At 72.8% G+C, this 53,834-nt stretch carries 56 protein-coding genes and 3 pseudogenes (2 of these 59 only partly in view); 28 read left to right on the top strand and 31 right to left on the bottom strand.

The genetic code is table 11. From position 1 onward, the window contains the following. The 5 genes from ACFXMG_RS11170 to ACFXMG_RS11150 form a co-directional block, all read right to left on the bottom strand. Positions 1 to 62 carry the 5' portion of a hypothetical protein gene (locus tag ACFXMG_RS11170; protein ID WP_383814705.1) on the bottom strand. It extends 277 nt beyond the left edge of the window, so the window shows 62 of its 339 coding nt (coding positions 1-62); it begins with the start codon at positions 60 to 62; the stop codon falls past the left edge of the window. Positions 63 to 107: 45 nt separating this feature from the next. Continuing rightward, the gene (locus tag ACFXMG_RS11165; RefSeq protein WP_383814987.1) at positions 108 to 287 is read right to left on the bottom strand and encodes a hypothetical protein; all 180 of its coding nucleotides are present in this window, start codon (positions 285 to 287) and stop codon (positions 108 to 110) included. 22 nt (positions 288 to 309) lie between these two features. Continuing rightward, positions 310 to 534 carry an acetyl-CoA carboxylase biotin carboxyl carrier protein subunit gene (locus tag ACFXMG_RS11160; protein WP_383814706.1) on the bottom strand — a complete coding sequence of 75 codons (225 nt, stop codon included), beginning with the start codon at positions 532 to 534 and terminating at the stop codon, positions 310 to 312. A 429-nt stretch (positions 535 to 963) separates the two neighbouring features. Further along, positions 964 to 1,176 (bottom strand): hypothetical protein, encoded by a 213-nt coding sequence (locus ACFXMG_RS11155; protein WP_383814708.1) that lies wholly within the window; start codon positions 1,174 to 1,176, stop codon positions 964 to 966. Between the two features lie 10 nt (positions 1,177 to 1,186). Then, positions 1,187 to 2,053 carry a helix-turn-helix transcriptional regulator gene (locus ACFXMG_RS11150; protein WP_383814709.1) on the bottom strand — a complete coding sequence of 289 codons (867 nt, stop codon included), beginning with the start codon at positions 2,051 to 2,053 and terminating at the stop codon, positions 1,187 to 1,189. A 140-nt stretch (positions 2,054 to 2,193) separates the two neighbouring features. Between ACFXMG_RS11150 and ACFXMG_RS11145 the strand changes: the two genes are divergently transcribed. The 3 genes from ACFXMG_RS11145 to ACFXMG_RS11135 all read left to right on the top strand — a co-directional run bounded on the left by ACFXMG_RS11145 (position 2,194) and on the right by ACFXMG_RS11135 (position 4,392). Further along, positions 2,194 to 2,976: an NAD(P)H-dependent oxidoreductase gene (locus ACFXMG_RS11145; RefSeq protein WP_383814711.1), complete on the top strand. Its 783-nt coding sequence runs from the start codon at positions 2,194 to 2,196 to the stop codon at positions 2,974 to 2,976. Between the two features lie 62 nt (positions 2,977 to 3,038). Further along, positions 3,039 to 3,575, top strand: a complete 537-nt coding sequence (locus ACFXMG_RS11140; protein WP_383814713.1) for a VOC family protein — start codon at positions 3,039 to 3,041, stop codon at positions 3,573 to 3,575. Further along, positions 3,568 to 4,392, top strand: a complete 825-nt coding sequence (locus ACFXMG_RS11135) for a MerR family transcriptional regulator (RefSeq protein ID WP_383814714.1) — start codon at positions 3,568 to 3,570, stop codon at positions 4,390 to 4,392. Before ACFXMG_RS11140 ends, ACFXMG_RS11135 begins: the two co-directional genes overlap by 8 nt. A gap of 34 nt (positions 4,393 to 4,426) precedes the next feature. Here ACFXMG_RS11135 and ACFXMG_RS11130 read toward each other — a convergent pair whose 3' ends face one another. Then, positions 4,427 to 4,879: an Lrp/AsnC family transcriptional regulator gene (locus ACFXMG_RS11130; RefSeq protein ID WP_383814716.1), complete on the bottom strand. Its 453-nt coding sequence runs from the start codon at positions 4,877 to 4,879 to the stop codon at positions 4,427 to 4,429. 115 nt (positions 4,880 to 4,994) lie between these two features. On the opposite strand from ACFXMG_RS11130, the gene ACFXMG_RS11125 reads away from it, so the two are divergent. The 6 genes and pseudogenes from ACFXMG_RS11125 to ACFXMG_RS11100 all read left to right on the top strand — a co-directional run bounded on the left by ACFXMG_RS11125 (position 4,995) and on the right by ACFXMG_RS11100 (position 10,289). Then, complete coding sequence (locus tag ACFXMG_RS11125; protein ID WP_383814718.1) at positions 4,995 to 5,642, top strand: LysE family translocator; 648 nt, start codon at positions 4,995 to 4,997, stop codon at positions 5,640 to 5,642. A gap of 135 nt (positions 5,643 to 5,777) precedes the next feature. Beyond that, on the top strand, positions 5,778 to 6,155 hold the full coding sequence (locus ACFXMG_RS11120; protein ID WP_383814989.1) for a PaaI family thioesterase: 378 nt from the start codon (positions 5,778 to 5,780) through the stop codon (positions 6,153 to 6,155). Beyond that, a complete protein-coding gene (locus ACFXMG_RS11115) occupies positions 6,152 to 7,156 on the top strand; it encodes an MBL fold metallo-hydrolase (RefSeq protein ID WP_383814720.1) in 1,005 nt (334 codons plus the stop codon). The genes ACFXMG_RS11120 and ACFXMG_RS11115 overlap by 4 nt, the downstream gene beginning before the upstream one ends. A 6-nt stretch (positions 7,157 to 7,162) precedes the next feature. After that, positions 7,163 to 7,441 (top strand): annotated as a pseudogene (locus tag ACFXMG_RS11110) (DUF2199 domain-containing protein); the annotation flags it as partial. 309 nt (positions 7,442 to 7,750) lie between these two features. Further along, positions 7,751 to 9,394 carry a substrate-binding domain-containing protein gene (locus ACFXMG_RS11105; protein WP_383814721.1) on the top strand — a complete coding sequence of 548 codons (1,644 nt, stop codon included), beginning with the start codon at positions 7,751 to 7,753 and terminating at the stop codon, positions 9,392 to 9,394. 19 nt (positions 9,395 to 9,413) lie between these two features. After that, positions 9,414 to 10,289 carry a hypothetical protein gene (locus ACFXMG_RS11100; RefSeq protein WP_383814723.1) on the top strand — a complete coding sequence of 292 codons (876 nt, stop codon included), beginning with the start codon at positions 9,414 to 9,416 and terminating at the stop codon, positions 10,287 to 10,289. A gap of 26 nt (positions 10,290 to 10,315) precedes the next feature. On the opposite strand, the gene ACFXMG_RS11095 is transcribed toward ACFXMG_RS11100, so the two are convergent. Both ACFXMG_RS11095 and ACFXMG_RS11090 read right to left on the bottom strand, forming a co-directional pair. Next, complete coding sequence (locus ACFXMG_RS11095; RefSeq protein ID WP_383814724.1) at positions 10,316 to 10,714, bottom strand: ASCH domain-containing protein; 399 nt, start codon at positions 10,712 to 10,714, stop codon at positions 10,316 to 10,318. A 132-nt stretch (positions 10,715 to 10,846) separates the two neighbouring features. Continuing rightward, positions 10,847 to 11,716 carry a GyrI-like domain-containing protein gene (locus ACFXMG_RS11090; protein ID WP_383814726.1) on the bottom strand — a complete coding sequence of 290 codons (870 nt, stop codon included), beginning with the start codon at positions 11,714 to 11,716 and terminating at the stop codon, positions 10,847 to 10,849. Positions 11,717 to 11,839: 123 nt separating this feature from the next. On the opposite strand from ACFXMG_RS11090, the gene ACFXMG_RS11085 reads away from it, so the two are divergent. From ACFXMG_RS11085 to ACFXMG_RS11075, 3 genes are read left to right on the top strand one after another with little or no spacing between them, the layout of a single operon-like run. Continuing rightward, entirely contained in the window at positions 11,840 to 12,493 is a 654-nt protein-coding gene (locus ACFXMG_RS11085) for an RNA polymerase sigma factor (RefSeq protein WP_383814727.1), read from the top strand. After that, entirely contained in the window at positions 12,490 to 13,494 is a 1,005-nt protein-coding gene (locus tag ACFXMG_RS11080) for a CU044_5270 family protein (protein ID WP_383814729.1), read from the top strand. The genes ACFXMG_RS11085 and ACFXMG_RS11080 overlap by 4 nt, the downstream gene beginning before the upstream one ends. Further along, a complete protein-coding gene (locus tag ACFXMG_RS11075; RefSeq protein WP_383814731.1) occupies positions 13,472 to 13,840 on the top strand; it encodes a DUF6461 domain-containing protein in 369 nt (122 codons plus the stop codon). The genes ACFXMG_RS11080 and ACFXMG_RS11075 overlap by 23 nt, the downstream gene beginning before the upstream one ends. On the opposite strand, the gene ACFXMG_RS11070 is transcribed toward ACFXMG_RS11075, so the two are convergent. From ACFXMG_RS11070 to ACFXMG_RS11060, 3 genes are all read right to left on the bottom strand, one after another. Further along, positions 13,751 to 14,491 carry a hypothetical protein gene (locus tag ACFXMG_RS11070; RefSeq protein WP_383814733.1) on the bottom strand — a complete coding sequence of 247 codons (741 nt, stop codon included), beginning with the start codon at positions 14,489 to 14,491 and terminating at the stop codon, positions 13,751 to 13,753. The two genes, ACFXMG_RS11075 and ACFXMG_RS11070, sit on opposite strands and share 90 nt — an antisense overlap. A 100-nt stretch (positions 14,492 to 14,591) precedes the next feature. Next, entirely contained in the window at positions 14,592 to 15,185 is a 594-nt protein-coding gene (locus ACFXMG_RS11065) for a TetR/AcrR family transcriptional regulator (protein WP_383814735.1), read from the bottom strand. Beyond that, a complete protein-coding gene (locus ACFXMG_RS11060) occupies positions 15,182 to 15,772 on the bottom strand; it encodes a hypothetical protein (RefSeq protein ID WP_383814736.1) in 591 nt (196 codons plus the stop codon). Before ACFXMG_RS11060 ends, ACFXMG_RS11065 begins: the two co-directional genes overlap by 4 nt. A gap of 364 nt (positions 15,773 to 16,136) precedes the next feature. Here ACFXMG_RS11060 and ACFXMG_RS11055 point away from each other — a divergent pair, with 364 nt between their 5' ends. From ACFXMG_RS11055 to ACFXMG_RS11040, 4 genes are all read left to right on the top strand, one after another. Then, positions 16,137 to 17,414 carry an MFS transporter gene (locus tag ACFXMG_RS11055; RefSeq protein ID WP_383814738.1) on the top strand — a complete coding sequence of 426 codons (1,278 nt, stop codon included), beginning with the start codon at positions 16,137 to 16,139 and terminating at the stop codon, positions 17,412 to 17,414. Between the two features lie 297 nt (positions 17,415 to 17,711). Next, positions 17,712 to 19,088, top strand: coding sequence for a hydantoinase/oxoprolinase family protein (locus ACFXMG_RS11050; protein ID WP_383814740.1), 1,377 nt, complete (start codon positions 17,712 to 17,714; stop codon positions 19,086 to 19,088). Continuing rightward, complete coding sequence (locus ACFXMG_RS11045; protein WP_383814742.1) at positions 19,085 to 20,236, top strand: DUF917 domain-containing protein; 1,152 nt, start codon at positions 19,085 to 19,087, stop codon at positions 20,234 to 20,236. Before ACFXMG_RS11050 ends, ACFXMG_RS11045 begins: the two co-directional genes overlap by 4 nt. Further along, the gene (locus ACFXMG_RS11040; RefSeq protein ID WP_383814744.1) at positions 20,233 to 22,179 is read left to right on the top strand and encodes a helix-turn-helix domain-containing protein; all 1,947 of its coding nucleotides are present in this window, start codon (positions 20,233 to 20,235) and stop codon (positions 22,177 to 22,179) included. The genes ACFXMG_RS11045 and ACFXMG_RS11040 overlap by 4 nt, the downstream gene beginning before the upstream one ends. Here the strand turns inward: ACFXMG_RS11040 and ACFXMG_RS11035 are convergent. The 6 genes from ACFXMG_RS11035 to ACFXMG_RS11010 form a co-directional block, all read right to left on the bottom strand. Continuing rightward, a complete protein-coding gene (locus tag ACFXMG_RS11035) occupies positions 22,155 to 23,858 on the bottom strand; it encodes a hydantoinase B/oxoprolinase family protein (protein ID WP_383814746.1) in 1,704 nt (567 codons plus the stop codon). The two genes, ACFXMG_RS11040 and ACFXMG_RS11035, sit on opposite strands and share 25 nt — an antisense overlap. Then, positions 23,855 to 25,900 (bottom strand): hydantoinase/oxoprolinase family protein, encoded by a 2,046-nt coding sequence (locus ACFXMG_RS11030; RefSeq protein ID WP_383814748.1) that lies wholly within the window; start codon positions 25,898 to 25,900, stop codon positions 23,855 to 23,857. Before ACFXMG_RS11030 ends, ACFXMG_RS11035 begins: the two co-directional genes overlap by 4 nt. Before the next feature lie 126 nt (positions 25,901 to 26,026). Beyond that, on the bottom strand, positions 26,027 to 26,500 hold the full coding sequence (locus ACFXMG_RS11025) for a DUF4440 domain-containing protein (RefSeq protein WP_383814750.1): 474 nt from the start codon (positions 26,498 to 26,500) through the stop codon (positions 26,027 to 26,029). 180 nt (positions 26,501 to 26,680) lie between these two features. Beyond that, on the bottom strand, positions 26,681 to 27,130 hold the full coding sequence (locus ACFXMG_RS11020; protein ID WP_383814991.1) for a DUF6004 family protein: 450 nt from the start codon (positions 27,128 to 27,130) through the stop codon (positions 26,681 to 26,683). A gap of 245 nt (positions 27,131 to 27,375) precedes the next feature. Continuing rightward, a complete protein-coding gene (locus ACFXMG_RS11015) occupies positions 27,376 to 27,651 on the bottom strand; it encodes a hypothetical protein (RefSeq protein ID WP_383814752.1) in 276 nt (91 codons plus the stop codon). A 341-nt stretch (positions 27,652 to 27,992) separates the two neighbouring features. Further along, positions 27,993 to 28,832, bottom strand: a complete 840-nt coding sequence (locus ACFXMG_RS11010) for a TauD/TfdA family dioxygenase (RefSeq protein WP_383814754.1) — start codon at positions 28,830 to 28,832, stop codon at positions 27,993 to 27,995. Positions 28,833 to 28,902: 70 nt separating this feature from the next. Between ACFXMG_RS11010 and ACFXMG_RS11005 the strand changes: the two genes are divergently transcribed. Then, positions 28,903 to 29,166 (top strand): hypothetical protein, encoded by a 264-nt coding sequence (locus ACFXMG_RS11005; protein WP_383814756.1) that lies wholly within the window; start codon positions 28,903 to 28,905, stop codon positions 29,164 to 29,166. Between the two features lie 37 nt (positions 29,167 to 29,203). On the opposite strand, the gene ACFXMG_RS11000 is transcribed toward ACFXMG_RS11005, so the two are convergent. The 3 genes from ACFXMG_RS11000 to ACFXMG_RS10990 all read right to left on the bottom strand — a co-directional run bounded on the left by ACFXMG_RS11000 (position 29,204) and on the right by ACFXMG_RS10990 (position 33,330). Continuing rightward, entirely contained in the window at positions 29,204 to 30,340 is a 1,137-nt protein-coding gene (locus tag ACFXMG_RS11000; RefSeq protein ID WP_383814758.1) for a winged helix DNA-binding domain-containing protein, read from the bottom strand. Positions 30,341 to 30,615: 275 nt separating this feature from the next. Beyond that, positions 30,616 to 31,812 carry a M20 family metallopeptidase gene (locus tag ACFXMG_RS10995; RefSeq protein ID WP_383814760.1) on the bottom strand — a complete coding sequence of 399 codons (1,197 nt, stop codon included), beginning with the start codon at positions 31,810 to 31,812 and terminating at the stop codon, positions 30,616 to 30,618. A gap of 69 nt (positions 31,813 to 31,881) precedes the next feature. Continuing rightward, positions 31,882 to 33,330 (bottom strand): MFS transporter, encoded by a 1,449-nt coding sequence (locus ACFXMG_RS10990; RefSeq protein WP_383814762.1) that lies wholly within the window; start codon positions 33,328 to 33,330, stop codon positions 31,882 to 31,884. 155 nt (positions 33,331 to 33,485) lie between these two features. Between ACFXMG_RS10990 and ACFXMG_RS10985 the strand changes: the two genes are divergently transcribed. Beyond that, a complete protein-coding gene (locus ACFXMG_RS10985) occupies positions 33,486 to 34,481 on the top strand; it encodes an Lrp/AsnC family transcriptional regulator (RefSeq protein WP_383814764.1) in 996 nt (331 codons plus the stop codon). A gap of 24 nt (positions 34,482 to 34,505) precedes the next feature. Here ACFXMG_RS10985 and ACFXMG_RS10980 read toward each other — a convergent pair whose 3' ends face one another. Beyond that, a complete protein-coding gene (locus ACFXMG_RS10980) occupies positions 34,506 to 35,243 on the bottom strand; it encodes a VOC family protein (protein WP_383814766.1) in 738 nt (245 codons plus the stop codon). A 68-nt stretch (positions 35,244 to 35,311) separates the two neighbouring features. After that, positions 35,312 to 36,001, bottom strand: coding sequence for a FadR/GntR family transcriptional regulator (locus ACFXMG_RS10975; RefSeq protein ID WP_383814768.1), 690 nt, complete (start codon positions 35,999 to 36,001; stop codon positions 35,312 to 35,314). Between the two features lie 172 nt (positions 36,002 to 36,173). Here ACFXMG_RS10975 and leuA point away from each other — a divergent pair, with 172 nt between their 5' ends. Together leuA and ACFXMG_RS10965 are read left to right on the top strand one after the other, a co-directional pair. After that, positions 36,174 to 37,970: a 2-isopropylmalate synthase gene (gene leuA, locus ACFXMG_RS10970; protein WP_383814770.1), complete on the top strand. Its 1,797-nt coding sequence runs from the start codon at positions 36,174 to 36,176 to the stop codon at positions 37,968 to 37,970. Next, positions 37,967 to 38,767: an ABC transporter ATP-binding protein gene (locus ACFXMG_RS10965; protein ID WP_383814772.1), complete on the top strand. Its 801-nt coding sequence runs from the start codon at positions 37,967 to 37,969 to the stop codon at positions 38,765 to 38,767. The genes leuA and ACFXMG_RS10965 overlap by 4 nt, the downstream gene beginning before the upstream one ends. Positions 38,768 to 38,777: 10 nt before the next feature. On the opposite strand, the gene ACFXMG_RS10960 is transcribed toward ACFXMG_RS10965, so the two are convergent. Then, on the bottom strand, positions 38,778 to 39,512 hold the full coding sequence (locus ACFXMG_RS10960; RefSeq protein ID WP_383814774.1) for a dienelactone hydrolase family protein: 735 nt from the start codon (positions 39,510 to 39,512) through the stop codon (positions 38,778 to 38,780). A gap of 380 nt (positions 39,513 to 39,892) precedes the next feature. Between ACFXMG_RS10960 and ACFXMG_RS10955 the strand changes: the two genes are divergently transcribed. Together ACFXMG_RS10955 and ACFXMG_RS10950 are read left to right on the top strand one after the other, a co-directional pair. Next, positions 39,893 to 41,437 carry an alkaline phosphatase family protein gene (locus tag ACFXMG_RS10955; RefSeq protein ID WP_383814776.1) on the top strand — a complete coding sequence of 515 codons (1,545 nt, stop codon included), beginning with the start codon at positions 39,893 to 39,895 and terminating at the stop codon, positions 41,435 to 41,437. A 540-nt stretch (positions 41,438 to 41,977) separates the two neighbouring features. Beyond that, positions 41,978 to 43,144, top strand: a complete 1,167-nt coding sequence (locus ACFXMG_RS10950) for a Rieske 2Fe-2S domain-containing protein (protein WP_383814778.1) — start codon at positions 41,978 to 41,980, stop codon at positions 43,142 to 43,144. Positions 43,145 to 43,258: 114 nt separating this feature from the next. Here ACFXMG_RS10950 and ACFXMG_RS10945 read toward each other — a convergent pair. After that, positions 43,259 to 43,510, bottom strand: a pseudogene (locus ACFXMG_RS10945) (N-acetylmannosamine-6-phosphate 2-epimerase); the annotation flags it as partial. A gap of 62 nt (positions 43,511 to 43,572) precedes the next feature. On the opposite strand from ACFXMG_RS10945, the pseudogene ACFXMG_RS10940 reads away from it, so the two are divergent. Continuing rightward, positions 43,573 to 43,656: pseudogene (locus ACFXMG_RS10940) on the top strand (hypothetical protein); the annotation flags it as partial. Positions 43,657 to 43,704: 48 nt separating this feature from the next. On the opposite strand, the gene ACFXMG_RS10935 reads toward ACFXMG_RS10940, so the two are convergent. Then, positions 43,705 to 44,283, bottom strand: coding sequence for a GIY-YIG nuclease family protein (locus ACFXMG_RS10935; RefSeq protein ID WP_383814779.1), 579 nt, complete (start codon positions 44,281 to 44,283; stop codon positions 43,705 to 43,707). A 210-nt stretch (positions 44,284 to 44,493) separates the two neighbouring features. Here ACFXMG_RS10935 and ACFXMG_RS10930 point away from each other — a divergent pair, with 210 nt between their 5' ends. After that, complete coding sequence (locus ACFXMG_RS10930; RefSeq protein WP_383814781.1) at positions 44,494 to 46,002, top strand: right-handed parallel beta-helix repeat-containing protein; 1,509 nt, start codon at positions 44,494 to 44,496, stop codon at positions 46,000 to 46,002. A gap of 21 nt (positions 46,003 to 46,023) precedes the next feature. On the opposite strand, the gene ACFXMG_RS10925 is transcribed toward ACFXMG_RS10930, so the two are convergent. After that, a complete protein-coding gene (locus tag ACFXMG_RS10925) occupies positions 46,024 to 46,443 on the bottom strand; it encodes a winged helix-turn-helix transcriptional regulator (protein ID WP_383814783.1) in 420 nt (139 codons plus the stop codon). 115 nt (positions 46,444 to 46,558) lie between these two features. Between ACFXMG_RS10925 and ACFXMG_RS10920 the strand changes: the two genes are divergently transcribed. Continuing rightward, positions 46,559 to 47,380, top strand: a complete 822-nt coding sequence (locus ACFXMG_RS10920; protein WP_383814784.1) for an NAD(P)H-binding protein — start codon at positions 46,559 to 46,561, stop codon at positions 47,378 to 47,380. 197 nt (positions 47,381 to 47,577) lie between these two features. Here ACFXMG_RS10920 and ACFXMG_RS10915 read toward each other — a convergent pair whose 3' ends face one another. The 3 genes from ACFXMG_RS10915 to ACFXMG_RS10905 all read right to left on the bottom strand — a co-directional run bounded on the left by ACFXMG_RS10915 (position 47,578) and on the right by ACFXMG_RS10905 (position 49,852). Further along, the gene (locus ACFXMG_RS10915; protein WP_383814786.1) at positions 47,578 to 48,405 is read right to left on the bottom strand and encodes an oxidoreductase; all 828 of its coding nucleotides are present in this window, start codon (positions 48,403 to 48,405) and stop codon (positions 47,578 to 47,580) included. 142 nt (positions 48,406 to 48,547) lie between these two features. Further along, positions 48,548 to 49,195 (bottom strand): hypothetical protein, encoded by a 648-nt coding sequence (locus ACFXMG_RS10910; RefSeq protein WP_383814787.1) that lies wholly within the window; start codon positions 49,193 to 49,195, stop codon positions 48,548 to 48,550. A gap of 45 nt (positions 49,196 to 49,240) precedes the next feature. Further along, complete coding sequence (locus ACFXMG_RS10905; RefSeq protein WP_383814789.1) at positions 49,241 to 49,852, bottom strand: pentapeptide repeat-containing protein; 612 nt, start codon at positions 49,850 to 49,852, stop codon at positions 49,241 to 49,243. Between the two features lie 80 nt (positions 49,853 to 49,932). Between ACFXMG_RS10905 and ACFXMG_RS10900 the strand changes: the two genes are divergently transcribed. From ACFXMG_RS10900 to ACFXMG_RS10890, 3 genes are all read left to right on the top strand, one after another. Beyond that, a complete protein-coding gene (locus ACFXMG_RS10900) occupies positions 49,933 to 50,556 on the top strand; it encodes a TetR/AcrR family transcriptional regulator (protein WP_383814790.1) in 624 nt (207 codons plus the stop codon). A gap of 47 nt (positions 50,557 to 50,603) precedes the next feature. After that, positions 50,604 to 50,726 carry a hypothetical protein gene (locus tag ACFXMG_RS10895; protein WP_383814791.1) on the top strand — a complete coding sequence of 41 codons (123 nt, stop codon included), beginning with the start codon at positions 50,604 to 50,606 and terminating at the stop codon, positions 50,724 to 50,726. A gap of 331 nt (positions 50,727 to 51,057) precedes the next feature. Then, positions 51,058 to 52,203, top strand: a complete 1,146-nt coding sequence (locus ACFXMG_RS10890) for a hypothetical protein (protein ID WP_383814793.1) — start codon at positions 51,058 to 51,060, stop codon at positions 52,201 to 52,203. A 150-nt stretch (positions 52,204 to 52,353) separates the two neighbouring features. Here ACFXMG_RS10890 and ACFXMG_RS10885 read toward each other — a convergent pair whose 3' ends face one another. Together ACFXMG_RS10885 and ACFXMG_RS10880 are read right to left on the bottom strand one after the other, a co-directional pair. Further along, the gene (locus ACFXMG_RS10885; protein WP_383814795.1) at positions 52,354 to 52,833 is read right to left on the bottom strand and encodes a DUF6924 domain-containing protein; all 480 of its coding nucleotides are present in this window, start codon (positions 52,831 to 52,833) and stop codon (positions 52,354 to 52,356) included. A 436-nt stretch (positions 52,834 to 53,269) separates the two neighbouring features. Beyond that, positions 53,270 to 53,834 carry the 3' portion of a hypothetical protein gene (locus ACFXMG_RS10880; RefSeq protein WP_383814797.1) on the bottom strand. Its footprint extends 1,013 nt past the window's final position, so the window shows 565 of its 1,578 coding nt (coding positions 1,014-1,578); the start codon falls outside the window, past its right edge; the stop codon is at positions 53,270 to 53,272.

Below are 53,834 nucleotides of genomic sequence, written 5' to 3'. Positions count from 1 at the left end.
ACGCCCGTCGCGAGCTCTCCTTCCGTTCGGGCGGCATCTTCTGACGAGGCGTCCGTTCCCACGGTTGACCAGCACCCCTCCGCCCCCGGCCCCGATCACGACTGCCCTCAGACACCCGGCGGGGGCGTCAGTCCCGCCGCCAGCGCCGCGCGCCACCCTCCGTACGCCGTGATGTCCGGCGCCCCCTTCAGCGCCTCCGGCTCGCACAGGAAGCCGACCTCGGACGTGCCGTCGGCCATCGGGCGTGGCAGCGCCGCCACGAGCGCCCCGAGACCTTCGGGGGTCAGTAGCCAGCGACCTCTCGCACCGCTACCTCTTCCGTCTCGACGGGCCCAGGATGACCATCCGGCTGCCCGCCTTGACCAGGGCCTCCACGACGACGCCCTCGGCGGGGGAGGACACCGGCGACTCCATCCTCATCGCCTCCAGCGCCACGAGCTGCTGACCCGCCGTCACCCGGTCTCCGGCGGCCCCGTTCACCTGCCACACCCAGGCGGTGAGGTCGGCCTCGACCAGCCGCCCTCCCTCGGGCACCTCGACGGCGTCCGCCGGCGGCGCCGCCTTCGACGCGGCCTCGGCGCGGGCGAACTACCCGGCCGCCTCCCACGCCGCGCGCTCGGCCGCGAACGCCGCGCCCTGGCGGGCCCGGAACGCGGCGATCGACCCGGCGTTCGGGTCGAGGAACGCCCGGTGGGCCGCGAGCGAGAAGGTGCCCTTCCATGCCCCGCCGTAACTCCTGGCGGTGGCCGAACGCCCCGAGCGAACCGTCGCCGGGGGAGTCGGTTGGCGCGTCGGCCGGGGCCTCGGCCGGCGTGTCCCGGCCGGGCGGGACCGGTGGTCACGGTCAGGGCGGTCCCCTGTCACGGAGGCGGAGCCGACTCATTCCTGTCGGGCGACAGAAGTGAAGGGCGGGCCATTTCCCCCCGCATGACACACCTGTGTCTTCGCTCCGCCTCGCCGGTGTCAGTTCTCGTTCAGGGGATAGTCGGGGCTCCAGCCCGTCCCGGCGTGGTCCGCGTCTTCGGGCAGCAGGGGCAGGAAGTCCGGCCATTCGAGCGTCGCCGAGACGGACTCGGCGGCCGGGCCGGAGACGGGATCCGCGGCCGCCGGACCGGCGCCGACCGCGATCCAGCCGAGGGCGAGGCCGCCGATCGCCCATGCGTATCTGCGCTTCATGAGGTTCCCCCTACGTGATGTGACGTGACTCGTGCGGGGAGCCTGCCATGGAGGTGTCGTGGCCGCCAGGCTCGGCGTCGTCCAGTCCGGCGAGCAGGCGGAGTCCGTCCTCGGCGGGGCTGCCGGGCGGCGCGGACAGGACGAGCAGCTCCATGCCCGACCCGTCCGGCAGCGCGAAGTTCTCCTGGTGCAGCTCCAGCAGGCCCACGAGCGGATGCCGGTACGCCTTGCGCCCATGGGTGCGGGCGCGTACGTCCGCGCGGGCCCACAGGCGGCGGAAACGCTCGCTGCCCATGGCGAGTTCACCGACGAGCGAGGCGAGGCGCGGGTCGTCCGGGTACTTCCCGGCGGCCAGCCGCAGATGCCCCACCACGTCCAGCGTGCACGACTCCCAGTCGGCGTACAGCCCGCGCTCGGCCTCCTCCAGGAAGATGTGCCGGGCGGTGTTCAGACCCTTCGGGGGCCGCCCGTACAGGAGCCCGGCGAGGCGGTTGCCGGCCAGCACGTCCAGCCGGTGGTCCATGATCAGCGCCGGCGCGCCGGTGACCAGGTCCAGGACGCGCAGCAGTTCCGGCCGCATCCGCCCGCCCGGCGCCTTCGCGCGGCGCCGCCTCTGCCGCGCGAGCCGGTACAGGTGCCCGCGCTCGGTCTCGTCGAGGCCGAGGACACGGGCGAGCGCGTCGAGGACCTGCTCGGAGGGCTGGGTCGCGCGCCCCTGCTCCAGGCGTACGTAGTAGTCGACGCTGACCCCGGACAGGTGCGCCACCTCCTCGCGGCGCAGCCCCTCGACGCGGCGGCGGCCGTCGGTGGGGATGCCGGCGGCCGCCGGATCGACCCGGGCGCGCCGGGTCCGCAGAAAGCCCGCGAGATCGTCCATGCCTCCCAGTATCGGCCCGGCGGGCGCACCGAGGGTGGTACTGCCGTTACCAGGAACCCCGTTCCGACGGAACGGGCGCCCCTGAACACCGGCCGCCCACGCGGCCAGACTCGGGGACATCCGATCCCGAAGGAGTCCCCATGAAGACGCTCATCGTCTACGCCCACCCGGAGCCGCGCTCGCTCAACGGCGCCCTGAAGGACCTCGCGGTCTCCACGCTGGAGGGCGCCGGGCACGAGGTGCGGGTGAGCGACCTGTACGCGATGGGCTGGAAGGCGACCGCGGACGCCGCGGACTACGGCCCCGACGCCTCCAGCCCGCTCAAGGTCGCCCAGGACTCCGGCCGGGCCTTCGAGGCCGGGCGGCTCACCCCGGACGTCCGCGCCGAGCAGGAGAAGCTGCTGTGGGCCGACACGATCGTCTTCCAGTTCCCACTGTGGTGGTACACGATGCCCGCGATCCTCAAGGGCTGGGTGGACCGGGTGTTCACCTACCGCTTCGCGTACGGCGTGGGCGAGCACAGCGCCACCAAGTACGGCGAGCGCTTCGGTGAGGGCACCCTCGCGGGCCGGCGGGCCCTCCTGTCCGTGACCGTCGGCGGCCCGGAGTCCCACTACACCGCCCGCGGGATCAACGGCCCCATCGACGACCTGCTGTTTCCGATCCACCACGGGATCCTGTACTACCCCGGCATCGAGCCGCTGCCCCCGTTCGTGCTGTACGGCAGCGACCGGATGTCCGCCGAGGAGTACGCCGACGCGGCGAAGGCATGGCAGGAGCGCCTGCTGACCTTGGAGTCGACCGCGCCGATCCCGTATCGCCGCCAGAACTTCGGCGACTACGAGATCCCCTCGCTGCACCTGCGGGAGGGCCTGGAGCCGGAGGGCCGTACCGGCTTCGGACTGCATGTGCGCGGTGCCTGAGACCGCGACTGTTCAGATGTCGGCTTGACCCTCACGCCGCGTGAGGCCACAAGGTGGGGTCCATGAGCGATTACTTCAACGCGTTCGAGATGAGCCCTGTCCCCGCCCCCGGACCGGAGGCGGTCGCGCCGGAACCGTTCCGCGGCATCTACGGAATGCCCGCGTTCGTGACGATCCCCACCAGGGATCTCGCGGAGTCGGTGGACTTCTGGACGCGGGGCCTCGGCTTCTTCGAACTCTTCACCATCCCCGGCACCCTCGTCCACCTGCGCCGCTGGGCCTTCCAGGACGTGCTCCTCGTCGCGGCGACGGACGTCCCGGAGCGGCCGCCGGCGATGAGCGTCAGCTTCTCGTGCGTGCTGAACCAACTCGACGGCCTCGCCGAGGCGTGCCGCTCGGCGCGCCCCGGTTCCGTCGACGGCCCGCGGAACACGCCCTGGAACACCCGAGACCTGGAGGTGATCACCCCCGAGAACGCCCGCGTCGTCATCACCGCGGCCAAGCCGTTCGTCCCGGACAGCGAGGAGGCACGCAACCTGGCGGCCATCGGCATCACTCCACCGCGCGAGGAGCACGGTGACAATGGGGAGCATGCCTGATGAGACGGATGGGATGACGGGGGCGGATGCAGGTGGGGGCCTGACGGTCGGACAGGTGTCGGCGCGTCTGGACGTGACCGTCCGCGCGCTGCACCACTGGGACGAGATCGGACTCGCCCGGCCCTCCCTGCGTACGCCCGCCGGATACCGCCTCTACACCGCCGGTGACCTGGAACGCCTGCACCGCATCGTCGTCTACCGCGAGCTCGGATTCGGCCTGGACCGGATCCGGGCCGTCCTGGACGACTCCGCCACGGACGTGCCCGGCGCGTTGCGGGCGCAGCGCGCCCAGGTCACCGAGCGGATCGAGCGGCTCCAGCGGCTCGGCGCCGGGCTGGACCGCATGATCGACGCCCACGAGCGCGGTCTGCTGCTCACCTCCGAGCAGCAGACCGAGCTCTTCGGCCCGCGCTGGAACCCGGACTGGCCCGCCGAGGCCCGCCGGCGTTACGGAGACACGGAGCAGTGGCAGCAGTACGCCGAACGCTCCGCCTCCCGCGGCCCGGAGGAGTGGGGGGACGTCGCCGCCACCATGGCCGACCTCGAAAGCGCCCTCGGGAAGGCGATGGACGCAGGGGTCGCGCCGGGCAGCCCGGAGGCGGACCGGCTCGTCGAGCGCCACCGCGAGGCGTTCTCCTCCTACTTCCCCCTGACCCGCCAGATGCAGGTCTGCCTCGGCCGCACGTACGAGTCCGATCCGGGATTCGCCGCCCACTACGACGGCATCCGCGCCGGACTCGCCACGTGGTTCCGCCACGCCATCGACGCCGAGGCCCGTGCGCATGGCATCGACCCGGATGCCGCGACCTGGGGGTAACGGGAACCCACTACCCCGGTGCCGGCGATCGTTTCTACTCGGGAAGCGGTCTGTCCTGGACCACGTTCTTCATGACCATGGTGGAGGTCAGGCGCTGGACACCGGGCAGGCGGGCGAGCTGCTCGTCGTAGAGCCGCTGGTACGTGGCCAGGTCGGCGGTCGCGACCCGGAGGAGGTAGTCGGGCTCGCCGAACAGCCGCTGCGCCTGGAGCACGTGCGGAACGGCGGCCACGGCCTCCTCGAAGGTGCTGACGGTGTCGGGGTCCTCCCAGCGCAGGGTGACGAAGACGAGGGCCTCGAAGTGCAGGCCGACGGCGGCGGGGTCGACGACGGCGCGATAGCCCCGGATCGCCCCCTCGCGCTCCAGGTCGCGCAGCCGGCGGTGGCAGGGCGAGACGCTGAGCTTCACGCGGGCGGCGAGCTCGGTGACCGTCAGGCGGCCGTCGAGCTGGAGCTCGGTAAGAATCTTCCGGTCAAGGGCGTCCATGGAGAAGATTCTCCCCCATGGATCGCGATCATGGGGTAAAGACGCAAACACCTTCGGCCGCATCCGACCTAGCCTTCCCTCCGAAGCAAGAAGCACGAGAGGGAACGATCGACCGATGGACACGACGACACTGGCGGCCTTCCTGGTCGTGGACCTGCTGCTGGTGTTCACCCCCGGCGCGGACTGGGCCTACGCGATCTCCGCCGGGCTGCGGGATCGTTCCGTCGTCCCGGCGGTCACCGGTCTGATCGCCGGGCACCTGGCGTACGCGCTGGTGGCCGTGGCGGGTCTGGCGGTGATAGTGGCGAGCTCCCCGGCCGCGCTGACCGCTCTGACGGTGGCGGGTGCGGGCTACCTGCTGTGGCTGGGCTGGGGAGTGCTGACGCAGCCGGTCGCGGTTCCCGCCGCCGCGGGTGCGGGTGCGGGGGTGGGGATGGGAATGGGCGCTGTGGGCACCTCCCGGCTGCGTGTCGTGCTCAAGGGGGCCGGGACCAGCGGCCTCAACCCGAAGGCGCTGCTGCTGTACTTCTCGCTGTTCCCGCAGTTCATCGACCCCGCCACCGGCTGGCCGGTCGCCGCGCAGACCGGCCTCCTGAGCACGGTGCACCTGACCGCGTGCGCCCTCGTCTACCTCGCCGTCGGCGTCCTGGCCCGCACGGTGCTGAGCACCAGGCCCGCGGCCGCCCGGGCCGTCACCCGCGTCAGCGGTGCCATGATGATCGCCATCGGCGCCGTCCTGCTGGTGGAACGCCTCGCCGGCTGAGAACCGCACCGCGCCGAACCGCCACCCGCACACGGACCGAAGGAGAGCGCAGACGTGGAAGAGCCGACGTACCAGGAACAGGCGAGTCCGGCGGTCCGCAAACGCGTCCAGGAGAGCTTCGACCGCCAGGGCCTCATGACCCACCTCGGCGCGCGCCTCGCCCACATCGGCCCCGGCCGCGTCCACATCGTGCTGCCGGCCCGGCCCGAGGTGACCCAGCAGCACGGCCATGTCCACGCCGGCGCCACCAGCGCCGTCGCGGACAGCGCGGGCGGCTACGCCGCGCTGACCGTCTTCGACGAGGACTCCGACGTCCTCACCGTCGAGTACAAGATCAACCTCCTCGCGCCCGCCGCGGGCGACCACCTCGAAGCGATCGGCGTCGTCCTCAAGGCCGGACGCACCCTGACCGTCTGCCAGTTGGAGGTGTACGGGGTGCGGGCCGACGGCTCGCGGAAGCTGGTCGCCAACGGCCAGCAGACCGTGATCCGCGTGACCGGAGCCGCGCAGTGACGCGGCAGCCGACGGCGCAGGCGCCTGTGCAGCCGCCGTCGCTGCCGTCGTGGCTCACGTGGTGGCAGCGGCCGTTCCCGGACGCCAACACGCTGCTCGTGCACGGCCGTCGGGCGGCCCTCGTCGACAGCGGGTTCGTCGGCCACGCGGAGGAGACCGCCGCGTGGGCCCGCGCGCACGCCGGCAGCGTCGACCTGGTCGTGAACACCCACTGGCACTCCGATCACGTCGGCGCCAACGCCCTGCTCCAGTCCGGCGGCGCCGCCGTCGCCGCCGGAGCACCGGAGGCGGACGCCCTCGCCCGCCGGGACCCGGGCTGCTGCGCCGCCGAGTACCTGGACCAGCCCGTGGCCCCGTACACGGTCGACATCCCGCTCGACGACCGCCAGTCCCTCCGTCTCGGGGACACCGACTGGGACGTGGTCAGCACCCCGGGCCACACGCCCGGACACCTGGCCCTCTGGCAGCCGGAGGAACGTATCCTCGTCGTCGGGGACGCGCTGTCCGACTACGACGTCGGCTGGGTCAACCTGGCCCTGGATGGCCCCGAAGCGGCCGCCACCGCGCTCGCCTCCCTCCAGCGGATGGCCGACCTCGCCCCGCGTGTGATCCTTCCCTCGCACGGCCCGGCCCCCGCCGACCCCGCCGCCGCCTTCGCCTCCGCGCTGCGCCGCGCCCAGCGCCTCGTCGACGACCCGGCCGGCGCGGTCTGGTACGGCGCCCGCCGCATCCTGGCCTTCGCCCTGATGATCCGAGGCGGCATCCCGGCCACGGCGATCACCCCCTACCTCCTGGCACGAGCCTGGCTGACCGACGCCGCCAAGCTCCTGGACCTGACCCCGGAGACCCTGGCCGACGAACTGATCACCACCATGCTCACGACCGGCGCCATAGTCCACCGCGACGGCCACCTCCACGCCGCCGCCCCCCACACCCCCGTAACCCCGGAAACCCTCCGCATCCCCTACCCCCGCACCTGGCCGACCCCCACCACCACCTGAGCTGCCGCCCGCGAGAACTTCTCGCGGGCGGCCGATCTGTGGGACACGCCTGGACGCGAGGCGGAGCCTCCGTACTTCGGCTGGCTGACCACCGATCTTCCGATCTACGCGCCCACGACCCTCAACTTGAAGACCCACGTTCACACCCGCCCGGTCGGCGAGCGCCCCTACGTCGAGCTCGAAGCCACCGACCACCCGCTCGCCGTTGAGCAGCGGACAGGTATCACCCCGGACCGCGTACGGGAGATCGCGGCTGCCGTACTCCACCCCGGCGACCAGCGCTGACCGACGCCGTATCACCCATCGCGGTCGCCCCGACGGCCTGAGTCGCCGGGCCCGGACGTCCTGGGGGTTGCGCATCCATGAGGATCGTTCAACAATCCTCATGTGGTACCGAGTTGACGTTCAGCGCGTGCGGTGGGGTCGGGCGAGCAGAGGCGGGGGCCGGGGATGGGTGGGAGTTCGGGTGGGGTGCGGCGGCGGGCGTTGGGGTGGGCGGTCGGGGTCGGGGTGGTGGCGATTCTGGGGGTGTTTCTTGGGGTTCGGGGTGTGACGGGGGGTGGGGGAGAGCGGGACTGCTCGGTGCGGCTCGTCTTGAGCTCGTCTACGGAGAAGGCGGAGCTGCTTGCCGGGCTCGCCGCGGAGTACCGGGACTCGGGGCGTGAGTTCGGTGACGGACAGTGCGCCGAGGTGATGGTTCGGGAGCAGAGCTCCGGGGTGGCCATGGAGGCGCTCGCGGCGGGGTGGGACGAGCGGCGGGACGGGATGCCCGAGCCTCAGGTGTGGACGCCTAGTTCGTCCCTGTGGCTGACGCTCCTCACCCGTCGGAGCACCGCCGCCGACCGTGCCGTCACCGTCGGCGAACCCGTGTCGCTCGCCACCAGTCCGCTCGCCATCGGGATGCCGCGCCCCATGGCGGAGGCGCTCGGCTGGCCCGGCAGGGAGGTCGGCTGGAAGGACGTGCTCTCGCTCACCGAGAAGGGGTGGGGCGCCTTCGGGCATCCGGAATGGGGCGCCTTCCACCTGGGGAAGGACAATCCCCGCACCTCCACCTCCGGACTCGCCTCCACCGTCGCCGCGTTCTACGCCGCGACCGGCCGCTCGGGCGACCTGACCGAGGCCGACGTACGGGATCCAAAAACCCGCGCGTTCGTCGCCGGGGTCGAGGCCGGAGTCCTGCACTACGCCTCCGACGCCACCGTCTACATGGCCAACCTCGCCGAGGCCGACGCCGCCGGCACCGCCCTCTCGTACACCAGCGCCATCCCCGTCCAGGAACAGCTGATCCACCTCTACAACCAGGGCAGCCCCACGGGCGACCCGCGCCGCATCGGCAAGGACCGGAAGCCGGCCGTGCCCCTCGTCGCCGTCCACCCGGCCGACGGCACGCTCATGATGGACCACCCCTTCGTCGTACTCCCCTCCGCCACCGACCAGCAGAAGGCGGCGGCCGCCGACTTCCGGGAATTCCTGCTGGAGAGCGGCCGGCAGCGACGCTTCCAGGAGCTGGGGTTCCGTGACCACGAGGGCGCGGCGGGCGCCGCGCTGGCGGAGTCGGTCGGGCTCCGGCCGACCGAGAAGCTGACCCTCATCGACCCGCCGGCCCCCGCCGTCCTGGGCCGGATCCTCGACAGCTGGGACGACCTGCGCAAGAAGGCCCGCGTCGTCATGATCATGGACGTGTCCGGGTCCATGAACCAGCCCGCCGGAGACGGCCGCAGCCGACTGGAGGCCGCGAAGTCCGCCGCCGTCAAGGCGCTCGACCTCTACCACCCCGACGACGAGGTCGGCCTCTGGGCCTTCTCCACCGAGACGGACGGCAGGTCGGAGCCGTACCACCAGATCCTCCCGCCGCGCCGCATCGCCGACGGCGGACCCGCACTCACCGCGGCCATCGAAGGACTGCACGCGGAAGGCGGTACGGCGCTCTACTCGACCGTCCGCGCCGCGCAGCGCGCGGTCCTCGCCGAACTCGACACCGACCGCATCAACGCCGTCGTCCTCCTCACCGACGGCAGGAACGAGTACCCCGCCGACAACGACCTCGACTCGCTGCTGCGCGACATCGACGCGAAGAACCTCGAACGTTCCGTCCGCGTCTTCACCGTCGCCTTCAGCGAGCAGGCCGACTTCGCCGCCCTGGAGAAGATCGCCAAGGCGTCCAGGGCGGACGCGTACGACGCCCGCGATCCGGCCGTCATCGACAAGGTGATGCTCTCCGTCATCAGCAACTTCTGACCCGAGCGGAGTGAGCCCCATGACCGGACGCGGCCGGAACCCCCGGACCCTCGCCGCTGCCACCGGCGCCGTCCTCGGCACGGCCGGAGCCGGAGCGGCCGCCGTGGCCGGAGCGGCGTCCTGGTCCGTCCCGCTGATCGGCCTTGCGATCGCCGTCCTCACCTGGGGCACGTACACGGCGGTGGACCATCTCGACGGCGCCTCAGGCCCGGCCCCGGCCCCAGCTCCGTTCCCGTCCCCAGCCCCTACCCCGTTCCCGTCCCCGACCGAACCGTCGTCCGGCCCGGGGGCGGCGCCGTCGGTCTCTCCGTCATCACCCGGCAGTGGCCTTCAGTTACCGGCCGACACACGCCCCTGGCTGGCCCGCGCGTCCGAGGCGGCGGCCAAACTCGACCGCCACCGCCACCGGGGCGACGCCACCGACCCGACCCTCACCCAAGCCCTCGGCAACGCCTCCGAACGCATCCGCTCCGCGGAGGAACGGCTGCGCGCCCGCGCGGCGGCCGTGGCCCTCATCGACGCCACCACCGCCGGCACCGACCGGGAGGCCCTGCGCCTCGACGAGCAGCGGCTGAAGAAGGAGGCCGCCGCCCATGCCGACGGCCCGGTCCGGGAGGCCAAACGCGCCTCCGCCCGTGCCGTCGCCGAGCGACGGGACTCCCTGACCCGCCTCGCCGAGCTGCGGGACCTCATGACGGCGACCATCGAGACCACGGCCCTGCGCCTCGAAGCGGCCGCCGAGCGCGGTTCGATGTTCGTCTCCCTCAGGGCCGCCGACGAGGCGGGCACCCGCCCGCTCGACCTCACCGCCCTCGGCGACGAACTGGAGGCCGTGCAGGCAGGGCTCGACAAACTCGACGAGATCGCCTGCCTGCTGGACGGCGAGGCCCCATAGAAGAGGCTCAGGGCCGTAGCGGACGGTCAGTGGCTCTCCGTCAACTGGAAGGCCAGACAGACGACGACGGTGTGATCGTCGACCGCCGCACCCTCCCCGGCCCAGAAGCGGCGGTGCCCCTCGCGCCAGGCATCGAGCGACGCGTCGCCCTCGCCCTCGGCCCGCGCGTGTTCCCAGGTGACCTCGCCGAAGGGCTTCACCTCCACGCCGGTGAACACCAGGGTGGCGATGCGCCGGCCCTCGTTGTCCACCAGAGCCTGGCGCTCACCGACGTACTCCATGCCCTCGGCCTCGTCGGCGTACTCGGCGAGCAGACCGGTCGTGGCGGTCTTGGCGCCCGCCACGACCAGGGCGTTGAGCTCGTCCCGCATCTTCCCGGGCGAGCCCAGCTCCAGTGCCCGCATGCCGTCGACTCGTGGCCACATGGCCCCGTCACCCCGTTCGGTAGGGCCCGTCGGACGACAGGCGCGATGCGCTGATCCTATGGGTGCCCGCGAGGCGTACGGAGGGGCTGAACCAGGCGTCGACGAGCGCGAACCGTACGGGGCCGTGACCGATCAGGCCGGTTCGACGGGCAGCCAGAGTTCGCACGTCGCCGTGGTGAAGTCCTCGGCGCGTTCGAGGACCGCGACGATCGAGGGGCCTGGCCGCAGGCGCCACGGGTTGGACGGGAACCACTCGGTCGCGGTCGCGGCCCAGGCCGTCTGGAGGGCCTGCGGGTGGGGGCCCGAGGTGCGGAAGACCGCCCACCTGCCGGCCGGAACCTCGATGGCGTCGAGGTCGTCGGGGGCCGGCGTGTCCTGGGAGACGGCGACGCCGTGCAGATACGTCAGTTCGCTCCCCTCCGTGCTGTCGGGGTCGAGGTCGTCGGAGACCTGGAGCAGGCCCTTCGGTTCGGTGTCGCCGAGCGACTTCAGCCGGACGTGCTCCTCGGGCGGGAGGGCGGCGATGTGCCGCTGGATGTGCGGATTGGCGCCCTCGTGGATGAGCGGTACGCGGGCGGCGTGCCCGATCAGCCGGAACGCGGGGCGTTCGACGAGACGGGTGTCCATGGGGGTGCTCCCTTCTACGGTCAGGTGGAACCTGAGCTGCGGTTGTGTGCGCAAGGGGCCTCCGTCGCGGCGGACGTCGCCCGGCCCGGCGCCGTGGACGGCGCGGAACGCGCGTCCGAACGCCTCGGTCGAGCTGTATCCGTGCCGGACGGCGATGCTCAGCAGGTCGTCCTCGCCCCGGACCACGTCCGCGGCGGCGACGGTCATGCGGCGCCGTCGCACGTACTCCGACAGCGGCATCCCGGCCAGGGACGAGAACATGCGGCGCAGGTGGTGTTCGGTCGTACCGATCTCCCCTGCCAGTCCCTGGGCGTCGAGCTCCTCGGCGAGGTGCTCCTCGACGAGGTCGACCAGTTGGTTGAGTGCCGAGATCACATGGCCTCCTTTCGATGTCCACCCTGCCTGGCGCACCCCCGGCAGGACCCGATCGCTGCGATCCGTTCCGATCGGATCATGAACGGACAGGGAACCGAGGGAGCTGTTCGGACACTTGTCGGTGTGGAGTCCCTGTTGAACGAACGCGTCCGGTCCGGAGACCGGTCGGCGTTCGCCGAGATCTTCGACGAGCACGCACGTGTCGTCTACGCCCACGCCGTCCGGACGACGGGCGACTGGGCCCTCGCCGAGGACGTCATGTCGCTCACCTTCCTGGAGGCGTGGCGGTTGCGCGACAAGCTCGGCGAGGAGGTCAGATCCGTCCGCGCATGGCTGCTGGGCATCGCGACGAACGTCATGCGCAACACCGCGCGGGCGGCCCGCAGACACCGGCAGGCGATGTCCCGTCTGCCGCCCCCGGAACCCCTGCCCGACTTCACCGACGAGGTGGTCGGACAGATGGCGGACATCCAGCGGCTGGCCGCCGTCGCCCGAGCGCTGCGACGCCTGAAACGGAGCGAGCGCGAGGTCTTCACCCTGGTCGTCTGGTCCGACCTCGGGTACGCGGCTGTCGCCGAAGCCCTGGCGATCCCGGTGGGCACCGTACGCTCCCGCCTCTCACGCGCCAGGGCGAAGCTGCGCGGGCTCGTCGAGGAGGAGCTGGCAGCCGAGACGACGTATCCCGTGGAACGGCGGCCTCATGGCGGACACATACCGGAGAGCGGGGTGGCCGCAGGCGCCACGACCCGCGCTTCCCAGAGGAGGGGGACACGATGAACACGGAGCGGCGGGAGCGGTCCGAGTGTGAGCAGGGGCGGCATTCCTTTCCGGCACCTTCTTTCCCGGAACCGGCGCCCGCAAGGATGGAGGCAAGGCGCGGACACCTCCTGAGCGAGATCGACCGGCAGGCCGGGTCTCGTGCCGGTCGTGGGGCGGCCCCACGGTCGAGGCGAAGGGTGGTTCTCGTGCTGGCCACCGCCGTGGCGGCCGGCGCCACCGCCGTCGTCCTCGGCCTCGGATCCGGGACACCCGGCGCTCCGCGCCCCGTGCCGCCGGCCTCCGTGGCGTCGGTCCAGCTGCTGGAGAGGGCCGCCCTGGCCGCGCACGCGATGCCGCAGGGCCAGGCGCGCGCCGGACAGTACGTGTACGTCAAGACCGTCGGCCACACGTCGATGCTGTCCGAGGCCGAGGACGGCCGGATGAACCTCCTGCGAGTGGACGAGGGCATGGAACAGTGGACGCCCGTGGACGGCGGCCAGAGCACCCTGCGGCGGAAGGACGGCCAGGACCACCTGCTGCCGGGCACTCCGGGCGTCGGCAACCTGAACGCGCCGACGTACAGCTACCTGACCACCCTTCCGACCGAGCCGGAGGCCCTGCTGAAGCTGATCCGCGACGACGCCGAGCAGAACCACGGCGCGGGCTCCGACTCCACGACGGGCCCCGATCAGCAGGCATTCGTCACCATCGGCGATCTGCTGCGCAACGGGGTGACGCCCCCCGAGACCGCTGCCGCCCTCTACCGCGCCGCCGCCCTCATCCCCGGAGTCGACATCGTCCCCGACGCCGTGGACGCCGCCGGCCGCCGCGGGGTCGCTGTCGCCCGAGCACACGACGGTGAACGAACGGAATGGATCTTCGACAGGAGCACAGCCCGCCTCCTGGGCGAGCGGACAGTCCTTCTGGAGGACAACGCGTGGGGCGAGGCGGGCTCCGTCGTGACCTCCGTGGCCCTCGTCGACAGCGCCTTCGTCGATGCGGCCGGCCAGACTCCGTGAGAGCTCAGCGCCCTCGGCGCGGCGGCCTCAGGAGCGGATCCTGGGCGCGGTGTGCGCCGGGACGGAGGCGGTCGCCCTGCACTACAACGAGAAGCCGATGTACTGGTTCAAGTACGCGGTCGACGGCGAGGTCGTCGTCGACCTCCACACACTCCGGGCCGTCGAGCCGACCGGGCAGGACCCGACACGGCTGGACCGGCACATGCGGGCCGTGGGGCTCGTCCCCGGCGAGTGGGCCCCTCTTCATGGCGTCCTGTCACTCGTGGAGGAAGCCTTCGGTATCCGGCTGACGCATCCGCGGGAGGTGGACTACCCGCGGATGAGCGGGAGGCTGGATCCCTTGTGACGGTGGTGACGGTCGCCCGTCGGCGGCCGTGGTGCCGGTGCCGGTGCCGGTGCCGGTGCCGGTGGCCGTGGCGGTCAGGATCGCCTCGCGGAGGCCGGCGTAGTCGGTGCGTACGGGGTTCAGGGTGAGGAGCGTGGACAGTGCGATAGTCCGCTGGGTGGGTGCGTACGCGTCCAAGACCCGGGTGGGCAGTACGTGGAAGGTCCACTGCGACAGGTCCAGCGGGTCCAGGGTCGGCTTGTCGTCGTGGTGGAGAAGGCAGAAGACGTAGACGTCGGCGCGCCGTATCCGCTCAGGCGCGGACTCTGCCGTGAGCGGATCCCAGCCCTCGGCCGGCGCGATGGAGAACGTGATGGTCGAGCGCCGCGTCTGCGCCCACTCCTGCATGTACGCGGCGGACTTCACCTCGACGGTCGAGCCGTCCGGCAGTCTGAGGTCGACGGAGTCCCAGTCCACGCGGGTTCCCTGGGCCGCTCCGAGCGCCAGCGCGACGATGTACTCGGCCAGGGCGCCCCGCAGGGTGTTGCCGGCCAGGGACGAGTAGGCCCAGGCCCAGAATCCGAGCAGAGTGCCGTGCTCGTCGCCATGGAGGTGCAGGGGCTCGTCACCGGTGCGGCGCAGGGGAGGGATCGGTCCCAGGGAGTCGGCCATGGAACGTCATCCTGCACGACTCCCCGGGGTGCCGATGCGGCGGGAGCGGTCGCTTCCCGCGCACACCGCTTCCCGCGCACACCACTCCCCGCGCACACCGCTACCCGGCCAGCGTGTGCAGGACCCGCTCCAGCACCTGCCTCAGGGCCGCGCGGTCCGTGGTGTCCGGACCGGGGCGTGTCACGCCGTCGTACGTGAGTCCCTCGGTGAAGGCGACCACGATGCGTCCGCCCTCCTCCGGGTCCGGGCTGCCGAGCGCCGTCGCCAGGAGTTGCGCCTGCCCGATGAAGCGCTCGCGGGCGCGGAGGAGTTCGGCGCCGAGCTCGCCTTCGGGGTGGCGCGCGGTCAGGAGGATGATCTCCAGGCGGGCGCGGGTGCGGTCGCGGCGGGGGCCGAGCCAGTGGGCGAGCACTCCGGCGATGTGGTCGGCGATCTGGCGTACCGGCGGCTCGTCGGCCATCTCCTCGGAGACGGTGGCGGCCTCGATGTCCGCCAGTTCCTGTTCGGCGATGAACGCGATCACGTCGGCGAGCAGTGCCTGCCGGGTACGGAAGTAGTAGCTGGTCGACCCGGCCGGCACCGCCGCGCGCGCGTCGACCGCCCGGTGGGTGAGCCCGCGCAGGCCCTCCTCGGCGATGACCTCCACGGCCGCGTCGAGCAGTGCCTGTACGCGGGGGCTCCGGGCGGTGCTCATGCGAGGGCCCGCTTCCTGAGCCTGCGGAGCATCATCCGGCGGACGAAGCCGCTGAACGGCTCGATGAACCTCCAGTACCGCCCCATGGCGCGGCGAGCCGCCTCGTCCAGGCACATCACCCGGGTCTCGGTGACGACCCGCGTGCCGCCGGTGGCGGTGTCCGGGGCGAACCGCATGCTGAACGTGGCCTTCGCGTAGCCGGGCTCGTCGAAGGCCAGGAACTCGCTCGGGCCCGTGATGTCAGGCCGCCCGTCGGCCGCGCCCATGGTCCACCACTGCCCCACGATCCCCCGCACGGTCTCCCTGGGAGGGTCCTCGGCCAGCAACAGGAAGCTGTCGCGCAGCTCCTTCTCAGGAACCGGCGTCCCGCCATCACCACGCCCACCACCGCGCCTCACCCGCCGAAGCCGCCCGAGCCGCCTCCGTACCGCGAAGAGCCCCCGAACGACCGGCCCCCACCCCTCACCGCCCACCTGCTCCATCTCCTGCCACGCCGCCCACACGGCGTCGACCGGAGCCGGGATGACCGTCCCGTGCCGGGAGGCGAAGTCCGGACGGGGAACGAACGTACCTGCGAGTCCATCCATGCCCCGCACTCTACATTTGTAGAGTGCGGGGCATGGGCCGTTCGACCGGACGTGATTCTCGACTCGCCCGTCCGGGAGGAGGAGTCCGTACCGCCGCCCGCCTTTCCGGCCATTCGGCCGGGCCACACCCCGGTGATTGTGCGGGGAGCACGGCCCCCCGGGCGCACTCCGTGCGCCGCGCACAGTCGGGGCGGGGCCGGGCCGCCTAGGGTGCCGCCACTCCTCACGTCGAGGGATGCGTAGCCTGTGTCGAGGCCCGGAAGGACAGTCGATGAGCGCCATGAGAGAAGTAGTGCCGAGAGGCGACGAGAGCCAGGTCGGAGAGGTCGGGCCGGTTCGGTCCGTGGGGTACTGGTTCGAGGACATGCCCTTCCGGAAGGCCCACCTGCTGGCCGCGACGGCGCTCTTCATGGCCTTCGTCATCGAGTCGTGGGAGCAGCTCGCCCTCGTCTACGTCTCCGGTGACCTCGGGACCGCGTTCGGCATCGACGAGGGGGCCATCGGCTGGGCCCTGTCCGCCGTCGCGCTCGGCATGATCCCGGGCAGCCTCGTCTGGGGCCCGGTCTCGGACCGGATCGGACGGCGCGCGGTCTGTCTCTGGTCGCTGGCCGCGTACGGCGTCATCGCCCTGGCCAGCGCCTTCTCGCCGAACTTCACCCTGCTGATGGTCACCCGGTTCCTGTCCGGCCTCGCCCTGGCCGGCATCTACACCGTGACCTTCCCCTACTTCCTGGAGCTGCTGCCCTCGCGGCTGCGCGGCCGGGCCGCGGTCTACCTCTCGATCGGCTGGCCGATCGGCGTCCTCCTCGCCGTCGGCGTTACCCAGCTCGTGGGCGGCCTCGGCTGGCACGTCGTCGCCGTCGCCAGCGGTCTGGCCGGCGTCTGGGTCTTCGCGATCCGCGCGTGGGTGCCCGAGTCCCCGTACTGGCTCGCGGAGCGCGGCCGCCACGCGGAGGCCGCGGCGGTCCTCCGGAAGCTGGGCGCGGACGTGCCGGAGGGCACGGTCTTCGCCACCTCCTCGGAAGGCGCGGAGGGCAAGGAGCGGGCGGGCCAGCCGCTCGACCTCCTCCGCGGCCGCCTGCTGCGCGTCACCGTCCTCATGCTCGTCGTGAACTTCGCCTTCAACTGGGGCTACTGGGGTCTCCAGACCTGGCTGCCGACCCTGCTCCAGGACAAGGGCCTCAGCATGTCCGCCAGCCTCGGGTTCGTCGCCCTGAGCGCGGTCTTCATGATCCCCGGCTACGTCTCCGCGTCCCTGCTGACCGGCCGCTACGGCCGCAAGAAGGTCTTCCTGCCGTACGTCGGACTCGCCGCCGTCTCCGGCGTCGCGTTCGCCTACGCCGACACGCTGACCAGCATGTACGTGGCGAACTTCGCCCTCTCGTTCTTCTGCCTGGGCGCGTGGGGTGTCTGGAACACCTGGAACGGCGAGTTCTACCCGACCGCCCTCCGCGCCACCGGCTACTCGTGGGCGACGGCCGCGCAGCTAGGCGCCACCTCCCTGGCCCCCTCCGTCGTCGGTTACCTCCTGGCCCGGGCCACCGGCCACTCCTCGACGATCCTCTTCATCATGGCCTTCCTCGCCGTGGCCCTCATCTGCGCGTCTCCCCTCCCCGAGACCGAGGGCAAGGACCTCGAATAGCGGCGGACCGGCCGAGGGGCGGTGGCCGGGGGAAGGTGGACGCGCCGGACCGCCGGGGGAGCATCTGGCCGGGGCCGGACACACGCGATCGCGGCCAGGGCGCTGGAGGATCGTGGTCGGGGCGCTGGAGGACCGTGGGTGGGGCGTCGTGACTGCGCCTGGGGCGCCGTGACCGGGGCCGGGCAGCCGCGACCCAGGCCGACCCGCAGGCGTCGCGGCCCAGTCGCCGGCATCGCGGCCCGGCCGTCGGCGTCGCGGCCGGGTCGCCGTGATCGCTGCCGGTGGAAGGATGGGGGCGTGAGGATCGGAATCGATGTGGGGCGGGCCACCAGCACCGCCGTGCTTGCCGACGCCTCGGGTCACGTTCTTGCCGAGGCCGTCGTCGACAGCGTTCCCCGGACCGGTCACTGTGTCCGGCGGGCGCTCGCCGCGCTCGGCCCGCTCCCGGCGCCGGTCGGGGCGGTCGCCGTCGTCACCGACCTCGACCGCCGGCTGCCCCGCCCCCGGCCCGTCGCCGTCCTGCGGATCGCCCCCGGGAGCCACGCCGCGCTCGCCCCGCTCGCCGACTGGCCCGTGGAGGCGCGTACGGCCCTCGGGGGCTTGACCGGCCTCGTCGCCGGAGGCAGCGCCGTCACCGGCGGGTCGCTCGGCCCGCTCGACCGGGACGCCGTCGCGGCCTTCGCCGCCCGGGCACGGGACGCGGGCGTCCGGGTCTTCGCCGTGTGCGCGGCCGGTGCCCCCGCCCGCCCCGGTCCCGAACTCGACGCGGCGGCGGTCGTCGCGGCCACCGTCCCCGGGGCGTCGCTCAGCCTCTCGTACGAGACCGGCTCCGCCGGACTGCGGGAGCGCGAGAGCGCCACCGTCGTCAACGCCGCCCTCGGCGGCTGGGCCGAGGAGCTCGTCGCCGACTGCCGCGGCGCGCTCCGCTCCGCGCGGATCGCCGCGCCCCTCTACTTCGCCCGGGACGACGGAGGACTCGTCTCGGCCGAGTACTTCGCCCGGCACCCCGTGATCGCCACCGCCCCCGCCTCCTGCTGTGCCGCCCGCGGCGCCCTCGCCCGTACCGGACTCGACCGGGCGGTGGTCGTCGACGCGGGCGCCCGCTCCGTCCGGTGTCTCGTCGTCCGCGACGGAGAGCCGGAACGGTCCACCCGCCCGCTCCCGGGCCCCTTCGGCGTACGGCTCGCACTCGGCGCACCGGAGGTCGTGGAGACCGACGGGACGGCGGACGAAGCCACAGCCTGGCTCCCCGCCTCGGTCCCCGCGACGGTCGCCCGCCTGCTGGAACGCGTCCCCGGCGCCGACGTGCTGTATACGGGCGGCCGCGCCGAGACCTTCGGCGCCCCGCCGGCGACGGGGGACGAGGCGCGGGAAGAGGCCGCCACCCCCTTCGGACGTACGCCCCGCCTCACCGACGCCGCCCGGTACGCCGCCACCGCCGACTGCCGCGTCGAACTGGAGCAGGTGATCTCCGCGGCGGGCCGCGCCGAGCTCGACCAGTCGCTCGACGCCGTCCGCGACCACGCCCTCTCGCGCTGCGTCGCGGCAGGGGCGGCCCCCGGGGCCGTACGGATCGAGAGCCTGGCCCACGCGCCCGTCGCGTATCTGCCCGCCGGGGTGCACCGCGTGACCGTACGGGCGGCGGGCGCTCCCGCTTCGGGGGCCACGCCGTGACCGCGCCGCCCACCCGCCCGCCGGTCCGCGCGCTGACCGCCGACGACCTGGAGGACCTCGCCGTCGGCGCGCGCGTCCTCGCCGCCGGGACCGAGGAGTCCGCCTACCGGGTCGCCCTCGACTGGGCCGCCGCCGAACTCGCCGCCCACGGCCCCGTCCCGCTGCTCCCCGTGGACCGGCTGCCCGGCACCGGGCTCTGCGTGGCGGTCACCCTGGCCGGGGCCTCGGCCGCCCTCGCCGAGCAGCTGCCCACCGGGGAGGAGCCGGTCCGGGCCGTGCGCGCGGTCGAGCGGGTGGCCGGCCGGGCCGCCGAGGCCGTCGTGCCGCTCAACGCCGCCGCCGAGAACGCCCTCATCGCCCTCGCCACCGCCGCCCGGTGCGGCCTCCCGCTCGTCGACGGCGACGGGTGCGGACGGGTGCTGCCGCTCCTGGAACAGACCCTCTTCACCCTCGCCGGGGTCGCGCCCGCCCCGCTCGCCCTCGCCACGCCGAGCGGCGACGTCGTGGCCGTGGAGTCCGCGCGGGGCCGCGTGGAGGACCTCGTCCGGCCCCTCGTCCTCGCCTCGGGAGGGTGGGCGGTGGCCGCCGCGTACCCGATGGACGGCGCCCGGCTCGCCTCGTGCCTGGTCCCCGGGACCGTCAGCAGGGCCGTCGCCGCCGGCGCGGCCACCGGTCGTACGCGCTTCGCGCCCTGGCGGCCCCGCAGCCTGTGCCGGGGGCGGATCGTGGCGGTCGAGCAGTCGGCGGGCGCGTACGAGAACTACGAGAACCCGGCCGCCGGACCCGTGCCCCTCCTGCCCGGGGGAGTGCCCGGCAGCGTGTCCGGCAGCTTGTCCGGCGGCCTGCCCGACAGCGTGCCGCTGCCGTCCCGCCCGACCAGCGTCCTCGTCGAGGAGGACGAGGGGCTGCGGCGGCGATTCCGGCTGGAGGCGCACAACGAGATCCTGCTGGTCCTCGCGGACGGCGCGCCCGCCGCCTCCCTGCCCGACCAGATCCTCATGCTCTCCGCCACCGACCGCAGGGTCCTCGACGTGGAGCGCGCCATGCCCGGAACGGCCGTCGAAGTGGTCGTCATCGAGGCCCCGGCGGCCTGGTACACCCCGGAGGGACGGGCCCTGGCCCGCACCGGAAGCGGAGGAACCCGATGAGCGGACCCGACCCGGGCTTCCGCCCCCTGACCCTCACCGAACTGCTCCAGGACGGCCCCCTCGTCGACATCGAGGTCCACGGGCCGGTCGGCGTCGCCGCCCCCGTCACGGCCGTACGCATCGTGGACCGGCTCGCCGCGCTGGACGAGGTACGGCCGCGCAGCGCGGTCGTGCTCACCGCGGGGGCCGCCGCCGCGGCCTGGACGGTGGAGATGGCGCTGCGGAAGGCGTGGGAGCAGGCGGCGGCCTGCGTGGTCGTCTCGCGAGAGGCCGGTCTGCCCGGCTCGGTCGCCGAGCTCGCCGGACGGCTCGGGATTCCGTTGCTCGTCGTTCCGGGCGACCCGCTCGACGCGGCCGTGCGGATCGCCTCCGCCGTCGCCCGGCCCGAGGCCGGCCGCACCGCCCTGATCGCGGGCGCGGCCCGCCGTATCGCCGGGGCAGGGATCCGTCCCGTACGGCTCCTCTCCGCGCTCCACGCGGTCCTGCCCTCCACCTCCGTGGCCCTCACCAGCCCGTCGGGAGAGCTGGTCGCGGGCCGCGCGGGAGCTCTCGACGCCACGGACCGGACAGGGCGGGTCACGGTGGAGGTGTCCGGGCCCGGCGGGGAACCGCTCGCCGTGCTGACGGCGGGTTTCCGCGCCCGCCCGGCCGGCTGGGAGGCCACCGTGCGGGAAGTCCTCGGGCTCGCCGTCGCCCCCCTGACCGCCTGGGCGGCGACCGAACGCCTCGCCGACGAACGCTCCGGCCGCCACGCCTCCGGCCTCCTGACCGAACTCCTCGCGCGCTACGAGCACGAGGGGCTGGCCGGGAGCGGCGGCGAGCCGCAGAGCCCGGGGGAGTACGGCCGACAGAGCCCGGCCGAGCCCGGTGGGTGGCAGAGCGCGGGCGATCCCGGCGGGCGACAGCGCACGGACGGATCCGGCAGGCGGCAGCGCACGGACGGATCCGGCAGGCGGCAGCGCACGGACGAATCCGGTGGGCGGCAGAGCGCGGACGAGCCCGGCGGGCGACAGCGCACGGACGGATCGGGCGGGCGGCAGAGCGCGGACGAGTCCGGCGAGCGGCAGCGCACGGACAAGTCCGGTGGGTGGCAGAGCCCGGTCGAGTCCGGCGAGGGACAGCCCACGGACGAATCCGGCGCACGACAGAGCGCGGACGAGCCCGGCGAGCGACTGGACCCGGCGGAGACCGACGTACACGATCCGCTGCTCGCCGGGGCCGTCGCCCTCGGCTGGCCGCTGCGTGGGCCGTTCGTCGTGCACGCCGTGCGGCCGGTCGGGGTGCCCGGGCCGGAGACCGGGCAGTTGCTCACCGCCCGGTGGGCGCGGGCGGGCACGGGGGCCGGGCCGCTGGTCGCGTACGAGGGGGTGTGGGTGGCCTGGGAGTCCGTCACGGACCCGGGGGAGACCGGCCCGGACCCCCTGGCCCGCGCCGAGCGTCGGCTGCGCGCCGCCTGCGCCGCGTCCGGCCCGCTGCCGCCGTCGGCCGGGGCGGTCGCGGGACCGGTCGCGTCCCTCGGCGGCCTCGGGCAGGCTCTCGCCGACGCGGTGGCCGCGGTCGGGGTGGCCCGGCCGGGCACCGTCGTGCGCGCCGACCGGGTGGGCCCGGCCCAACTCCTCACCGCGCTGCCCCGCGAGACGCTGCGGGCTCCCGCGCGGGCCCTGCTCGGGCCGCTGCTCGCCGTGGACCGGGACGGGGCGCTGCTGCGGACGCTGGCGGTCCTGCTCGACGTCGGCGGGGCGCCGTCGGTCGCGGCGGCGCGGCTCGGGGTGCACCGCAACACCGTGAGCGCCCGTCTCGAACGGCTCCGCACCCTGGGCTGCGATCCGGACGACCCCGGGCTCCGCCTGCCGCTGCACCTGGCGTGTCGGGTGCTGCTGGACGAGGCGGAGCCCGGGGTGTCAGGGGGTCGGGCGGATCAGGCGGATTCCCGCGAGGGGTAGTCGGCCTCGGCGTGGCCGGGGCTCAGCATGCCCTGCCGGACGTCCTCGGCGACCGCCGCCGGGTCCCGCTCGGCGGCGGGGCCGAAGCCGCCGCCTCCACCGCTCTCGCAGCGCAGGACATCGCCCTCTCGGACGGGCAGCGCGTTCACCTTGAGCAGCGAACGGGCGTCGGCGCGGCCGGGGTTGAGGGTGACCCGGGGCGGGGCGCCGGCCTCGCCGCCGAAGAGTCCCCACGCGGGGGTGTCCGACCGCTCCCACCACAGGGAGAGGTCCTGGTCGGCGGTGAAGCGGTACTGGCGGACCACGCCGTTGCCGCCCCGGGTGCGGCCCGCGCCCGCGGAGTCGGCCCGTACGGCGTACTCCTCGACCCGCACGGGGAAGAGGGTCTCCAGGACCTCCACGGGCATGTCGCGGAGCGAGCCGTTGACGTTGTTGATCAGGCAGGACTCGCCGTCGCCGGTCTCCCACGCGCCCCAGCCGCCGACGGTCGCCTCCTGGGAGACGAACAGCTTGCCCGTCCGCGGGTCGAAGCCGGTGAACTGCACGATCATCGAGTCGCCGTAGGAGGCGGCCGCGGCCCGTTCCGGCACGGCCGGCGCGAGCGCGCGGACGACGAGGTCGATGACGAGACCGAGGTGCGAGTAGTAGTACTGACAGGCGGCGGGCTCGATCGCGGCCAGCATGGAACCGGGCCGGGTGACGACGTCGAGCGGCTTGAACGACCCGCCGTTGAGCGGTACTTCACCGCTGACGAGGAGCTTGTAGCCGACCCGGCAGGCGGCGACGGTCTGCGCGGCACCGCAGTTGACCGGCCCGGTGGCCTGGTCGGCGCACTCGGTGAGGTCCATCGTCATGCGGTCGCCGTCGATGGTGACGCGTACGGTGACGGAGAGCGGCGTGTCGAGGTCGATGCCGTCGTTGTCGAGCCGGCCGGTCGCCTCGTACACCCCGTCGGGGATGGCGGCGATCTGCTCGCGCTCCAGGCGCTCGGTCTGCTCGAAGATCGCGTCGCGCGCCGCGAGCAGCGTGTCCGTGCCCCAGCGCTCCACGATCTCCGCCAGCCGGCGGGCACCGGTCAGGGCACAGGCGACCTGGGCGCGCATGTCACCGAGCGTGGGCTGCGGGAAACGCACCTGACGGGAGATCAAGTCATGCACGAGGACGCACGGTTCGCCGCCCTCGTAGATCTTCAGGGGGCCCATCCGCAGGCCCTCCTGGTGGATCGAGGTGGAGTCCATCGAACCGCCCGGGTCCTTCGACCCCATGTCGATCCAGTGGGCCCGGGAGGCGGCGAAGCCGACGAGCTCGCCCCGGACGTGGATGGGGGCGTAGACGGTCACGTCGTTGAGGTGGGTGCCGCCGATGTACGAGTCGTTCAGGACCCACACGTCGCCCTCGCGCCACACGTCGGTGCCGTACATCCGCTCCGTGGCCCGGGTGCACTCCTCCAGGTTGCCGAGGAAGATCGGCAGGCCGGAGGACTGGCCGAGGACGTGGTGGTCGCGGTCGAGGAGGGCGACCGCGCAGTCCTTGGCCTCGTAGATCGTCGGGGTGTACGCCGAGCGGATCAGCGTGGTGTTCATGTCCTCCGCGGCCTGGAGCAGGGCGCAGCGGATGATCTCCGTGGTGACCGGGTCGACGGCGGGGCGCGCCGCCGGGGTGGGGGTGCTGGCGCTCATGCGGTGCCTCCGAGCTTGATGACGAGGAAGCCGTTCGTGTCGACGGTGACGTGGGCGTCCGGCGGGACGACGGTGGTGGAGGTGGCCTCGACGACGATCGCCGGCCCGCTGAACTCCTCGCCCGCGGGGAGGTGTTCGCGGCGCAGCACGGGCGTCTCGTGGCTGACGCCGTCGAAGACGACCGGCTTGACGCGGCCGGCCCACGGGTTCTCGCCGGGCTCGGGGGCATACCCGGCCGGGGCGAGGTCGGGGGAGCCGCCGAGCGCGGTGGTGCGCAGGGTGACGAACTCGACCGGGGCGCCCGGGGTGGCGTGGCCGTAGCGGCGCTCGTGCAGTCCGGCGAAGCGCGCGGACACCCGGTCGAGGAACCCCTCGGCGGCGGGCTCGGCGGCGTCGTCGAGCGGCACGGTGAGGGTGTAGTCCTGGCCCTCGTACCGCATGTCGACGGCGTGCTCGACCCGGCGCAGCTCCGCGGGGACGCCCTGCTCGCCCAGGACGGCGAGACCCTCCTCGCCGAGCGCGGCGAGCGCGGACGCCATGGCGTCGCCGACGAGGGTGTCGCCGGGGGTGAAGAACTGCCGGGTCAGGTCGCGGCGGACCTCGGTGCCGAGCATGCCCCACGCGGAGAACGCGCCGGGGAAGCGCGGCACGACGACCTCCGACACGCCGAGCTCGCGGGCGATCTCCACCGCGTGCATCGGGCCCGCGCCGCCGAAGGCGAGGAGGGTGAACTCGCGCGGCTCCAGGCCGTGTTCCACGGTGAGGGTACGGATCGCCTGCGCCATCTTCGCGTTGGCGACGTCGCAGATCCCGCCCGCCAACTCGGTCGCGGAGAGCCCGAGTTCGGTGGCGAGCCCGTCCACGGCCCGCTGCGCGGCGCCCGTGTCGAGGGTCATGTGACCGCCGGCGAACCACTCGGGGTCGACCCGGCCGAGGACCGCGTTGGCGTCCGTCACGGTGGGTCGGGTGCCGCCCCGCCCGTAACAGGCGGGTCCGGGCGCGGCGCCCGCGGACTCGGGACCGACCCGCAGGCCGCCGGCCTCCGCGTAGGCGATCGAACCGCCGCCCGCGCCGATCGTGTGCAGGTTGACGAGGGGCATCAGGACCGGGAAACCGTCCGCCGTCCCCTCGTTGGAGATGTCGGGGCGCCCGTCGAGGACGAGGGAGACGTCGAAGGACGTGCCGCCCATGTCGACGCAGATGGCGTTCGGCCGGCCGAGCAGGGCCGCCGCCGCGACACCGCCCATGGTGCCGCCGACCGGCCCGGACAGCAGGGTCTGGAGCGGGTGCCGGCGGGCGAAGGCGGCGTTGACGACGCCGCCGGAGGACTGCATGACCTGCACCGGCACACCGAGACCGCGCTCGGAGAAACGCTGCTCGATCCGGCCGAGGTAGCGGCGTACGACCGGCCCGGTGTACGCGTCGAGGACGGCGGAGGAGGTCCGCTCGTACTCGCGCCACTCGCCCGCCACCTGGTGCGAGAGGACGACCATGACGTCCTCGCCCAGTTCCTCCGCGAGGATCTCCCCGGCCCGCCGCTCGTGCACCGGGTCGACGTAGCTGAAGAGGAAGGAGACGGCGACCGCCGTGAACCCCTCGTCCTTGGCTCGCCGCGCCACGCTCCGCACCGCGTCCTCGTCGAGCGGCCGCAGCTCCGCGCCGCGCCAGTCGAGCCGCCCGCCCACCTCGGCCGTGGCGTACCGCTCCACCAGCGGCACCGGCTTGCGGTAGTGCAGGTCGAACATGCGGTCCCGGTTGCCCCGGGCGATGTGGTAGACGTCCCGCATGCCCTCGGACATGAGGAGCAGGACACGGGCGCCCTTGCGCTCAAGGAGGGCGTTCAGGCCCTGGGTCGTCCCGTGGACGAAGAAGGAGATCGCGGCGGGATCCTCCACCGCCCGCTCCAGCGAGGCGAACACGCCCTCCGCCAGGTCTCCCGGCGTCGTCGGCGCCTTCGCCGCACGGTAGGTGCCGCTCGTCTCGTCGTAGGCGACGACATCGGTGAACGTCCCACCGATGTCCATGGCCACCCGGTATGTCATGCCGCCTCCCGGCTGTCTCGGGGAATGCCCGGACGCTAACGAGCGACGGGGGAGCGGCACCCGTGCGCCACGCACAGCCGACCGCCGCCTCCTGTGCGCGGCGCACACCGGGCCGCCCGAGCGGGATCAGGCGGCGGGGACCCCGCCCGTCTGCCGGACGTCCTCGTGCAGGTGCACGATCCGCCAGGCACCGCCCTCGGCCCGCCACAGGACCACCGTGTTGCGGACCAGCTCCGGCAGCAGCGCCCGCCCGTCCGGGCCCGGGGCGAACTCCACCCGCAGCAGGTACCGCAGCACGGCGAGGTCGCCGAAGACGTCGACGACCGGCTCGGAGGCGTGCAGCCCACTCTCCTCCGGCCCCTCACCCGCCACCGGCCGCTCGTCCCGGATCCGGTCCAGATCCGCCTTCCCGAACAGCAGCGGCTCGGCCGCCGAGTCCCAGATCGTCGCCTCCGGATCGAGCCGCTCGTCGATCCGCGCCCGATCCCCCGCCTCGTACGCCTCGTACATCCCGGTGATCACCGCCCACACCGCCTCGGCATCCTCCGGGGAAGCCCCAGGACGGGCGGCGGAAGCGGAAACGGCACGTGCATCGGACACGAAGACCTCCAGGTCGGGAACGAACTCAGGCGGGCCACTCTAGGCACCCCGGTGACGGATGCCGGGAGGTGGGCCTGGGCGTGTGTCTGTTCCCGGGTGTGGCTCGATGCCGGACCGTCGTGCTTCCGGCCGACCCTGTCGTGCGACGGTGACGGTGTCCAAGGGACCGGGTTGGAGCCGTTACCGGTTGACGGGCGCGGTCTCGTCGATGTGGGTCTCCCGCAGGGTCAACTGCACACCGGTGAGGCGTGCTTGGGCCTCGCCCTTCCGGTCCGCCAGCGCCGCGCCGGGCCCTTCCGAGTGCAGCTCGGAGCCCTGCCCCGACAGATCGGACAGCTTGCCCGTGAGGTGCACCGCCCTGTCCGCGTAGAGCGTCGCGTCCGGCGTGCACAGCTCGAACTCCGCGTCGAGGTGCAGGCCGCTCGGGAACCGGACACGGCTCAGGCTGTCCTCCGTCCCGTCACCCAGCGAGCCGACGGAAGGCCGCGGCCAGCTGACCCGCAGCATGACGGTGCCGCCCAGCTCCGCACACTCGCCGACGACCGCCAGGCGCGCCAGCCGGGCGACCACGCCCGGACCCTCGGCGTGCTTCTCCGGACCGAACAGGAGGATCTCCGCGTCGGCTACCAGGCCACAGGCGGATTCGTGGCGGGGAGCGCGCCCCGAACCGGTGCGACATTGAACGGACCGCCACCGCGCGGGCGCCCCGTCCCGCCGTCCGCGCCGAAGACCATCGTCGCGGCGGCGAGCAGGTGCGGGCGGATGGGCTTGGGTTCGTCAACCCGACTACCTCCAGGGTCGATCCGTACGGGCGGAGCCCGCGCCAAGCGGCTCCGGCCGGTGCATGAACAGGAATGAAGACGATCAATCCCCTGTCATCGTGCGGTGAAGTGCGGTTCCGACACGTGCGTGGTGTCCACCATGCGGATCAACTTGTGCCGGGCGCGCGTCGCGTGAGCCAGTGGCATACGGATCTCGGCGAGGGCCTGCGCCGAGTCCGTGACCACGTACGCCAGCGCCAGTACGGGCGTACTGCTGAGGGTCGCGGCGATCCGGCCGAGCGCGCCGGGGGTGTCCCTGAGCGATACGACCACCGTGCACGTGTCGGTGTCGGTCGCGGTCTCGGTTCCGGGGGAGTTGTCGTGTTCCATGCGGGTGTTCCTGTCCAGGTCTGCCGGGCCGGGTGGGCCGTCGTGTCAGGGATACGGAGGAAACAAAAAGACCCCTCGTGGATCACGAGAGGTCTGCGTGCGGGCGGTGTGGCCGCCTGGGAGGGATCGCCCCCAGGTCAGCCCGGTGCCGGCACGCGGGCGCTGATAATGAGACGCCGCTGCATGCCGGGACTATCCCACGGAGGGCGCGCGGCGAGAAAGCCGTCTCACTGATCGGACGCCCTCCCCGGCCCACCTGCCACCGCCCCTCGCCGCGCTGGTCGGGCCCGGTACCCGCTGGGGCGAGGTTCAGGAACGGCTGAGCCGGGCCTTCGGCGCTGTCAGTCTGCCCAGATGCGTGCGTAGCAGCGTCGGGATTGTGGTGCGGTGCCGTTGGTGAAGGGTGTTCTGCCGTGGAGGACGGACCAGTTGTCGACCAGGAGGAGGTCTCCGGGGTGGAGGGGGAGGGTCGTCACCATCGCCGGGTCTTCCAGCAGCGTGTCCATCGCTTGTAGGGCACTGTGCTGCGCTGGGCTGAAGGGTGTGCCCGTCTCCTCCTGGCCGCGGGTGATCCAGTAGCGGTTGTAGTGCACTCGGAGGGGCTCGCCGTCAGCGCGGTGGAACACCGGGCGGACGCGGTCGAAGTCCTGGCCGCGCCCGAAGTGGAAGTCCTGGCAGAGCTCGTGCAGCGCTTCCGGGCGTTCGGCGGCCAGGCGGTCGTGGAGCGCCGGGCCGCTGGCCAGGAGGGACTCCCCGCCTTCGGACGCCGACCGGATGCACAGGAGCGCCAGCAGCCTGGGCGGCCGGGGGCCCTCGCCGCGGTCCATGTGCGGCGGGAGTACGTGGTGGTCGCCGTCGTGGGGTGCGGGGGCGCCGGGGTCCGGCGTACGCGGGACGGCGGGTGCCGTGGCCGCCGTCAGGAGCTCGTTGCCGGACCGCTGGAGGCGGAGACCGGCCGTCGTACACACCTGCCCGACGATGCGCGCGCACAGTTCGACGCACTGCGGATCGGTGAGGCCCGCGAGGTCCAAGCCCCTGATCACGGCGAAGCCCGTCCCGCGCCAGAGACACGCGCCGGCCCTCTCCACCAGTGAGTCCCCCACCGGCAGCAGCCAGTCCTCCCTCCTCAACGTGTCCGCACTCCAGCCCAACGGCCCGTCACTGCTGCCGAGTTCAGTCATCGCGACTCTCCTTCCCCCCTCACAGACTGGCGGCTCCCGACCGCTTTCAAACCGGCGATATCCTCTGTCCATGACCATGGAAGAACCGCAAGACGTCGTCTGGTCTCTGGACGGCTACAGCAAGGAGGACGAGTTCCTGCGTACGCAGTACCCCATCACGCGGGACCAGATCGCCAGGCTGCGCGAGGTGATCATCCCGGACGCTGATGATCCATGGATGCAGTACTGCTATGACGTGCCCTTGTCCGTCTGGCCCGCGGTGGAGGCGATTCTGCGGTGCGGCCCGCCTGACCCCTCCCTGGACTATCAGACCGGCAGCTTCGCTGCGGAGTAGGTGACGAAGATCGGGTTCGCGCCCGCGGCGAGCACGCTCAGGCATGGGCGCCGATGGTGAGGGTGCCGAGGGTGAGGGTGGGGCGGGCTTCCAGGATCGAGCCGATGCGGTGGGCCTGTTCGGCCAGTTCTTTGTGCTGGCGGGCGGTCAGTTCGGTGAAGGGCTCGACGGAGATGGTCACCGTCTTGCCGGTCTTCTTCTGGTGCCAGACTCCCGCGACCGTGCCGTCGACGAGGAGGACGGGGTAGTTGCCTGCCTGGCCTCGGGAGAGGGCGCGGGCCTGGGCGCGGCCGGGGTAGAGGAGTTCCCTGGGCTGGGAGCCCACGGCGAAGGCGTCGAAGTGGGGGAGCAGGAGAACGCCTTGCGCGGGGTCCGCGAACGCGGTGTCGTCTCGGGCCACCCAGGCTCGGGTGCCTTCCAGCGACACTTCGGTGAGGTCGCTGGTGGCGAACAGGTCGCGTGCCCACGCCGGGTTGGTGGCCAGCCAGCGGGCGAAGTGGTCGGGGGTCGCCGGTCCGTACGCGTGCAGGTAGCGGCCCAGGAGCCAGTCGATCGCCTCGGCCGGTGGCGCGGGAGCAAAGCCGGGCAGCCGGCGGGCGGGGTTGGTGTACGTCACCTTGCGGCCCTTGTTCGGTCCGAAGCAGAGCACGCCGCGATGCGCGGCGATCTCGGTCACCTGGCGCCAGCGCGGCCACATCGTCTGGAACGCCGGGATCACCGGGTCGACGGCCCACGCGCCGACCCGGTCGGCCAGGGCCTCCGTCAGCTCGTCGACGGTCAGCTCGGCGTCGGCGAGGACGGCCGCGATCGCCTCGACGAGTTCCTCGGTCTGCGCCTCGGTGACACGTACGTCGGCGGTGTGACGCGCGGCGGTGGGGACCGCGTTCAGCGCGCCGCACCACAGGGCCAGGTCGGCGGCGGGCAGGAGATGGATCGTGCCGCGCGGGCCGAAGGTCTTGACCAGGGTCCGCTCCGCCCACAGCGCGTTCTGCACGTCCGCGCGCGTCGCGCCGGGCAGCCGCAGGCCGATCGACACCTCGGCGGCGGACAGGACCTGCGCGTGCGCTCCGCACATCGCGGCCGCGGCGGCTGCCGGGCCGCCGTGTGTCAGCGGCGGCGTCAGACCATGACGCCGCAGCCGCCGGCCGCTCGCCTCGCTCCACGTCAGCTTCATGGACGCGACCCTCGCGAGTCCCGGGGCGGTCGGGCGGTCTCCCGCCCGTGCCCCTTCCTGGCCCCCGTGATCGACGTCGGCATGCCCATACGTTCCGCCCTTCCGCGCATCCAGACTGGTGAGGCGCACTCACTGGATACGCTAGGCGCATTGAGGACAGGAGGCGTCCTAGATGACCGCACCCCGACCCGGTCACCCTTCCGGCCGCCAGCCGACGCCGGCCCTCAGGTCAGGCCGACCGTCAGCTCAGGCCGGCCGTCAGCCGATGCCGACCATCAGCTCAGGCCGGCCGGCTGCGCGGTCTGCCTCGTCGCGAGGCGTTCCAGGAGTGCGCCGCGGTGGCGGTCGTCGGTCGCGAGGCCGATGGCCGTCCAGGCCATGGCCAGGCCGCCGTCGAGTACGGCCCGGTCGGCGCCGGGGCTGGTGCCGTAGCGGGTGAACTCGGGGTTGTGCATGATCGCGTCGCCGCAGTCGTAGCCGATCATGGGGTGGATGGTCGGCACCAGGTGGGAGACGTTGCCCATGTCGGTGGAGCCGGCGCGCATGTTCGCGTCCTGTGTCTCCGTCGTGCGGCCGAGGCCGGTGAGCGCGTCGCGGTAGAGGTCGGTCATCGCCGCGTTCTGGCGCAGGTCGGCGTAGTCGTTGCCCACGGTCTCCAGGGCCAGTTCCGCGCCGGTGGCCAGGGCGCCCGCCTCGAAGCAGGCCCTGATGCGGGCCTGGAGCTCGCGCAGCGCCTCCGCCGTCTCGGCGCGGCAGTCGAAGTCGGCGGTGGTCCGGCCCGGGATGACGTTGGCGGCCTCGCCGCCCGACGTGACGATGCCGTGGACGATCCCGCCGGGCGGCATCTGCTGGCGGTAGGCGCTGATCGCGACCTGGGCGATCATCATCGCGTCGGCGGCGTTGACGCCCCGGTACGGCATCGCCGCGGCGTGCGCCGTACGGCCGGTGTAGGCGACCTTCCAGCTGCTGATGGCGAGCGAGCTCATGCCCACGCCGTCCTGCGGCGCGGCGTGCACCATCATCGCGGCGGCGAGGTCGTCGAAGAGGCCGGCGCGCAGCATCTCGACCTTGCCGCCGCCCGACTCCTCGGCCGGCGTCCCGAGTAGCTTCACCGTCACGCCGATCTCGTCCGCGACCGAGGCGAGCGCCAGCGCGGCGGCGGTCGCGGAGGCGCCGTTGACGTTGTGGCCGCAGGCGTGGCCGATGCCCGGCAGCGCGTCGTACTCCGCGCAGATCCCCACCACCAGCTCGCCCGAACCGGCGGTCGCCGTGAACGCGGTCGGCAGGTCGGCCACGCCGCGGGTCACCTCGAAGCCGCCGCGTTCGAGCTCGTCGGCGATCTTGCGGGCCGAGCGGTGCTCCTCGTAGGCGAGTTCGGGCTCGGCGTGCAGGCTGTGGCTGAGCGCGATCATCCGGTCCTGACGTGCGGACAGGGCGGCGCGGCTCGCCGTCCGCAGGGCGGGAACGTTCATGGAAGGGCCTCCAGGAAGGCGGGGCCGCCGGAGCGGCCCCGGGACGGATCGAAGGGCGGGGCGGGACGGTCAGTGCGCGGAGGTGGGCTGCTTCGGCGCGGGCCGGAGGAAGAGGGCGACGACCGCGCCCGCGAGGCAGACGACGACGCACAGCGTCCAGCTGGTGGTGTAGGCGTCCAGGCGGGGCAGCGGGCTGCCGGCCGGAGTGGCCTTCGCGGACACGGCGAGTACGGCCGCCGCTCCGAGCGATCCGCCCACGTTGATCAGCAGCTCGTTGATGCCCGAGCCCACCGAGGTCTGGTCGCGCGGGACCATCTCCACCGCGAGGGTGCGCGTGGAGTGCTGGAGGAAGCCCACGCCGATGCCGGCCACCACGGTCGTGCCCAGGAAGGGCCACAGCGACGCGTGCGTGGCGAGAGCCCCCGCGTAGCCCGCGGCCATCAGGAGCGAGCCCGACACCAGGGTGGCGCGGTCGCCGACCTTGGCCGCCACCGCCGGCGCGGCCAGTGATCCGACCGCGATCGCGGCCATGTTGGGGAGCATGGCGAACGCGGTGCCCAGCGGCGTGAGGCCCAGCCCGTAACCGGCCTCCCCGGGGACCGTGCTGAGGAACACGGGATTGGCCACCTGGAGACCGATCATGCAGAACGAGAACGTCACGGCCACCAGGGAGACGACGACGATGCCGCGTCTGGCGAAGAGACGCACGTCGATCATCGGCTCGGGGGTGCGCAGCTCGACCAGGGCGAACAGTGCGGTGGCCAGGGTGCCGCCGACGAGACAGCCGAGCGTCGTGGGCGAGGTCCACTCCCAGCCCGGGGTGCCGCCCTTGCCGAGCCCCAGCATGATCGCCACGAGGCCGACGGACAGGACGATCCCGCCGAGCCAGTCGACCGAGCCGCCGGGACGGTGGTCGCTCTCCGGCAGCAGCGGCCACGTCACGATCAGGGCGAGGGCCACGCCGACCGCCGGCACCCACAGGGCCGCCGTCGGCTGCGCCACGTACTGGGCGACGAGACCGCTGGCCACGAGACCGAGCGCGATGCCGCCGACGAGCGCGGCCACCATGAAGCTGATCCCGCGCCGGTTCTCGCCCTCCCCGCTGCGATTGCGGAGGATGCCGACCAGCAGCGGGAAGAAGCCGGCGAACGCGCCCTGGAGCACCTGGCCGACGAGCAGCATGCCGAACGACGTGCTGAGGCCCACGACGAGGGAGCCGGTGAGCACGATGGCGAGGGTCCAGCGCAGCAGGCGCCGGTGGCCGTAGAGGTCGCCCATGCGCGAGAGCACGGGGGTGAAGGCGACGCTCGCCAGCAGGTTGCAGATGCTGAGCCAGTTCAGGTCGGCCGCCGTCACGTGGAGCGTGTCGGTGAGCCGGTGGAGGACGGGCGAGAGGAAGCCCTGGGTGACCCCGCTGGACAGTTCGACCAGGGCCACCGAGGCGATCACCGCCGCCGGGGGAGTGGGGCGCAGGGCCGGACGTGGCGCGGACGGCGCGGCGGTGCGAGTTTCGGTCATACGAGGCACCCGTTCTGACGAGCAACTGGAGTGGTGGAAAGCGCACTGCAATGTGGGCTACCGGGTGAATCCTGGGCAACAGCTCGCCGGACACTCGGTGGATTCCGGCATGACAGAATCGGCGGGAGCGGAATCCGGCGATGAAGGGGTACGGCATGGCGGATGCGGCGGCGGGGCGGCGTGGCCCGATTCCGTACACCTTCGACGACGTCGACCACGCGATCCTGCGCGTGCTCGGCCGCGAGCCCCGCGCGCCGCTCGCCGAGGTGGGGGAGCGGGTCGGTGTGCACGAACGGACCGTCGCGCGGCGACTGGAGCGGATGACCGCCACCGGTCTCGTGCGGTTCACGGCGTCCCTGGTGCCCGAGTACCTCGGCGAGGGACTCGTCGCCGAGCTCGCCGTCACCTGCGCGCCGGGCCGGCTGAACGACACGGCGGCGGCCCTCGCCCGGCGGCCCGACGTCCGCTCGGTGGAGGTCGCGACCGGCGACCTCCAGGTCTTCGTCGAGCTCCAGGCGCGCGACCACGACCAGCTGCTCACCGCCGTCGACGAGGGGATCGGCCGCGTCGAGGGCGTACGCGACGTCCACTCGTCCGTGGTCCTGCGGCTCCTCCTCACGGCGAACGACTGGTCACCGCTCGATCCCGAGCCCACCTTCGTACGCCGTGAGGTCAGCGAGGGGCGTCCCCTGCCGGAGCCGCCCGCGCTCGACTCCCTCGACCGCACCCTCGTCGGGCTGCTCGAACAGGACGCGCGGATACCGTTCAGCCGGCTCGCGCAGGAGCTGCGCGTCGGTGAGACGACGGCCCGGCGGCGCCTCGCCCGGCTGATGACCTCGCACGCGCTGCACCTGCGGCTGCTGGCTGAACCGGCGGTCCTCGGCTATCCGGTCGAGGCCCGCTTCCGGCTCGCCGTCCACCCGGGCGCGCTGGACGAGGCGGTACGCGCCCTGGCGCGGGAGCCGTCCGTCCGCTACCTCGCCCTGACCACCGGGCGCACGAACGTCCTCGGGTACACGAGCCACGCGTCCATGGCCGACCTGCGGACGTTCGTGACCAGGGCTTTCAGCGACCTGCCGAGGCTGCGGTCGGCGGACACGTCGCTGCTGATGCGTACGTACAAGAGGGCGGGCGCACTGGCCCGCCTCTGAGGGAAGCCCTTCCTCCGGGTGTGGTCAGCGAGGGGTGAGCAGGCAGAACTCGTTGCCCTCCGGGTCGGCCAGGATCGTCCACGGGAGGTCGGACTGGTCGATGCCGGGGTCGGTGGCGCCCAGGGCGCGCAGCCGGGCCGCCTCCGCCTCCAGGTCGTCTCCGGGGTACGGGCGGAGGTCGAGGTGCACGCGGTTCCATCCGCTCTTCTTGTCCGGGGTGCGGTAGAACTCCAGGTAGGGGCCGACGCCCTGCGCGGAGCGCATCGTCGCGTACTCGTCGGTGACCTCGTGCAGGGTCCAGTCCATCGCCCCGTCCCAGAACCGGGCCATCTCCCTCGGGTCCGTACAGTCGACCACCACCGCGGCGATCGGCCCGGTGGACTCGTAGACCGGACGGGGCTCCAGGACGCAGAACTCGTTGCCCTCCGGGTCCGCCATGACCATCCAGGGGACGTCGCCCTGGCCCACGTCGGCGGGCGTCGCGCCGAGGTCCCTCAGGCGGGCGACCAGCTCCGTCTTGTGGGCGGCGGAGGTGGTGCCCAGATCGAGGTGCACCCTGTTCTTCACCGTCTTGGGTTCCGGGCGGGCGACGATGTCGATGCAGACGGCCGCGGGGTCGGGGTAGCTGAAGCCGACGGGTTCGAGGTTGGTCACGCCGGGCCCCTCGCTGTCGACCGCCCAGCCGAGTGCCTCCGCCCAGAACCGGCCGAGCGCGGCGTCGTCATGGGCTTTCATGTTGATCTGTACGAGTCGTGTCGCCATGCCTCCGATCGTAGAAGCCGCCGCCCGCCCCGGCCTGAGCGGCGTCCTGGTCAGAGGGCTCAGAGGGCTCAGAGGGCGAGGAGCTGGGCGAGGGTGCCGTCCAGCTCCTCGCGCACGGCGGTGCCCGCCGCCTCGGCGTCCCCGGCGGCGACGGCGTCCGCCAGGGCGGCGTGGCCGGCGTCGCCGTGGTTCGGGTCGTCGGTGCGCAGCCCGAGGAGGTCCACCAGGTCGACGAGACCCTGGCGGAGCGCGGGCACGAACTCGGCGAACAGGGCGGTGAGGACGGGGTTGTGCGCGGCGGCCACCACGGCCGCGTGCAGCGCGATGTCGGCGTCGACGAAGCCGGGGGTGTCGCCGCCCGCGGCCTCGCGGCGGCGCGCCAGGGCCGCCGCGATGACGGTGAGGTCGTCCTCGGTGCGGCGCCGCGCGGCGAGCCGCGCGGCCTCGACCTCGATGAGCACACGCACCTCGTAGAGGTCGGTGAGGGCCGCCTGGCGCAGCCGGGTCGGCCAGTCCTCGGCCGGTTCGGTGGCGATGACGAAGACGCCCGACCCCTGGCGGGCCTGGACGAGACCGGCTCCAGCCAGGGCGCGGAGGGCCTCGCGGACGGTGGAGCGGCCGACGCCGAGGGTCTTGGCCAGGGCGGTCTCGGCGGGCAGCTTGGTGCCGACCGGCCACTCGCCCCCCGCGATCTGGTCGCGCAGGTGCTGCGTGGCCTGTTCGACCAGGGGGCTGGGGCGAAGGGCACCAAGAGGCATGGTCTCTACCTGTCAGGTTGTCTGAGGAGCTGAGGTGTGGCTAGTGTACCCAACCATGACGCTGCGCGCCCTCCTTCTCGGTCGCCGCTGCGGGGCCTGATCCGACCGGCACCCCGCAGCGGGGCCGTGTCGCGCCGGTCGCCCGATGGCCGACCGAAGGAAGCCCGGAGTCATGGAACCCCTGCGAAGCACGCCCTTCCCCACCCTGCGTACGCCCTCGGGCGCCGTCCCCGAGGCCGCGCCGCCCTGGAATCCGCAGCGGCCGAGCGCGATGCCGTCCACGCGCTACCGGTCCGCGCACGAGCGCGTCGCCCTGCCCCTCCAGGACCGCACCTGGCCGTCCCGGCAGCTCACGCGGGCCCCGCTGTGGGTCCCCGTCGACCTGCGGGACGGCAATCAGGCCCTGGCCGAGCCGATGGACCTCGCCCGCAAACGCCGGATGTTCGACCTGCTGTGCGCCATGGGCTTCAAGGAGATCGAGGTCGGCTACCCCTCCGCCAGCCGGACGGACTTCGACTTCGTGCGCCACCTCGCCGAGAGCGGCGCCGTCCCCGACGACGTGACCGTCTCCGTCTTCACGGCCGCCCGGAAGGACCTCATCGACCGGACCCTCGCCTCCGTCGAGGGCCTGCCCCGCACCCTCGTCCACCTGTACACGGCCACCGCGCCCACCTGGCGGAACGTTGTCCTGGGCCGCTCCCGCGACGAGCTCCACACGCTGATCCGGGAAGCCGCCACGTACCTGATGCGGCACGCCGAAAAGCGCTCCGGGGCCGACATCCGCTTCGAATTCTCCCCCGAGGTCTTCAACCTGACCGAACCGGACTTCGTCCTGGAGGTCTGCAACGGCCTCACGGAGCTGTGGGACGCGAGCCCCGAGCGGCCGGTCGTCCACAACCTGCCGGCGACGGTCGAGATCGCGACCCCGAACGTGTACGCCGACCAGATCGAGTACATGCACCGCCACCTCGTCCGCCGCGAGTCGGTCATCCTCTCCGTGCACCCGCACAACGACCGCGGCACCGGGGTCGCCTGTGCCGAACTGGCCGTCCTGGCCGGAGCGCAGCGCGTCGAGGGCTGCCTGTTCGGCAACGGCGAGCGGACCGGCAACGTCGACCTGGTCACCCTGGCCCTGAACCTCCACGCGCAGGGCGTCGACCCGATGGTGGACTTCTCCGACATCGACGCCGTACGCGACGTGGTCGAGCACTGCACCCGCCTGCCCGTCCACCCCCGCCACCCCTACGGCGGCGAGCTGGTGCACACGGCCTTCTCCGGCACGCACCAGGACGCCATCTCCAAGGGAATGGCCCACCACGCCCGGCAGGCCCGCGAGCTCGGCGTCCCGCCCGAGCGGGCCCCGTGGGCCGTGCCCTACCTGCCCGTCGACCCGGGCGACCTCGGCCGCACCTACGAGGAGGTCATCCGGATCAACTCGCAGTCCGGCAAGGGCGGCATCGCCCACCTGCTCCAGGCCCACCACGGCCTGGACCTGCCCAAGGCGATGCGCCCGGACTTCTCCGGCGCCGTGCAGCAGGTCGCCGACGCCACCGGCCTCGAACTCTCCCCCGAGGACCTGGGGAAGCTGTTCCACCGCACCTACCTCGCCCCCGCCCAGGACGGCCGGGCCGTCCTGGACTCCTGGCGGACCGAGCAGACGGGCCCCGCCGAGCACGCGTTCCGCTGCACCCTGACCGCCGACGGCACGACGCGTACCCACCGGGGCACGGGTAACGGCCCGCTCTCGGCGCTCACCGACGCCCTCGCCGCCGCCGGGATCACCGTCGACATCCTCACCTACGCCGAACACGCCACCGCCACAGGCCCCGACAGCCCCGCCGTCGCCTACGCCGAGTGCCGCGTCGACGGCACCACCGTCTGGGGCGCGGGCCGGGACACCTCCGTCCTCACCGCCTCCGTCCACGCCGTCATGGCCGCCGTCAACCGGGCCGGGAAGGCGGACGCGTGAGCGGGGAATCCGTCCTGCGGGTCACCGGCGTGGACCTCGTCCGCGACGGCGACCCCCTCCTGCGCGACGTGTCCCTGACCGTCAGGTCCGGCGAACACTGGGCACTCCTGGGCGCCAACGGCGCGGGCAAGAGCACCCTCCTCTCCCTCCTCGGAGCCCTCACCCACCCCACCCGGGGCACGGTCGAGGTCCTCGGCGAGCGGCTGGGCCGGGTGGACCTGCGGAGCCTGCGGTCGAGCGTGGGCCACGTCGACCCCCGCCACCCCCTGCGCTCGCCCCTGACCGTACGGGACGTCGTCCTGACCGGCCTGACGAACAGCGTCGAGCGGGTGCCCCGGTGGTCCCCGACCGACGAGGAGACCACCAGGGCCGAGGAGCTCATCGGACTGCTCGGGCTCGACGACCGGCGCGAGGCGCGCTGGACGGTGCTCTCCCAGGGGCAGCGCACCCGCACCCTCATCGCCCGCTCCCTGATGCCCAGCCCCCGGCTGCTGCTGCTCGACGAGCCCGCGACCGGACTCGACCTCGCCGGCCGGGAACAGCTCATCGACCGCCTCGACGTGCTGGCGCGCACCCGCCCCCGGCTGGCCTCCGTGCTGGTCACCCACCACCTGGAGGAGCTGCCGCCGGGGACGACGCACGCGCTGCTGCTGCGCGACGGCCGCTGCCTGGCCGCCGGACCGGTCGAGCACGTGCTGACCGACGACCTGGTCAGCACGTGCTTCGCTCACCCCGTCCGGCTCACCCGTGACGCCGGACGCTGGAGCGTACGGACGAGACATCCGGTCCCGCGGTGAGCGCGACGCCTCAGCCGGCGGTCAGGGCCCGGTCCAGGAGGGGGAGCAGGCGCTCCCAGTGCCGCGTAAGACCGGAGGCGCTGAACGCGTCGGTGTCGGCCATGGTGAAGCCGTGGGTGGTGCCGGGATAGATCTCGGAGGTGTGGTCGACCCCGGCGGCGTCCAGGGCCTGGTTGAGCTCGCCGAGCGCCTCGGGCGTCAAGTCGCCTTCCGCGTGGCCGAGATGGACCCGGGCGGTGAGCTGGGCGAACAGCTCGGGTCCGTCGGCGCTCACGGGTCCGTGGAACGCCGCGACCGCGGCCACCCGACCCGGGTGGGCCGCGGCGGTCCGCAGCGCCAGGAGGCCGCCGATGCAGTAGCCCGTCACCGCGACCGGACCCGGGGCGACCTCGGGCCGTGAGGTGAGGAATCCGAGGTAGGCGTCGGCGTCGCTCCGTACGCGCTCGGGGGTGTGCGCCCCGATCAGGGGCATCAGCCGGTCGAAGATCGCGGGCCGGACCTCTTCCCCGATGTACGCGGGCAGTTCGACCACGGGGGCCGGGCCGTGCCGGTAGAACAGGTTGGGGACGAGTACGGAGTACCCGTGCCCGGCCAGTTCGCCGGCCATCTCCTTCAGCACCGGCCGGATGCCGAAACCGTCCGGGTACATCAGCACCCCCGGGTGCGGCCGGCCGTCGTCGGGGAAGGCGGCGAACGCGTCGGCGTGACCGTCCGCGGTGGGAATCCGTAGCGTCGTGATGGGCATGAGCAATTCTCCAGTCGTCGTCGATGTGCGCAAGCGGTGATCGACATGACGGAGGCGGAGCCCGCGCGGCGGCGGTACGTCCTCGCTCGAACAGCGGGCCCGAGCCGGCCCGCACGGTGCTCAGAGGGGCACCGGGTCACCCAACTGTGTGTGGCGCAAGGCCGTCCCGGTAGTCATGGTCATGAAGCCTATTCCACCCGGCAGAGCCGACGCCAGCCACCACCGAAGCCCCTATGTAACGAGAAGATAACGGGTCTGGTCCAAACTTCGTGCATGGTTCACGTTCTCTGTCCTGCCGGGACATCAGGTGATCACCGGCGCTCAGCACCGTGTGGACGGCCGCACACCCCGTGCGGCCGTCAACGATCCTGGAGGATCACGTGTCCCTCTCGCGTCCCGCGCGCATCGTCCTCGCCGCGGCCACCGCGGCCGCCGTCACCCTTCCCCTCGGCCCCCTCGCCCAGGCCGACGAGGGCAGGAACCCCGCCCACGCGGGTCAGGCCCACCGCGCCAAGCAGGCCAAGACGCTGGTCATCGGCATCGACGGCGCGGCCTTCGACGCCTTCGCCCGCGCCGACGTCCCCAACCTCCGCACGCTCATGGCGCAGGGCATGACGGCCCGGAGCAACCTCTTCGCCAACCCGATGGCACCGACCGTCTCCGGCGCCGCGTGGTCGAGCATCGCCACCGGTGTCTGGCCCGACAAGCACAACGTCAAGGACAACAACTTCACGGCGCCGAACTACGCGCGCTACCCCGACTACCAGACTCGCCTGGAGACCGCGAATCCGGCCGTCGACACCCTGGTCGTCGGCACCTGGAACCCCATCCCCCAGACGGTGTTCGGCCCCAGGACCGACCTCCGCATCGCCGGCGGCAACGACGCGGGCACCACCGCCAAGGCCGCCGAGCGGCTGCGCGACGGCGACCCCGACAGCACCTTCGTCCACCTCGACGAGGTCGACGGCGCCGGACACTCCGCCGGAACGGCGAGCGACCGCTACCTCACGGCCCTCTCGGTCGCCGACGCGCAGATCGGGCAGCTGCTGGACGCCGTGAGGTCCCGGCCGACGTACGCGAAGGAGGACTGGCTCGTCATGGTCACCTCCGACCACGGCCACACGCCCTCCGGCGGACACGGCGGCAACTCGCCCGGTGAGCGCGGGACCTTCGTCATCGCCCGGGGCGCCGGCATCAAGGCCGGCTCCGTCCGGCACGACGTGAAGATCACCGACATCGCGCCGACCGTGCTGCGCCACTCCGGTGTGTCCGTCGACCCCGCCTGGGGCCTCGACGGCACCGCGCTGGACAAGCTGAAGCGGGACGCCTTCGACAAGCTGCGCGGCTCGCTGCGCCCCGCCGTCGACGAGACGAAGCTCTCCGGCGCGGCCCCGGGCTGGACGAACACCGCCCCGAAGGGCTGGTCGATCGACAACTCGCGGATGCCGGCGGGCGGTGTCACCGAGTGGCGCGGCTGGGCGTTCGCGACCGACGAGTTCTGGAGCAACGCGGAGCTCGGCCAGGGCCGCGAGACGAACGTCCGCGCCCGGAACGTCTTCGCCGTCGCCGACTCGGACGAGTGGGACGACAAGGCCCACGACGCGGGACAGTTCGACTCGACCCTGGTCAGCCCCGCGTACCGGGTGCGCGGCGGGCGCCCGGCGATCCTCTCGTACGCCACCGACTACCGTGTCGACGGCCCGCAGACCGGTGACGTGTACGTCTCCTACGACGGCAAGGCGCCCCAGCTCGTGACGTCGTACCGGACGAACACCAACACCGTCGAGCACCTCCGCCTGCACGTCCCGGCCGACGCCCGCACCGCCCGCTTCAGCTTCCGGTACACAGGCACCAACAGCGCCTTCTGGACGGTCGACCAGGTGACGTTCGAGCAGCCCCGGAAGGCATCCGGCAACCGCCCGTAAGGCCGGGTCGCCTACGCCGGGCCCCAGGCCCGCACCGCGTCGATGGGTAGGACGCGGTGCGGGCAGGGGAGCGGCAGTGACGGTGTCCCGTCAGGCCGCCCGGTGGACCGCGATCCGGTCGATGCGCCCGGAGAAGTGCTACTGGGCGCCGCCGTTGTCGACGATGCGGCCGGCCCAGAGGCCGTCGAGGCCCGGGGTCTGCCCGAAGAGCGACGGGGTCGGCGCCGAGGCGATGCGGACGCCATCCGCGTAGAGAGACGGTACCGGTGTCGGTCACGGCGACGGCGAGTGTGAGTACTGGTCGCCGATCGCACCCAGCACCGCACCGCCCAGCCACCGCGTCCGCCCGATCTCGCGGTACCAGGGGCGGAGGTCACGCGCGTCGTCGTCCACGGGGGCCAGCAGGCGTACGGCCCCGCCCCGCCCCCGGAGGGACATGCCCCCGGCACGGCGGCGCACGAATCGCGCCCCTGAGCGGATCGTGTTCCGCTGGTCCCGGCATGCCCGTGAGGCGGACGGCCCGCGTGAGAGGGAGGACGGATGCCTGAGGAGACGCACGTGACCCACGGGACGGGGCACGGTCATCAGGCCGGCGACCGCGAGCCGGGCGAGGCCGATCTGCGGCGCGTCGGGATCGACCCGGACTTCTGGTACCCGGTCGCCCGGTCCGCGAGCCTGCGCAGGAACAAGGTCCGCGCGGCCTCCTTCGCCGGCCGGCGCATCGCGCTGTACCGGGGCGCCACGGGCACCGCGTACGCCCTGGAGGACCGCTGCGCCCATCGCCAGGTGCCGCTCAGCCTCGGCGTCGTGGAGGGCGAGACGCTCCGCTGCTGCTACCACGCGTGGGCCTACCGGGGGAACGGACGCATCTCACAGATCCCCTACCTGCCCAAGGGCGCCCCCCGGCCACCGCGCGGAGTGCGCTCCTACCCCGTCCGCGAGCGCTACGGACTCGTCTTCGTCTTCCCCGGCGACCCCGCGCGGGCCGAGGCGGCATCCCTGCCCCTGCTCCCCGAGGCGGACTCCGCCGAGCACCGGACGATGATGTTCGCGCGTACCGTGCGCTGCCACTACTCGTTCCTGCACGAGAACCTGCTCGACATGAACCACCAGTTCCTCCACCGGGGCGTCCTCGGCCGGATCCACCCCGAACTCCTCGGGTACGACACCGATCCGCGCTCCGTGGAGGCCCGGTACCTCTTCGTCCCGTCCGGCGGCCGGAAGGACCGGGGCGCGGGCCTGCTGTCCGCGGAGGGCATGGGCGGCGCGTCGACGCCCGACGTGGTCACCATCCGCACCGAGTACCCGTACCAGACCCTCCGGGCCGTCCCCGAGACGTCGGGCACCGCCGCGTTCTCGCTGTGGGCCGCCTACGTGCCCGAGGACCTCGAACAGCGCGTCAGCCGCGTCTTCGGGCTGCTCATGATCGCGAAACCGGGACTGCCCGGAGCCCTCCACCTCGCCTGGCCGCTGATCCGGCGCTTCACCGAGCGCGTCTTCGCCCAGGACCGGATGGCCGTCGAGGCCGAGCAGCGGGCCTGGGACGAGCAGGGGGAGGACTGGAACCAGGAGGTGTTCCCCCTGATCCTCGACGTGCGCAAGGTGCTGCGCACGAACGGCGTCCCGCTCGACCTCACGTCCGCCGCGCCGCTCGACTGCCCGGACGCGGACGGCTGCGCGGGCGCCCGCGGGAGCACACCCGGATGACGGGGTACGGGGCGTGGCCCTCCCCGCCCGGGAGAGCCACGCCCCACCGTGTCGCCGGCGGGACCAGACCGTCCCGCCCGCGACGGGCTCAGCCCCGGCCGTCCGCGAACCACCGGTCAGGGTGGTCGGATGGGTGATCGCCGTGCCGACGACCACCGCGTACGCCCCGCGCTCCCGCGCGCGGGCCGCCTCGGCGGGGGAGCGGATCCGGCCCTCCGCGACGACCGGCACGCCCAGCGCGCCGGCGAGCCGCTCCACCAGATCCAGGTCCGGCCCGGCCGCCCTGCGGTCGTACGTGTCCGGGGTGTAGCCGGAGAGCGTCGTACCCACCAGATCGGCGCCGAGCCCGGCGGCCCGTACCCCTTCCTGCCCCACCCTCCACCTGCTTCGCCGCCTACCACCGGTACGCGGGCGACAAGGCGGTCGAGGTCTACGCCTTCAACGGCCACGAGGGCGGCGGCCGCGCCCACGAGCGACGGCAACTCGCCTTCGTACACGAGCACATCTGCTGACCGACGCGGCTGCTCAGCGGCTGACCGAAGCGCCCGCTCAGCGGCTCGTCACTCCGCGCGCCACGCCCTCGCCTCCGCCGCCATCACCGCACGGGCCGCCTTGACCCCGCGGTCGCCGAGGCTGCCCATGTCGGCCAGGTTGAGGGGCGGTCGCAGCGCCCTGAGCACGGCGGTCTCGACGTCGCGGAGCGCCACGCCGTCACCGGCGGGCGGTACCCACACCGCGAGCCGCAGCCGGGCGTGCATCCACTCCGTCAGCCGCTCGTCGCCGCCGCTCTCCAGCGCGTAGTTGGCGCTGCCGTCCGGCCGGGCGAGATTACGCGGCACCGCGCGCAGCGCGAGGGGCTCCCGCAGCAGGGCCGCCAGCGTCCGCCGCAGAGTTGAGGAGCCCGTCCTGCCGGTCGCGAAGTGCGTCCGAAGGTCGCGATCCGTCAGGCTGCGCTCCGCCTTCCCCACGTAGAGGGGACGGTCGGCCGTGCCCGCCGCCAGCTCCCCGACCGCCTGAGCGTCGCCGTACACCGCGTACAGACCGGCGGCGTGCGGCACCACCTTGAGCGCTTCCGCCACGGAGTGCCGAGGGCCGTCGGACAGGGCCGCGAGAGCGGCGGAAACGACGAGTTCGTCCATGACGGCGAGCCTAGGCGTCGAGGTCAGTCGCCCGTGGCGGTATCCCGGGCGGCGAGCCGGGCGGAGGGGTGAAGGAGTGGAGGAATTCGACCAATCGCCCTTGCAGTGATCGAAACTCGATCAATCGACCGGAACGCATTGACTCGATCATCGAGCGCACCTAGCTTCGGGCGGCACCGGACCGTCAGTCAGAAAGGGCGTCGCGCTCACATGACCAACCCAGCCTTTCCCATACGGCAATTGATGGGCCGCGGCCTCATCGCCGCCGCCCTCGCGCTCGGCGGCACCGCCGCCCTCCCCGCCCCGCCCGCCTCGGCCGCGGCGACCACCACGTACGTCGACTGCTCGCGCACGACCGCCGGCGACGGGAGTCAGGCCGCGCCCTTCAGCACCATCGGGCAGGCGAACGGAAAGACGTACGGCCCCGGTGACACGCTCGCGTTCGCCTCCGGCACCACCTGTACCGGCTCCCTCGCCCCGCGCGGCAGCGGCACCGCCGCCGCCCCCATCACCCTCACCCGCTACGGCACCGGCGCCCTGCCCGTGATCGACGGCGGTGGCGCCCCGAACGTGGTCTCCCTGACCAACCAGGACCACTGGCGCATCAGCGACCTCAAGCTCACCAACCCCGCCCCCACACTCGCCCGCCGCACCGGCCTGCGGATCTCCGCCACCGACGGAACGGCGCACCGGGGCTACGCCATCGGGAACCTCGTCATCGACCGGGTGGCCGGCCAGACCAGCAAGAACAGCCCCACCACCGAGGACTTCGTGCAGTCCGCCGGCATCGTCACGGGCGCCAGCGGCGCGAACTCGACCCTCAACGACGTCCACGTCCACGACAACCGGATCAGCAACACGGGCGGCGGCGGCCTGAAGATCCGCGTCGGCACCATGCCCGTCAAGGGCACCGGAGTCCTCATCGAGAACAACATCGTGACGGACGTCGGCGGCGACGGCATCATCGCCAGCTTCGCCGACGCGCCCATGATCCAGTACAACAACGCCTCCGGCGTCGGCAACGGCGTCTACCCCTTCTCCGGCGGCAACTTCGCCGGCATCTGGGTGCTCGGCGACCACAACCCGACCATCCAGAAGAACGCCGTCCACGGCATCACGCGCATGTCCGTGGCCGACAGCCAGGCGTTCGACTGCGACTGGGGCAACACGGGCACCTGCACGATCCAGTACAACTTCAGCCGCGACAACATCGGCGGCTTCTTCCTCGACTGCGACGGATGCGGCACCATCGGCGCCGCCCGGCAGGTCATCCGCTACAACATCTCCGAGAACGACTGCCGCATGAGCAGCGTCAGCGCCGGCCGCTCCGCCCTGCACCTGTACAACAACGTCTTCTACTGCACGGACAAGAAGTTCGACATCACACTCCCCGACGAGAGCGTCGTCGAGAACAACATCTGGGTCGGCACGCCCGACTCCCGACTCCCCACCGGCCCCGGGATCACCTGGCTCTGGAACGTCTTCCAGGGCGTGCCCCGGCCCACCGCCAACGGCATCACCGGCGACCCGAAGTTCGTGAACCCCGGCACCGGCGGCGACACCCTCCACTCCGCCGACGGCTACAAGCTGCGCGCCACGTCCCCCGCCCTGAACAACGGCTCCGTGATCAGCGGCAACGGCGGCCGTGACTACTGGGCGTACCCGGTCTCCGCGACGACGAAGCCGCACCGCGGCGCGTACAACGGCCCGGGACTGTAACCCTCCGCGTGGGCGGCGGCGTCAGCGGATGTCGTGGTCGGGGTGCGCCGCGTCGTACGCGCGGCGCGCCTCGGCGATCCCGGCGCGGTGCGCGAGCGACCAGTCGGCGAGTGCCTTGACCAGGTGGGTCAGCTCGGCGCCGGTCTCGGTCAGCCGGTAGTCGACCTGGGCGGGGACGGTCGGGTACACGGTACGCAGCACGAGACCGTCGCGTTCGAGCCGGCGCACGGTGAGGGTGAGCATGCGCTGGGAGATGCCGTCGATGGCGCGCTGGAGCTCGCGGAAGCGGCGCGGCCCGCCCGCGAGTTCGACGATGACGAGCACCGACCACTTGTCGCCGAGGCGGTCCTGGACATCGCGGATGCCGCAGTCGGGGTGGTCCTCGCGGCCACAGGATCCGAGGTCGGCGGGGGTGGTTACCGCGGTGTGCGTGGGTGACATCGAACTGCCTCCTTGTGACCGGTGGATAGGCGATCGAGGATCAGTGATCAGTGATCGGTGGTCGGCGATCAAGAGTAGTCGCCGACGAGAACCACGACGGAAGGCCGCACACGACATGATCCTTGTGACAGGAGCGAACGGACACCTCGGCTCCGCCACCCTCGCGGCACTCCGCGCCACCGGCGCCGCCGCGACGGGCGGCAGCCGCACGCCGGGGGAGGGAACGCGGCACCTCGACTTCGACGACCCGTCGAGCCTCGATCTCACCGGGGTGTCGACCCTGGTGCTGGTCTCCGCCGGATACGCGGAGGACGACCAGGTCGTCGCCCGGCACGCGGCGGTCCTGGACGCCGCCGCCCGCGACGGCGTCCGCCACGTCGTCTACACGAGCCTGACCACGGGCGGCGACCACCTCGGCTTCGCGCTCGCGCACCGCGCCACCGAACACCTGGTGAGGGCGAGCGGCCTGCCGTGGACCATCCTGCGCAACGGCCTGTACGCCGAACTCTTCGGCGCCCTGCTGCCCTGGACCGACGACGGCGCTCTGGAGCTGGAGTCCCCCTTCGGAGACGGCGCCCTGGCGGCGGTAGCCCGGGAGGACCTCGCCGAAGCCGCCGCGCTCGTCGCGGCGGATCCCACCGGACACGACGGCCGCGTCTACGACCTCGTCGGCACCCCGATCACCGCGGGCCAGGTGGCCGCCCGGCTCGGCGTCCCCCACCGCACCATCACCCTGGGCGAGTACCGCCGCCGACTCCTCGAAGAGGCACCGGAACTGCTGCCGTTCCAGCCGCCCATGCTCGCCTCGATCGCCACAAGCATCCGCCACGGCTTCCTGAACGCCACCACCGACGACCTCACCCACCTCCTAGGCCGCCCACCCCGCGCCCCCCTGGCCACGGCCGTAGCGGTCGCCTCCGCCGCGCGCCCTGAGTGATGTGTCGTCCTGGTCAATCCGGAGCGCCCCGGCGACCGGCGCGGGCCCCGGGGGGTGGCCCGGTCACACAGCGCCCCTGGCTCTTGAAGAAGCGAGCATCGACCCCCACGGCTTCGGCGGCCTCCCCCTGGACCGTGTGATCGCCCGCGTCCCCCGCACGGACCCGTGAGCCACGGCACGCTCCGACGACGTCGCCGTCAGATTCCGGTGGAGAGCGCGACGTGCCGCCACTGGTCGAGTTCGCGTCGTACGAGATCCAGCTTCGCCTCAATCCGCTCGACCGCGTCCGCGCCCAGTTGGAGGCGCAGCGGCGGCTCGGCGACCTCGGTGACGTCGACGATGGCCTTCGCCGCCTTCACGGGATCGCCCGGCTGCCGGCCGTCGTTCCGGGCCAGGGCTTCGCGTACCGGCCCCGCGCCGGCGACGTAGTCGGCGATGGAGGCCGGTTCGGTCTGCATGCTCGCGTCGCTGAGGAAGTCCGTACGGAACCCGCCCGGCTCCACGATCGTGACGTGGACGCCGAGCGGGGCCAGCTCGCCGTGCAGCGCCTCGGAGATGCCCTCCAGGGCGAACTTCGACGCGCCGTACAGGCCCGTCGCCGGCGCGGTGGCGAAGCCGCCGACGGAGCTGACGTTCAGGACGTGCCCGGCCCGCTGGGCGCGCAAGGTCGGAAGCGTCGCCCGCAAGGTGTTGAGCACGCCGAAGACGTTGACGTCGAACAGTGCCCGGGCGGCCTTGTCGGAGACCTCCTCGATCGCGCCGACGAGGCCGTACCCGGCGTTGTTGACCACGACGTCGATCCGGCCGAACTCCGCCAGACCGGCCACCACCGCGGCCGCCAGCTGCTCCGGTTCGGTCACGTCGGCGGTCACCGCCAGCAGGCCGTCCGGCGCTTGCGGGTGTGCCCGGAGCACGGCTGACGCGTCCCGCGCCGTGGCGATCACGCTGTGCCCGCGCTCCAGCGCCTCCCGGGTGATCTCCGCGCCGAGCCCGCGCGATGCCCCGGTGACGAACCACACGCTCATGCCATCCCCAGTTCCTTTGATCCGATGGCCTGTTGGCCGGACAACCCGACGATAGAACTTAGAGTCAGGTCTAGATCAATAGCTGTGGGGGACCGGCGTCGGAATCCGTCCCGTTCGGCCGTCTCGCCCGATACCTGCGACCTCAGCTGTCCTTGACGGTCTTGATGTCGCCGTCCTTCGTGAAAGTGACCTCCCAGACGATGTTCGCCTGCACGTCGGGCGCCGTCGCCGCGAGTCGCTTGCCCAGTTCGGCGAGCGTCATGGTCTCCGTGCCGCTCTTGGCGATGTTCGGGTTGGAGGTGGTGGCCGTCGCGCCGGGAGCGACGCCCACCTGGAAGTCGCCGGCGTCGCTCCCTGCCTCGCTGAAGATGAACTTGTCGTGCTCGGCCAGTCCTTCGAACGTCGCCAGGGCGCCCATGACGGTCTGGCCGCCGTACAGGGAAGCGGCCGTGGTGGGTCCGCCGATGTCGGAGTGGTCCCCGGGGTCCTCGTCTCCGGTGCCGGGCACGTGCGTGGTGGTGGGCGCGGCGGACGGCGTACGGGCGGTGGTCTCATCGGCCGGGGGCCCGGAGGTCGCCTCCCCGGGCTTCTCCGCCGACGCCGACGCCGATCCCGACGGAGCGGCTTCGGTCGTGGCCGGGGCGGCCGACGCGGTGCTCGTGCTCGTGGCGGTGGCCGTGCTCGTCGCGGGCGGCGTCGCCGCGTCCTCTTCCGGCCCGCAGGCGGTCAGGGCGAGGGCCGCGCAGAGAGCGACGACGGTCGCCGCGGGGCGGAGGGTCTTGTTGCTCACGATGGAACTCCTCATATCTGGCAGACGGTTTGCGAGGGGCCCGGTTCAGGCCACGTTGAGGCCCATCGCGGTGACGAGGGTGGCGGCCTGTTCGAGGCTGACCGTGGCGCGCGCCAGCTCGACGGTCAGGGGGTCGAGCGAGGACAGGTCGCTGCCCCGGAGGTCGCAGCGGATGAAGTTCGCGCTGTGCAGTTGCGCGCCGGAGAGGTCGACGTCGGTCACGTCGGCGTCCTCCAGCCGCGCGCCGGTGAGGTCGACCTCACGCATCCGTACCGAACGCAGCACGGCCTTGCGTAGGTCGGCACCCGGCAGCCCGGCGAACGACCAGTCGCCGCCGCTGACCTCGAAGAGGTTGAAGGTGCACTGCTGGAACAGGCTCCCCATGAGTTTGCAGTCGGTGAACCGGGTGTCGAAGAAGACGCAGTGACTGAAGGTGCAGTTGGTGAAGGCGGCGTTGGTGTGACGGGAGACGTTGAAGCGCACCCCCCTGAAGGTGCAGTGGTCGAAGACCGCCCCGTCGTTGGTCACCTCCGTCATGTCGACGTCCATGAACGCGCAGCGGGTATAGCTTCGACCGGAAATGTCCTGGCCGTACCAGTCCTGCGAGCGGATCACGTCGACGGGCGGGGGTGGAGACGCGGGCGTGTTCATCGGCATGTTTACATTGAACCATCGTTCAATCGAAAGTGAACCACCTCCGGGAAACCGGACCGCACCACGGACAGAGGAACCACGCGATGCCCCGTACCCCCGAAGCCTCCGCCGCCGTCCGGGACGCCACCCGGGCCCGCATCCGCAGGGCCGCCGTGCTGCTGATGGCCGAGCAGGGCTACCAGGCGACGACGCTCCGCCAGGTCGCGGCCCGCGCGGGGGTCGCCGCCGGGCTCCCCTCGCACCACTTCGGCAGCAAGGCGGGCCTGCTGATCGACGTCGCGGACGGCTGGCGCGACCGCACCCGCGCCGCACTCGCCGCCCACCGGGAGGACGACCCCCGCCTCACCCTGCGCCTCCTCGTCCGCTCGGCCCTGCTGGGCCTCGACACCTCCCCCGAGGAGATCGACGAAGGCCGCGCGGTCTCCGCCCTCCTCGCCGACCCCCAGGCCCGGGACGTCCTGCGCGCCGCCGGAGCGGACGTAGACTCCGCCGACCTGTTCCAGGCCATGGACGAAGCCCTCGAACGCCTCGGCTCCCCCGACCCCGAAGGCGACCGCCTCCTCCTCGTCGCCGGCATCCGCGGCGGCCTGGTCCTGGCCGCCGAGGACCCCGACTTCCCCTTGCGCCGCCTGGAGGACGTCCTCCTCGACCGCATAGGGCCCCGGGGCGTGGACGTCGGGCCGTCCGGCGGCGGCGATGTGTCCTGAACGAGCCGTCACTCGAAACCGAAACCCACGACGTCGCCGTCGTCTTCGTGCACGGCATCGGCCAGCAGCTGAAGGGCGCCACCCTCCTCAGCTGGGCCGAACCACTGCTGGAAGTCCTCACCGCCGCGGGCGGGGCTCACGGACTACGCACCCAGGTCACCGCGGCCTGAGACCTCGGGGGCGACGCGGCGGAGGTCACCCTCACGACCACGCACGAAGACGGGCGCCGCGCCACCTGGCTGCTCACCGAGGCCCGGTGGGCCGAGGCGTTCCATCCCTCGCCCGCCGGTGAGGTACTGACGCCCCGCTCGTCACCGCCCTGGTGACGTCGATCGGCGACGCCCAGGCGTATCGCGATCGCGAGATCCAGGCCGTCGCGATGCGCCAGATCCTGCTCACCCGGATCGACGACGCATCCCAGCGGGCCCGCCGCCTCGTCGCGGTGGCCCACTCCCAGGGGGCGGCGATCGCCTGTCGGGCGTTCCTGGAGTCCGTGGCACCGTGGGCGCGGGGACGGGACTCCTCAACAGCGACCGCAGCATGGCCGACTGGCTGAACCGGGGCACACCGCCGTGGGTGAACATCTGGACTCCGCTGGACCTGGTCTCGTCCGGCCCGATGGGCGACACCGCGCGGGCGATCACGGACCGGCTCGACGAAACCGTTCAGCACGCCACGTACGCCGAAGGCTTTCAGGTCACCTCCGCGGACGGCCTCCACCATCTGGCCTGGCTGCCCAAGGCGAGCCCCGCCTGCTGGTCCGGCAGCCGGGAGGTGGTCGACAAGGCCCGCCGCTCCTTCACGTTCGCCGGCCATGTGATCACCTACGAGTCCGTCAGCACGACCAAGCTCTCGATGCGCCGGGCGCGGCAGATCGCAGCCTCGATCATGGACCCTCCGCCTCCCCGGACGTTCCTCGACTCCGTCTTCGGCGAACCCGAGCCGGAACCCGTGGAACCGCCCGTGTGGCGGAGACACTGGACACCGCGCACCTTCCGGACGCCCGGCCCACAGGAGTGGCCGGTCACCAACCGCTTCTCCCTGGCGCGCGACCACACCTCCCACTGCGCCGACCTGACCCAGGTGCAGTACTCCCTGGCCCGCCTCCTTCTGAACCAGACCGACACCCTTTGCGAGACGCTGCCGCCGCTGCCCGACCACCTCGACCTGTGGCACACCCGCCGCGTCCGCGCCCTCGCCTGCTCGCGCATGGTCGCCGCCGGCTCCGTGGGCGCCCTCGTCGGATTGATCATCGGGCTCGACGTCGACGACACGGTGAACGGCGCGGCCAGGCGCGCGGCCGGAGGATCCGAGACAGCGGCCTGGATCATGAACCACCTCAGCGAGCACGTCGGCGCGTGGGCCGCCCTTGCGGCTGCGGGCCTCACGGCGTTCGTCGTCCTCTGCGCCGTCCTCGCCGCCTCATGGCAGGGCTGGCACCGCAAGGAAGCGCTGAGACTGCTCGCCGACCCTCGGGCCCCGGACTGCGCCTCCCCTCGTCGGGATGGGCCTTCGCCGCCCTGTACTTCTCCGCCCTGGCACTGTCCACCGCGTACTGGAGCGTCACCACCCTCTACCCCGGGGGCGGTTCCGTACTGCGCACCCTGCTCTTCTTCCTCGTCCCTCCATACCTCCTATGGGGCCTGATCTGGCCCTTCGGCGGAGTCCGCCCGCGCCGACTCCCGGCACGCGGCGCGCCCGCGGTCCCGCCCGCCAACCCCCGTGACCACACCCATGGCCACCCCCACCCGGCCCCCTACCGCCTCTCCGACTCCGGCATCAGCCAGAGCCCCATGGTCAGACGGGCCTCAGGACCTGATCAGGCTCAGCGGAAGCGGCCGCGGCGAACTCGGCGAAGCCGAGGTTGCCGATCGTCAGGTTCACATGGACCGAGTGCACCGCAGCGGGCGCGGTCCGGAACTCGCGCGGCTCTGGCGAGTCGATGAGTTCTTGGTAGTAGAGGGGGTCGAGGTCGCCCTCGTCCTCCCAGGTGGTCGTCAGAGCCAGCAGTGCCCGCCCCGGAGACCGCATCGTGTGGCGGTCGGCGAGGAAGACGACGCTCAGATACTCGTCTTCGTCCACGGCGGCAAGGACCTCATCAGCGGTCGCCCCCGACCACGTGGGCACGTCGACCGTCCGCACCCTCGCGGGGAACTCGCCGTCCGGCCCCCACGGGCGGCGCAGCTCCGCGACCACCGCATTCCACGAGTCGTCATCGCTGAAGTCGGTCCTGATGACGAGAGCGTCGTACATGTCGCGTCCGACGAGCTCGGGCATCACTCGGGCACGGTCTTCCGGCATGGTCATGCGCAGGACTGTCCCATGCCGCACTGACACCCATGCTCTGGGAGCGACCCGGTCGGTCCACTCCGCGTCGACGCCGAAGGCCACCTGCGCGAAGCCCACGCGACGTACGGCCTCGGGCGTACCCGGATCGCCGGGGGTCAGCAACCGAGCACCGGCTGATCACCGGCGACCGTCGACCCACGCTGTACGGCGTTCTCGCAGATCACCGCCGCCTCCCCGATCTCTTGGGGTTCATGCCCGCGATGCCGGATGCGGACTCCCTGTGTCTCAGCGACCATGAGCGGTTTCTCGCCGGTCGGATCGGCGTCGGGCTAGCGGATTTTGGACATCGAATACACGGCGTCCTCGCACCCCGACGGCACAAGGGGACGGCGCGGGACACTCCAGCCTCCCGCGCCGTCCGGAGTCACCTCCAGTCCACCGTGCGTCCGGTCAGCCCGTCGCCGCGGGGGAGGCGCTTGAGGGCGAGGCCCAGGAGTATCGCCGCGTATGCGCACAGTACGGCCGCCCCGGCCCACCAGGGGAGGGGGAAGTAGCCGGCGGAGGGGGCGTAGTGCGCCACGACCTGTGGGTACTCGACGAGGGTCTGCTGGACGGCGAAGGCGGCGGCCGGCGTGACCCGCAGGAGCCACTGCGACAGGCCGTCCGGCAGCAGCGGGACCGACGTCACGACGTACGGCACCGCGATGGCGAGGACGGCGGCGAGGATCGCGAGCCGGCGGCGCCGCAGCAGGGAGCCGAGCGCGAGGGCGGTCACGGCGGCGAGGGCGAGGGCGCCGGCCGTGCCGACGACGACGCGCGTCGTGGTGAGCGCGGACACCTCGATGACGGGGATCCCGTTGTCCCTCAGGATCGTCGCGCCCCCCGGGATCACGATGCCCACAGCGAGGAGCGCGGTGGTGAAGGTCGCCGCCGCGACGATCATCGCCTTCGCCGCGAGCTGGGGCCGCGTGACCGGGGCTCCGTCCGTG

This window comes from Streptomyces sp. NPDC059201 (assembly GCF_042754585.1).
Lineage (GTDB): Bacteria > Actinomycetota > Actinomycetes > Streptomycetales > Streptomycetaceae > Streptomyces.
The sequence above is the reverse complement of the archived record's forward strand: the minus strand, read 5'-3'. Positions and strand labels throughout refer to the sequence as shown.

Bases quoted from the DNA above. Each gene is read 5' to 3' on its own strand.
- ACFXMG_RS11155 (WP_383814708.1), bottom strand. From the start codon at position 1,176: ATGAAGCGCAGATACGCATGGGCGATCGGCGGCCTCGCCCTCGGCTGG.
- ACFXMG_RS11150 (WP_383814709.1), bottom strand. From the start codon at position 2,053: ATGGACGATCTCGCGGGCTTTCTGCGGACCCGGCGCGCCCGGGTCGAT.
- ACFXMG_RS11145 (WP_383814711.1), top strand. From the start codon at position 2,194: ATGAAGACGCTCATCGTCTACGCCCACCCGGAGCCGCGCTCGCTCAAC.
- ACFXMG_RS11140 (WP_383814713.1), top strand. From the start codon at position 3,039: ATGAGCGATTACTTCAACGCGTTCGAGATGAGCCCTGTCCCCGCCCCC.
- ACFXMG_RS11135 (WP_383814714.1), top strand. From the start codon at position 3,568: ATGCCTGATGAGACGGATGGGATGACGGGGGCGGATGCAGGTGGGGGC.
- ACFXMG_RS11130 (WP_383814716.1), bottom strand. From the start codon at position 4,879: ATGGACGCCCTTGACCGGAAGATTCTTACCGAGCTCCAGCTCGACGGC.
- ACFXMG_RS11125 (WP_383814718.1), top strand. From the start codon at position 4,995: ATGGACACGACGACACTGGCGGCCTTCCTGGTCGTGGACCTGCTGCTG.
- ACFXMG_RS11120 (WP_383814989.1), top strand. From the start codon at position 5,778: ATGACCCACCTCGGCGCGCGCCTCGCCCACATCGGCCCCGGCCGCGTC.
- ACFXMG_RS11100 (WP_383814723.1), top strand. From the start codon at position 9,414: ATGACCGGACGCGGCCGGAACCCCCGGACCCTCGCCGCTGCCACCGGC.
- ACFXMG_RS11095 (WP_383814724.1), bottom strand. From the start codon at position 10,714: ATGTGGCCACGAGTCGACGGCATGCGGGCACTGGAGCTGGGCTCGCCC.
- ACFXMG_RS11080 (WP_383814729.1), top strand. From the start codon at position 12,490: ATGAACACGGAGCGGCGGGAGCGGTCCGAGTGTGAGCAGGGGCGGCAT.
- ACFXMG_RS11075 (WP_383814731.1), top strand. From the start codon at position 13,472: ATGCGGCCGGCCAGACTCCGTGAGAGCTCAGCGCCCTCGGCGCGGCGG.
- ACFXMG_RS11070 (WP_383814733.1), bottom strand. From the start codon at position 14,491: ATGGCCGACTCCCTGGGACCGATCCCTCCCCTGCGCCGCACCGGTGAC.
- ACFXMG_RS11065 (WP_383814735.1), bottom strand. From the start codon at position 15,185: ATGAGCACCGCCCGGAGCCCCCGCGTACAGGCACTGCTCGACGCGGCC.
- ACFXMG_RS11060 (WP_383814736.1), bottom strand. From the start codon at position 15,772: ATGGATGGACTCGCAGGTACGTTCGTTCCCCGTCCGGACTTCGCCTCC.
- ACFXMG_RS11055 (WP_383814738.1), top strand. From the start codon at position 16,137: ATGCCCTTCCGGAAGGCCCACCTGCTGGCCGCGACGGCGCTCTTCATG.
- ACFXMG_RS11040 (WP_383814744.1), top strand. From the start codon at position 20,233: ATGAGCGGACCCGACCCGGGCTTCCGCCCCCTGACCCTCACCGAACTG.
- ACFXMG_RS11035 (WP_383814746.1), bottom strand. From the start codon at position 23,858: ATGAGCGCCAGCACCCCCACCCCGGCGGCGCGCCCCGCCGTCGACCCG.
- ACFXMG_RS11030 (WP_383814748.1), bottom strand. From the start codon at position 25,900: ATGACATACCGGGTGGCCATGGACATCGGTGGGACGTTCACCGATGTC.
- ACFXMG_RS11015 (WP_383814752.1), bottom strand. From the start codon at position 27,651: ATGGAACACGACAACTCCCCCGGAACCGAGACCGCGACCGACACCGAC.
- ACFXMG_RS11010 (WP_383814754.1), bottom strand. From the start codon at position 28,832: ATGACTGAACTCGGCAGCAGTGACGGGCCGTTGGGCTGGAGTGCGGAC.
- ACFXMG_RS11005 (WP_383814756.1), top strand. From the start codon at position 28,903: ATGACCATGGAAGAACCGCAAGACGTCGTCTGGTCTCTGGACGGCTAC.
- ACFXMG_RS11000 (WP_383814758.1), bottom strand. From the start codon at position 30,340: ATGAAGCTGACGTGGAGCGAGGCGAGCGGCCGGCGGCTGCGGCGTCAT.
- ACFXMG_RS10995 (WP_383814760.1), bottom strand. From the start codon at position 31,812: ATGAACGTTCCCGCCCTGCGGACGGCGAGCCGCGCCGCCCTGTCCGCA.
- ACFXMG_RS10990 (WP_383814762.1), bottom strand. From the start codon at position 33,330: ATGACCGAAACTCGCACCGCCGCGCCGTCCGCGCCACGTCCGGCCCTG.
- ACFXMG_RS10985 (WP_383814764.1), top strand. From the start codon at position 33,486: ATGGCGGATGCGGCGGCGGGGCGGCGTGGCCCGATTCCGTACACCTTC.
- ACFXMG_RS10980 (WP_383814766.1), bottom strand. From the start codon at position 35,243: ATGGCGACACGACTCGTACAGATCAACATGAAAGCCCATGACGACGCC.
- ACFXMG_RS10975 (WP_383814768.1), bottom strand. From the start codon at position 36,001: ATGCCTCTTGGTGCCCTTCGCCCCAGCCCCCTGGTCGAACAGGCCACG.
- leuA (WP_383814770.1), top strand. From the start codon at position 36,174: ATGGAACCCCTGCGAAGCACGCCCTTCCCCACCCTGCGTACGCCCTCG.
- ACFXMG_RS10960 (WP_383814774.1), bottom strand. From the start codon at position 39,512: ATGCCCATCACGACGCTACGGATTCCCACCGCGGACGGTCACGCCGAC.
- ACFXMG_RS10950 (WP_383814778.1), top strand. From the start codon at position 41,978: ATGCCTGAGGAGACGCACGTGACCCACGGGACGGGGCACGGTCATCAG.
- ACFXMG_RS10935 (WP_383814779.1), bottom strand. From the start codon at position 44,283: ATGGACGAACTCGTCGTTTCCGCCGCTCTCGCGGCCCTGTCCGACGGC.
- ACFXMG_RS10930 (WP_383814781.1), top strand. From the start codon at position 44,494: ATGACCAACCCAGCCTTTCCCATACGGCAATTGATGGGCCGCGGCCTC.
- ACFXMG_RS10925 (WP_383814783.1), bottom strand. From the start codon at position 46,443: ATGTCACCCACGCACACCGCGGTAACCACCCCCGCCGACCTCGGATCC.
- ACFXMG_RS10920 (WP_383814784.1), top strand. From the start codon at position 46,559: ATGATCCTTGTGACAGGAGCGAACGGACACCTCGGCTCCGCCACCCTC.
- ACFXMG_RS10915 (WP_383814786.1), bottom strand. From the start codon at position 48,405: ATGAGCGTGTGGTTCGTCACCGGGGCATCGCGCGGGCTCGGCGCGGAG.
- ACFXMG_RS10905 (WP_383814789.1), bottom strand. From the start codon at position 49,852: ATGCCGATGAACACGCCCGCGTCTCCACCCCCGCCCGTCGACGTGATC.
- ACFXMG_RS10900 (WP_383814790.1), top strand. From the start codon at position 49,933: ATGCCCCGTACCCCCGAAGCCTCCGCCGCCGTCCGGGACGCCACCCGG.
- ACFXMG_RS10885 (WP_383814795.1), bottom strand. From the start codon at position 52,833: ATGCCCGAGCTCGTCGGACGCGACATGTACGACGCTCTCGTCATCAGG.